Origin of the sequence: Agrobacterium sp. S7/73 (assembly GCF_019355535.1) — a bacterium.
GTDB classification, from domain to species: Bacteria; Pseudomonadota; Alphaproteobacteria; order Rhizobiales; family Rhizobiaceae; genus Agrobacterium; species Agrobacterium tumefaciens.
Window position 1 is genome coordinate 805184 of record NZ_CP072137.1, and the last position, 54792, is coordinate 859975.

The 54792-nt window shown below is 59.5% G+C and carries 65 protein-coding genes and 1 tRNA gene (2 of these 66 only partly in view); 50 read left to right on the forward strand and 16 right to left on the reverse strand.

Going from position 1 to position 54792, the window contains the following annotated elements; all coding sequences use genetic code 11:
• The 3 genes from cobT to J5276_RS18635 form a co-directional block, all read right to left on the reverse strand.
• A protein-coding gene (cobT, locus tag J5276_RS18625) for a cobaltochelatase subunit CobT (protein WP_013761798.1) crosses the window boundary here: on the reverse strand, nt 1-862 show its 5' portion. It extends 1040 nt beyond the left edge of the window; the window shows 862 of its 1902 coding nt (coding positions 1-862); it begins with the start codon at nt 860-862; its stop codon lies off the left edge, out of view.
• A 107-nt stretch (nt 863-969) separates the two neighbouring features.
• Entirely contained in the window at nt 970-1959 is a 990-nt protein-coding gene (gene cobS / locus J5276_RS18630) for a cobaltochelatase subunit CobS (protein ID WP_003511352.1), read from the reverse strand.
• 68 nt (nt 1960-2027) lie between these two features.
• Nucleotides 2028-2666 carry a J domain-containing protein gene (locus tag J5276_RS18635; RefSeq protein ID WP_065704544.1) on the reverse strand — a complete coding sequence of 213 codons (639 nt, stop codon included), beginning with the start codon at nt 2664-2666 and terminating at the stop codon, nt 2028-2030.
• A gap of 115 nt (nt 2667-2781) precedes the next feature.
• On the opposite strand from J5276_RS18635, the gene J5276_RS18640 reads away from it, so the two are divergent.
• Complete coding sequence (locus J5276_RS18640) at nt 2782-3063, forward strand: BolA family transcriptional regulator (RefSeq protein WP_065704422.1); 282 nt, start codon at nt 2782-2784, stop codon at nt 3061-3063.
• Nucleotides 3064-3082: 19 nt separating this feature from the next.
• Here J5276_RS18640 and aroB read toward each other — a convergent pair whose 3' ends face one another.
• Nucleotides 3083-4216, reverse strand: coding sequence for a 3-dehydroquinate synthase (aroB, locus tag J5276_RS18645; protein ID WP_003511355.1), 1134 nt, complete (start codon nt 4214-4216; stop codon nt 3083-3085).
• A 5-nt stretch (nt 4217-4221) separates the two neighbouring features.
• Nucleotides 4222-4803: a shikimate kinase gene (locus J5276_RS18650; RefSeq protein ID WP_003511357.1), complete on the reverse strand. Its 582-nt coding sequence runs from the start codon at nt 4801-4803 to the stop codon at nt 4222-4224.
• A gap of 188 nt (nt 4804-4991) precedes the next feature.
• Between J5276_RS18650 and J5276_RS18655 the strand changes: the two genes are divergently transcribed.
• The 5 genes from J5276_RS18655 to J5276_RS18675 all read left to right on the forward strand — a co-directional run bounded on the left by J5276_RS18655 (nt 4992) and on the right by J5276_RS18675 (nt 8996).
• A complete protein-coding gene (locus J5276_RS18655; protein WP_003511358.1) occupies nt 4992-5165 on the forward strand; it encodes a hypothetical protein in 174 nt (57 codons plus the stop codon).
• 11 nt (nt 5166-5176) lie between these two features.
• Nucleotides 5177-6157 (forward strand): site-specific tyrosine recombinase XerD, encoded by a 981-nt coding sequence (gene xerD, locus J5276_RS18660; protein WP_003511359.1) that lies wholly within the window; start codon nt 5177-5179, stop codon nt 6155-6157.
• Between the two features lie 63 nt (nt 6158-6220).
• Complete coding sequence (locus tag J5276_RS18665) at nt 6221-7174, forward strand: acetyl-CoA carboxylase carboxyltransferase subunit alpha (protein WP_003511360.1); 954 nt, start codon at nt 6221-6223, stop codon at nt 7172-7174.
• 290 nt (nt 7175-7464) lie between these two features.
• Nucleotides 7465-8763 (forward strand): murein L,D-transpeptidase family protein, encoded by a 1299-nt coding sequence (locus tag J5276_RS18670; RefSeq protein WP_025595405.1) that lies wholly within the window; start codon nt 7465-7467, stop codon nt 8761-8763.
• Nucleotides 8760-8996, forward strand: coding sequence for a sulfurtransferase TusA family protein (locus J5276_RS18675; protein WP_003511363.1), 237 nt, complete (start codon nt 8760-8762; stop codon nt 8994-8996). Before J5276_RS18670 ends, J5276_RS18675 begins: the two co-directional genes overlap by 4 nt.
• Nucleotides 8997-9103: 107 nt before the next feature.
• Here J5276_RS18675 and J5276_RS18680 read toward each other — a convergent pair whose 3' ends face one another.
• Together J5276_RS18680 and J5276_RS18685 are read right to left on the reverse strand one after the other, a co-directional pair.
• Nucleotides 9104-10243, reverse strand: coding sequence for a GTP-binding protein (locus J5276_RS18680; protein WP_065704424.1), 1140 nt, complete (start codon nt 10241-10243; stop codon nt 9104-9106).
• 208 nt (nt 10244-10451) lie between these two features.
• Nucleotides 10452-11510 (reverse strand): D-alanyl-D-alanine carboxypeptidase family protein, encoded by a 1059-nt coding sequence (locus J5276_RS18685; RefSeq protein ID WP_046205618.1) that lies wholly within the window; start codon nt 11508-11510, stop codon nt 10452-10454.
• Between the two features lie 224 nt (nt 11511-11734).
• Here J5276_RS18685 and J5276_RS18690 point away from each other — a divergent pair, with 224 nt between their 5' ends.
• Together J5276_RS18690 and J5276_RS18695 are read left to right on the forward strand one after the other, a co-directional pair.
• On the forward strand, nt 11735-12898 hold the full coding sequence (locus J5276_RS18690; RefSeq protein WP_035199638.1) for a M20 aminoacylase family protein: 1164 nt from the start codon (nt 11735-11737) through the stop codon (nt 12896-12898).
• Between the two features lie 682 nt (nt 12899-13580).
• A complete protein-coding gene (locus tag J5276_RS18695) occupies nt 13581-13877 on the forward strand; it encodes a hypothetical protein (protein ID WP_013761805.1) in 297 nt (98 codons plus the stop codon).
• Nucleotides 13878-13992: 115 nt separating this feature from the next.
• On the opposite strand, the gene pbpC is transcribed toward J5276_RS18695, so the two are convergent.
• The 6 genes from pbpC to J5276_RS18725 form a co-directional block, all read right to left on the reverse strand.
• Nucleotides 13993-16071: a penicillin-binding protein 1C gene (gene pbpC / locus J5276_RS18700; RefSeq protein WP_065704426.1), complete on the reverse strand. Its 2079-nt coding sequence runs from the start codon at nt 16069-16071 to the stop codon at nt 13993-13995.
• Complete coding sequence (locus J5276_RS18705; protein ID WP_111799700.1) at nt 16068-21512, reverse strand: alpha-2-macroglobulin family protein; 5445 nt, start codon at nt 21510-21512, stop codon at nt 16068-16070. The genes pbpC and J5276_RS18705 overlap by 4 nt, the downstream gene beginning before the upstream one ends.
• 122 nt (nt 21513-21634) lie before the next feature.
• A complete protein-coding gene (locus J5276_RS18710; protein ID WP_003511371.1) occupies nt 21635-21823 on the reverse strand; it encodes a Trm112 family protein in 189 nt (62 codons plus the stop codon).
• 10 nt (nt 21824-21833) lie between these two features.
• The gene (locus J5276_RS18715) at nt 21834-22505 is read right to left on the reverse strand and encodes an LON peptidase substrate-binding domain-containing protein (protein ID WP_003511372.1); all 672 of its coding nucleotides are present in this window, start codon (nt 22503-22505) and stop codon (nt 21834-21836) included.
• Nucleotides 22506-22573: 68 nt separating this feature from the next.
• The gene (gene trxA, locus J5276_RS18720) at nt 22574-23542 is read right to left on the reverse strand and encodes a thioredoxin (protein ID WP_065704430.1); all 969 of its coding nucleotides are present in this window, start codon (nt 23540-23542) and stop codon (nt 22574-22576) included.
• Between the two features lie 54 nt (nt 23543-23596).
• Nucleotides 23597-24106, reverse strand: coding sequence for a prolyl-tRNA synthetase associated domain-containing protein (locus J5276_RS18725; RefSeq protein ID WP_013761810.1), 510 nt, complete (start codon nt 24104-24106; stop codon nt 23597-23599).
• 256 nt (nt 24107-24362) lie between these two features.
• On the opposite strand from J5276_RS18725, the gene J5276_RS18730 reads away from it, so the two are divergent.
• Nucleotides 24363-24437: transfer RNA gene (locus tag J5276_RS18730), tRNA-Gly, on the forward strand.
• Between the two features lie 993 nt (nt 24438-25430).
• On the opposite strand, the gene J5276_RS18735 is transcribed toward J5276_RS18730, so the two are convergent.
• The 3 genes from J5276_RS18735 to J5276_RS18745 form a co-directional block, all read right to left on the reverse strand.
• Nucleotides 25431-25589, reverse strand: coding sequence for a hypothetical protein (locus J5276_RS18735; protein WP_219256632.1), 159 nt, complete (start codon nt 25587-25589; stop codon nt 25431-25433).
• Complete coding sequence (locus J5276_RS18740; RefSeq protein WP_145166631.1) at nt 25589-25801, reverse strand: hypothetical protein; 213 nt, start codon at nt 25799-25801, stop codon at nt 25589-25591. Before J5276_RS18740 ends, J5276_RS18735 begins: the two co-directional genes overlap by 1 nt.
• Nucleotides 25802-25944: 143 nt before the next feature.
• Nucleotides 25945-26631, reverse strand: a complete 687-nt coding sequence (locus J5276_RS18745) for a LexA family transcriptional regulator (protein WP_255609095.1) — start codon at nt 26629-26631, stop codon at nt 25945-25947.
• Between the two features lie 130 nt (nt 26632-26761).
• Between J5276_RS18745 and J5276_RS18750 the strand changes: the two genes are divergently transcribed.
• From J5276_RS18750 to J5276_RS18950, 41 genes are all read left to right on the forward strand, one after another.
• Nucleotides 26762-27091, forward strand: coding sequence for a helix-turn-helix domain-containing protein (locus J5276_RS18750; protein ID WP_219256636.1), 330 nt, complete (start codon nt 26762-26764; stop codon nt 27089-27091).
• A 289-nt stretch (nt 27092-27380) separates the two neighbouring features.
• Nucleotides 27381-28121, forward strand: coding sequence for a hypothetical protein (locus J5276_RS18755; RefSeq protein ID WP_219256638.1), 741 nt, complete (start codon nt 27381-27383; stop codon nt 28119-28121).
• Nucleotides 28122-28252: 131 nt separating this feature from the next.
• On the forward strand, nt 28253-28624 hold the full coding sequence (locus J5276_RS18760; RefSeq protein WP_112191594.1) for a hypothetical protein: 372 nt from the start codon (nt 28253-28255) through the stop codon (nt 28622-28624).
• Nucleotides 28617-29462: a ParB/RepB/Spo0J family partition protein gene (locus tag J5276_RS18765; protein WP_219256640.1), complete on the forward strand. Its 846-nt coding sequence runs from the start codon at nt 28617-28619 to the stop codon at nt 29460-29462. The genes J5276_RS18760 and J5276_RS18765 overlap by 8 nt, the downstream gene beginning before the upstream one ends.
• Entirely contained in the window at nt 29459-29923 is a 465-nt protein-coding gene (locus J5276_RS18770) for a hypothetical protein (RefSeq protein WP_035222383.1), read from the forward strand. The genes J5276_RS18765 and J5276_RS18770 overlap by 4 nt, the downstream gene beginning before the upstream one ends.
• Nucleotides 29920-31938, forward strand: a complete 2019-nt coding sequence (locus tag J5276_RS18775; RefSeq protein ID WP_219256642.1) for a transposase domain-containing protein — start codon at nt 29920-29922, stop codon at nt 31936-31938. The genes J5276_RS18770 and J5276_RS18775 overlap by 4 nt, the downstream gene beginning before the upstream one ends.
• Nucleotides 31939-32017: 79 nt before the next feature.
• Nucleotides 32018-33049, forward strand: a complete 1032-nt coding sequence (locus J5276_RS18780) for an AAA family ATPase (RefSeq protein WP_219256644.1) — start codon at nt 32018-32020, stop codon at nt 33047-33049.
• On the forward strand, nt 33046-33372 hold the full coding sequence (locus J5276_RS18785) for a hypothetical protein (RefSeq protein WP_219256646.1): 327 nt from the start codon (nt 33046-33048) through the stop codon (nt 33370-33372). Before J5276_RS18780 ends, J5276_RS18785 begins: the two co-directional genes overlap by 4 nt.
• A complete protein-coding gene (locus J5276_RS18790) occupies nt 33356-33718 on the forward strand; it encodes a hypothetical protein (protein ID WP_219256647.1) in 363 nt (120 codons plus the stop codon). The genes J5276_RS18785 and J5276_RS18790 overlap by 17 nt, the downstream gene beginning before the upstream one ends.
• A gap of 33 nt (nt 33719-33751) precedes the next feature.
• A complete protein-coding gene (locus J5276_RS18795) occupies nt 33752-34411 on the forward strand; it encodes a DUF3164 family protein (protein ID WP_219256648.1) in 660 nt (219 codons plus the stop codon).
• 10 nt (nt 34412-34421) lie between these two features.
• A complete protein-coding gene (locus J5276_RS18800; protein ID WP_219256649.1) occupies nt 34422-34706 on the forward strand; it encodes a hypothetical protein in 285 nt (94 codons plus the stop codon).
• Complete coding sequence (locus tag J5276_RS18805; protein ID WP_219256650.1) at nt 34703-35422, forward strand: Lar family restriction alleviation protein; 720 nt, start codon at nt 34703-34705, stop codon at nt 35420-35422. The genes J5276_RS18800 and J5276_RS18805 overlap by 4 nt, the downstream gene beginning before the upstream one ends.
• Entirely contained in the window at nt 35419-35622 is a 204-nt protein-coding gene (locus J5276_RS18810; RefSeq protein ID WP_219256651.1) for a hypothetical protein, read from the forward strand. The genes J5276_RS18805 and J5276_RS18810 overlap by 4 nt, the downstream gene beginning before the upstream one ends.
• Nucleotides 35612-35875, forward strand: a complete 264-nt coding sequence (locus tag J5276_RS18815) for a hypothetical protein (RefSeq protein ID WP_219256652.1) — start codon at nt 35612-35614, stop codon at nt 35873-35875. The genes J5276_RS18810 and J5276_RS18815 overlap by 11 nt, the downstream gene beginning before the upstream one ends.
• Entirely contained in the window at nt 35859-36053 is a 195-nt protein-coding gene (locus tag J5276_RS18820) for a hypothetical protein (protein ID WP_219256653.1), read from the forward strand. The genes J5276_RS18815 and J5276_RS18820 overlap by 17 nt, the downstream gene beginning before the upstream one ends.
• Complete coding sequence (locus J5276_RS18825; protein ID WP_219256655.1) at nt 36050-36700, forward strand: regulatory protein GemA; 651 nt, start codon at nt 36050-36052, stop codon at nt 36698-36700. Before J5276_RS18820 ends, J5276_RS18825 begins: the two co-directional genes overlap by 4 nt.
• Nucleotides 36700-36915, forward strand: a complete 216-nt coding sequence (locus tag J5276_RS18830) for a hypothetical protein (RefSeq protein ID WP_219256657.1) — start codon at nt 36700-36702, stop codon at nt 36913-36915. The genes J5276_RS18825 and J5276_RS18830 overlap by 1 nt, the downstream gene beginning before the upstream one ends.
• Nucleotides 36905-37276 (forward strand): sigma factor-like helix-turn-helix DNA-binding protein, encoded by a 372-nt coding sequence (locus J5276_RS18835; protein ID WP_060642447.1) that lies wholly within the window; start codon nt 36905-36907, stop codon nt 37274-37276. The genes J5276_RS18830 and J5276_RS18835 overlap by 11 nt, the downstream gene beginning before the upstream one ends.
• A 107-nt stretch (nt 37277-37383) precedes the next feature.
• The gene (locus J5276_RS18840) at nt 37384-38127 is read left to right on the forward strand and encodes a TIGR02594 family protein (RefSeq protein ID WP_255609115.1); all 744 of its coding nucleotides are present in this window, start codon (nt 37384-37386) and stop codon (nt 38125-38127) included.
• Between the two features lie 38 nt (nt 38128-38165).
• Nucleotides 38166-38495, forward strand: coding sequence for a cell wall anchor protein (locus tag J5276_RS18845; protein WP_255609117.1), 330 nt, complete (start codon nt 38166-38168; stop codon nt 38493-38495).
• A gap of 2 nt (nt 38496-38497) precedes the next feature.
• The gene (locus J5276_RS18850; RefSeq protein ID WP_219256659.1) at nt 38498-39016 is read left to right on the forward strand and encodes a hypothetical protein; all 519 of its coding nucleotides are present in this window, start codon (nt 38498-38500) and stop codon (nt 39014-39016) included.
• Nucleotides 39013-39231: a TraR/DksA C4-type zinc finger protein gene (locus J5276_RS18855; RefSeq protein WP_219256660.1), complete on the forward strand. Its 219-nt coding sequence runs from the start codon at nt 39013-39015 to the stop codon at nt 39229-39231. Before J5276_RS18850 ends, J5276_RS18855 begins: the two co-directional genes overlap by 4 nt.
• Nucleotides 39228-39602, forward strand: coding sequence for a DUF2730 family protein (locus J5276_RS18860; protein ID WP_087745989.1), 375 nt, complete (start codon nt 39228-39230; stop codon nt 39600-39602). The genes J5276_RS18855 and J5276_RS18860 overlap by 4 nt, the downstream gene beginning before the upstream one ends.
• On the forward strand, nt 39599-39910 hold the full coding sequence (locus J5276_RS18865) for a hypothetical protein (protein ID WP_219256661.1): 312 nt from the start codon (nt 39599-39601) through the stop codon (nt 39908-39910). Before J5276_RS18860 ends, J5276_RS18865 begins: the two co-directional genes overlap by 4 nt.
• 1 nt (nt 39911) lies before the next feature.
• Nucleotides 39912-40574 carry a phage protein Gp27 family protein gene (locus J5276_RS18870; protein ID WP_219256662.1) on the forward strand — a complete coding sequence of 221 codons (663 nt, stop codon included), beginning with the start codon at nt 39912-39914 and terminating at the stop codon, nt 40572-40574.
• A 240-nt stretch (nt 40575-40814) separates the two neighbouring features.
• Complete coding sequence (locus tag J5276_RS18875; RefSeq protein WP_255610165.1) at nt 40815-42425, forward strand: hypothetical protein; 1611 nt, start codon at nt 40815-40817, stop codon at nt 42423-42425.
• Nucleotides 42425-44041 (forward strand): DUF935 domain-containing protein, encoded by a 1617-nt coding sequence (locus tag J5276_RS18880; protein WP_219256664.1) that lies wholly within the window; start codon nt 42425-42427, stop codon nt 44039-44041. Before J5276_RS18875 ends, J5276_RS18880 begins: the two co-directional genes overlap by 1 nt.
• Before the next feature lie 119 nt (nt 44042-44160).
• Nucleotides 44161-45258, forward strand: a complete 1098-nt coding sequence (locus tag J5276_RS18885) for a phage minor head protein (RefSeq protein ID WP_219256665.1) — start codon at nt 44161-44163, stop codon at nt 45256-45258.
• A 10-nt stretch (nt 45259-45268) separates the two neighbouring features.
• Complete coding sequence (locus J5276_RS18890; RefSeq protein WP_219256667.1) at nt 45269-45778, forward strand: phage virion morphogenesis protein; 510 nt, start codon at nt 45269-45271, stop codon at nt 45776-45778.
• Nucleotides 45779-45851: 73 nt separating this feature from the next.
• Nucleotides 45852-46934: a phage protease gene (locus J5276_RS18895; protein WP_219256668.1), complete on the forward strand. Its 1083-nt coding sequence runs from the start codon at nt 45852-45854 to the stop codon at nt 46932-46934.
• A 1-nt stretch (nt 46935) separates the two neighbouring features.
• Nucleotides 46936-47325: a hypothetical protein gene (locus J5276_RS18900; protein ID WP_219256669.1), complete on the forward strand. Its 390-nt coding sequence runs from the start codon at nt 46936-46938 to the stop codon at nt 47323-47325.
• Between the two features lie 9 nt (nt 47326-47334).
• Nucleotides 47335-48228 carry a Mu-like prophage major head subunit gpT family protein gene (locus J5276_RS18905; RefSeq protein WP_219256670.1) on the forward strand — a complete coding sequence of 298 codons (894 nt, stop codon included), beginning with the start codon at nt 47335-47337 and terminating at the stop codon, nt 48226-48228.
• Nucleotides 48229-48350: 122 nt separating this feature from the next.
• Nucleotides 48351-48818: a hypothetical protein gene (locus J5276_RS18910; RefSeq protein ID WP_219256671.1), complete on the forward strand. Its 468-nt coding sequence runs from the start codon at nt 48351-48353 to the stop codon at nt 48816-48818.
• Between the two features lie 146 nt (nt 48819-48964).
• A complete protein-coding gene (locus J5276_RS18915; protein ID WP_219256672.1) occupies nt 48965-49234 on the forward strand; it encodes a hypothetical protein in 270 nt (89 codons plus the stop codon).
• 62 nt (nt 49235-49296) lie between these two features.
• Nucleotides 49297-49734, forward strand: coding sequence for a gp436 family protein (locus J5276_RS18920; RefSeq protein WP_219256673.1), 438 nt, complete (start codon nt 49297-49299; stop codon nt 49732-49734).
• Entirely contained in the window at nt 49734-50312 is a 579-nt protein-coding gene (locus tag J5276_RS18925; RefSeq protein ID WP_219256674.1) for a hypothetical protein, read from the forward strand. The genes J5276_RS18920 and J5276_RS18925 overlap by 1 nt, the downstream gene beginning before the upstream one ends.
• 8 nt (nt 50313-50320) lie before the next feature.
• Nucleotides 50321-50503 (forward strand): DUF2635 domain-containing protein, encoded by a 183-nt coding sequence (locus tag J5276_RS18930; RefSeq protein ID WP_219256675.1) that lies wholly within the window; start codon nt 50321-50323, stop codon nt 50501-50503.
• Nucleotides 50503-51990: a phage tail protein gene (locus J5276_RS18935; protein ID WP_219256676.1), complete on the forward strand. Its 1488-nt coding sequence runs from the start codon at nt 50503-50505 to the stop codon at nt 51988-51990. The genes J5276_RS18930 and J5276_RS18935 overlap by 1 nt, the downstream gene beginning before the upstream one ends.
• Nucleotides 51991-52005: 15 nt before the next feature.
• Entirely contained in the window at nt 52006-52368 is a 363-nt protein-coding gene (locus tag J5276_RS18940) for a phage tail tube protein (protein ID WP_219256677.1), read from the forward strand.
• Nucleotides 52368-52835 (forward strand): hypothetical protein, encoded by a 468-nt coding sequence (locus J5276_RS18945; RefSeq protein WP_219256678.1) that lies wholly within the window; start codon nt 52368-52370, stop codon nt 52833-52835. Before J5276_RS18940 ends, J5276_RS18945 begins: the two co-directional genes overlap by 1 nt.
• Before the next feature lie 231 nt (nt 52836-53066).
• Nucleotides 53067-54792, forward strand: partial view of a phage tail tape measure protein gene (locus J5276_RS18950; protein WP_219256679.1) — the 5' portion only. The gene runs 701 nt beyond the window's last position; 1726 of the gene's 2427 nt are visible here — the first part of the coding sequence; the start codon lies at nt 53067-53069; its stop codon lies beyond the right edge, outside the window.

A 54792-nucleotide genomic window follows, 5' to 3' on the forward strand; every position in this document is an offset into this window, starting at 1 on the left:
CGGACATTTCCTCGTCCGACATCTCGGCGCCGTCCATCTCGCCTTCTTCCATCTCCTCCTGCGAGGCCTCGCTTTCATCAGCGGGCGTCGCATCGGAACCGGCTTCTTCCTCGACCTGTTCTTCTTCGGTCTCGTTAGTGCGCGGCTGCTCCTCGTCGGATTCTGCCTCCTGGCTTTCCGGCTCGTTATCGTCGTCGCCGAATTCCTCCGCCATCTGCATGGAGGTCAGCATCTTGCGCACCAGCCGCGAAAAAGCCTTCTGGTCGCCAATCACCTTGGAAAGGTCGCTCAGGTCGCCGGCGGCCTTGTCCTCGATGAAGTCGCGCCACAGGTCGAGAACCTTGCCGGCACTGGCCGGTGGCTTTTCGCCGGTCAGCTTCTCGCGCACCAAAAGGGCGACGGCTTCGGCAAGCGGTGCATCGTCCTTCGTGTTGATGCCCGAAAAATTCGCCTTGGCATATTTTTCCGTGTTCATGGCCTGAATGTTGGAGGCCATGCCCGGCATGCGCAGTGCACCGATGGATTCCACCCGCGCCTGCTCAACAGCGTCAAAGATCAACCGCGCCTCGGCACCCTGCGGCGACATCACCGCATGGGTGTCAGCGTCATGGCAGGCAAGGCGAAGCGCCATGGAATCGCCAAGGCCACGGGTGACGGCGATTTCCTGCGCGGTGGGTTTCTTGGAAATTTCCGGCAGGCGCATGCGCTCTCCGGCAAGGCCAGGCCGCTCATTGGCGAAAACGACCTCAACCTCTGCATCGCCGGCAACCGATCGCACACATCCGGCAATCGCCTGACGCAACGGTTCGGTATCGACCGCCGTACCCGGTTTTGCTCTGGAATTGTCGCCGCGCGCTGCCATTGTCTTTCCTGTCAGTTGTCGACGCTTCGGAGCCGCCCATCCAAGGATGCGCGGCCCGCCGGCGTCTTCAAGTCATCGGTGATGTTCTCCGGACAAGCCGGGGAAGATCAGGCGCTGAGAACGATGTTCGCAGCACTTTCCTTCAGCTCGACGCCGAAAGCCCGCTGATATTGTTCGGCAACCAGCGTGCGCTCCAGTTCGTCGCACTTGTTGAGGAAGGTCACGCGGAACGCAAAGGCGAGATCGCCAAAGATTTCCGCATTTTCCGCCCAGGTAATGACGGTACGCGGGCTCATGACCGTGGAAAGGTCGCCATTGACGAAGGCCGAACGGGTAAGATCGGCCACACGCACCATCTTGGAGACGGTTTCGCGACCCTTCGGATTGTTGAGGCTCTTTACCTTTGCGGCAATGATGTTCACTTCCTGCTCATGCGGCAGGTAGTTCAGCGTGGTGACGATGGACCAGCGGTCCATCTGCGCCTGGTTGATCTGCTGCGTGCCGTGGTAAAGGCCCGTCGTGTCGCCGAGGCCGACCGTGTTGGCGGTCGCAAAAATGCGGAAGGCGGGGTGAGGACGGATAACGCGGCTCTGGTCGAGCAGCGTCAGGCGGCCCGAGGATTCCAGCACGCGCTGGATGACGAACATCACGTCCGGGCGACCGGCATCGTATTCGTCGAAGACAAGCGCGACATTGTGCTGGTAGGCCCAGGGCAAAATGCCGTCCTTGAATTCGGTGACCTGCTTGCCGTCTTTGAGGACGATGGCGTCCTTGCCGACGAGGTCGATACGGCTGACGTGGCTGTCAAGATTGACGCGCACGCAGGGCCAGTTCAGGCGGGCAGCTACCTGCTCAATATGGGTGGACTTGCCCGTGCCGTGAAAGCCGGAAACCATGACGCGTCGGTTGTGAGCAAAACCGGCAAGAATAGCGAGCGTCGTATCGCGGTCGAAAAGATAGTCGGGATCAAGGTCGGGCACATAGGCGTCGCCCTGCGAATAGGCGGGAACCCGCAGATCCGTATCAATGCCGAAAACCTCCCGCACGGACACCGTCGTGTCGGGCAGGTTGGAAATATCAAGGTCGATTTTGCTCATCACGTCTCCAAGGCGGGCGGCGGCCACCCGGCCACATCATCAATCAGGCGGTAAACACGAACGTTGGCTTAGCAGAAACCTGACTGCTTTAACAATTGATATGCTTGAACAACAGCCCGAAAACGTTCTTCAGAGCCGCGATCGCCACCATTAGCATCAGGATGGTGCTTTTTGACAAGCTCCTTATAGCGCCTTTTTATCTCTTCCTGCTTTGCACCCGCAGAAAGGCCGAGCGTATCGAAGGCTTTCGCCTCCAGCGTCTTCAACTTGCGGTCCTGCTGCAGGCGCTGGCCGCCGGCCTTTGCCCCGTTTGCATAACCATTCGTGAAGCCAAAAGGATCGCGGATGCGGGCATTGGCCGCGCCCGCCGCGCCGGAACGCAGCGTGGAGTGCAGCGGGCTGTCGCGCGCAGTCTTGTTCACGCCAACCGTCCAGGTGGGACGATGGCCGGTGATCGCTTCCTTCTGGTAACGGGCGATCTCGGTGTCAGACAGCCCGGAGAAATAATTATAGCCCTTATTGTATTCCTTCACATGCTCGAAACAGAACAGGAAGAATTGCCCCTCGGCATTGCGGCCGACAGGTGCACGGTGAGCGCCCGGCTTGTCGCATCCGTCCCACTGGCAGGTCGGGGCCTGAACCTCAGGTTCCCTGTCCCTTTTTCTGCGTGTACGGATGCGGTCGAAATATTTCGAATCCAGTTTCATGATGCCCTGATTATGGGGTGCGAAAAGGCGCACAACAAGAATTGACAAAGCGGAATGTTGCAGGCTTTTAGGTAGCCCCTTTTAAAGACCAGCCAACAGGATTGGAGCCCATCGCATGTCCCTGCGAGAACGCATAGAAACAAAGCTTCGGCAAAGCTTTTCGCCGGAACGCCTGGTGGTGATCGATGAAAGCCAGATGCATGCCGGCCATCAGCCGGACATAACCGGCACCGGCGAGACGCATATGCGTGTTCAGATAGTGTCTGAAAGCTTCGCAGGCAAGTCACGCATTGACCGCCACCGGGCGATCAATGCACTTTTGAAACAGGAACTCGACGCCGGGCTGCATGCCCTCGCCATCGAGGCGGCGGCGCCGGGGGAGCCGACGCGGTTCTAGGTAACGCGCGCCTTAAGCCTCAGCCGGGATGCTTTTCCGACAGGAAAGACTGCACCTCGGACGTCGCGACATCGTCGGCCACGAAGGACTGGCCGATGCCGTGGGTGAGGATGAAGGTGAGCTTGCCGCCCTTGACCTTCTTGTCCTGCGCAATTGCCGCCATCAGCATCTCGACCGGCGGCAGTTCACCTGGAATATCCTTCATTGACACTGGCAGACCAACCGCCTTGAGGTGCGCTTCGACGCGCGCGGCATCATCAGGGCTTGCAAGGTTGAGGCGGGCGGAAAACTGGTGCGCCAGCACCATGCCGATGGCGACACCTTCGCCGTGCACCAGCCGCTTGCTGTCATAATTCGTTGCTGCCTCCAGCGCGTGGCCGAATGTGTGGCCGAGGTTCAGAAGGGCGCGTACGCCGTTTTCCTTCTCGTCGGCCACCACCACATCGGCCTTCGCCTGGCAGCTTGTGGCAATCGCCTGGATGCGGGCGGGACCGCCGGTGCGGATTTCATCCCAGTTCTTTTCCAGCCAGAAGAAGAAGTCCGGCTTGTCGATCAAGCCATATTTCACCACCTCGGCGTAACCGGCGCGGAATTCGCGCTCGCTCAGCGTATCGAGCACCGCCGTATCGGCCAGCACCAGATCGGGCTGATGGAAAACGCCGACAAGGTTCTTGCCTTGGCGGGTATTGATGCCCGTCTTGCCGCCGACGGAGGAATCCACCTGCGACAGAAGCGAGGTCGGTATCTGCACGAAACGCACGCCGCGACGCACGATGCCCGCCGCAAAACCGGCGAGATCGCCGATAACACCGCCGCCAAGCGCAATCACCGCATCGTTGCGCTCCACCCGTGCGGAGAGAACGGCATCGCAAACAGTGACCAGATGTTCGAAGCTCTTGGTCTTCTCGCCCGCAGGCAAGGTCAGCGAAACGGCCTCGATGCCATCCGTCTGCAGGCCGTCCATCAGGCCTTCGAGGTAAAGCGGTGCAACATGCTCGTCAGTGATGATAGCGGCACGCCTGCCCTTCAGCCGCGACGAAATCTCGCCGCCCGCCCTGCCGATCAGGCCCGGTCCGATCAGAATGTCGTAAGCGCGCTCACCGAGCGGCACATGGACAAGACGTTCGTCGGTGTGGATTTCGGAAGGCGTCATGATGCTCAGTCTTTCTGTTCAAGGCCGGCGATGGCGGCCAGCACTTCGGTCACGATGATCTCCTTGCGGACATCGCGGGATTCGATGGTCAGATCCGCTTCCGCATAGATCGGATAACGTTTCTCCATCAGAGCCGCCAGCGTGGCCTTGGGGTTTTCGGTCTTGAGAAGCGGGCGATGATCACGCTTGTTGACCCTTTCCCACAAAACCTCGATATCGGCCTTCAGCCACAGCGACACACTGCCGCGCGTGATGTGCCGGCGGGTATTGTCGTTGATGAAAGCGCCGCCGCCGGTAGAAATGACCTTGGGGCCACCGCGCAGCAGCCGCTTGACGACCCGCGTTTCCAGCGCCCGGAACTCCTCCTCGCCATAGGTGGCGAAAAGTTCGGCTATCGTCATGCGGGAAACACGCTCGATTTCGACATCCGTGTCGATGAAGGAGACCTTGAGCTGCTGGGCGACCATGCGACCGATCGCGGACTTTCCAGCCCCCATCAGTCCGACAAAGACGACGTTGCGCCCGGCGAGCTTGGCCCGCGCTTGCTCCCCGAGTGTGACCGGGACAGATAAATTCTTTTCATTCATAAAATTGAAAGCCCGTTTGGCATGGATATCTGCAAATGTTTACGAAGCGTCAAGCCAAATTGCTGACTGAATTGCGTTGAATCACATTCATCGCCGCATGCGGCAGCGGCGGACTACCGCTTTTTGATCTTGTCGCCGCTTTCGCTGCACCGCATATACCTTCAGACAGCCACCCTCACGGAGCCGCCATGCCAACCCTCTTCCGCTTCACGATGATACTGGCAACCATCGCGGGGCTGATCTATGGCGGCATGGTGCTGCTGGTCATGTTCGTCAAGCCCAATGATCGCGAGGTGACGGTGCGCATTCCTTCCGAGCGGCTGAACCCGCCGTCGGCGGAGCCGGCAAGGCGCACCCCATGAGTAGCAAAGAGATGAGCGGGCGGGACGGCGCGCGGCTCGAAAGTTTTCTGGAAATGATGAGCGCCGAACGGGGTGCCGCCGCCAATACGCTCTCTTCTTACGAACGCGACCTTTCCGATCTGCGTGAATTTCTCGGTGGCCGAGGCCAGTCCTTGATGGAAGCCGCCACGGCAGACCTGTCGGCCTATCTGACCCATCTTTCCACTCAGGGCTTTGCAGCCACGTCGCAGGCAAGACGCCTGTCTTCCATGCGGCAATTCTACCGGTTCCTCTATTCTGAAGGACTTCGCGGCGACGACCCGACCGGTACCATCGATGCACCCAAGAAGGGCCTCACCTTGCCCAAGACGATGAGCGTCGCGGACGTGACAAAACTTCTTGGCATCGCTGCTGAAGAGGCCGCCTTAACCGGCCCCGGCCAGCTTGCCCGCATCCGCATGCATCTCCTGCTCGAACTTCTCTACGCGACCGGCATGCGCGTCAGCGAACTCGTTTCGCTGCCGGTCAAGGTTTTGCGCCAGGAGGGACGCTTCCTGATGATCCGCGGCAAGGGCAACAAGGACCGCATGGTGTTGCTGTCTCGCGCGGCCATCGAGGCGATGGAAAAATACGACGCGGCCAGGAAGTCGCTCGTACCTGAGAAAAGCAGGACGCCCGCGTCCCCCAAAAAGGCTGACAGTCCGGAAAGTCCGTGGCTGTTTCCTTCAAACAGCAAGGAAGGGCATCTGCCGCGACAGGTTTTCGCCCGCGACCTGAAGGACATTGCCATTCGCGCGGGCCTCAATCCCTCGGCGGTGTCACCGCATGTCCTGCGCCACGCCTTTGCCAGCCACCTTCTGCAGAACGGCGCCGACCTGCGCGCCGTGCAGGAACTGCTCGGCCATTCCGACATTTCCACGACACAAATCTATACACATGTGCTGGAAGAACGCCTGCAAGAGCTGGTACAAACACATCACCCCCTTGCCAAACAGGGCAAAAACCTTGATTAGAGCGACCGGAACCGCCGGATAATCCGGCTCAAACCTTGCGCAAAACGATCGGAAACGGATCTCATGCACAATTATCTCGACTTCGAAAAACCTATCTCGGACCTTGAAGGCAAGATCATCGAGCTGAAGAAGCTTGCCGATGAAGACGAGAGCATAGACACCTCGGAGGAGATCAATCGCCTGGAATCACGCGTCAATGACGCGATGCAGGATATCTATTCCAAGCTGAACGCGTGGCAGAAAACGCAGGTCGCGCGCCATCCGCAGCGCCCGCATTTCGTCGATTACGCCAAGGCGCTGTTCACGGATTTCACGCCACTTGCAGGCGACCGCAAATTTTCCGAAGACGCTGCCATCCAGGCGGGCCTTGCCCGCTTTAATGGCCAGCCCGTCGCCATTATCGGCCAGGAAAAGGGCAATGACACCAAAAGCCGCCTGAAGCACAATTTCGGCAGCCCGCGTCCGGAAGGTTACCGCAAGGCGATCCGCGTGCTGGAACTGGCTGACCGCTTCTCGCTGCCGGTCGTGACCCTTATCGATACCGCTGGTGCCTATCCCGGTGTCGGCGCAGAAGAGCGCGGTCAGGCAGAAGCCATCGCCCGCTCGACGGAAATGTGCCTCAACGTCAAGGTGCCGATCGTCTCCGTCGTCATCGGCGAAGGCGGCTCGGGCGGCGCAATCGCGATCGCCACGGGCAACCGCGTCTACATGCTCGAACATGCGATCTATTCGGTGATTTCGCCGGAAGGTGCCGCTTCCATTCTCTGGCGCGATTCGACCCGTGCCAAGGAAGCCGCGACCAACATGAAAATCACCTCGGAAGATCTGAAGTCGCTTGGCGTCATCGACGGCATCATTCCCGAGCCGATGGGCGGCGCGCATCGTGATCCGGCGGCCGTGATTGGTGCCACCGGCGACGTTATCGCCAAGGCGCTCGCCGATCTTTCGCAGCGCTCGGGCACGCAGCTGCGCGCCGAACGCCGCCAGAAATTCCTGGATATCGGCAGAAACCTTTAGAGCGTTTCCAGTAAAAGTGCGCAGCGGTTTACGTGCGGAAATGCGCAAAAAGAGGCAGTTAGATTTTTTGGTGGATCAAAAAGAAGCCAAAACAATCTAGCTCCAGCCTTATTTTCCTTGAATCTCGCCCCAACTCGGCCATAGTCCGGTCACATCAACAGATGTATCGGCGGCCGCAGGGGCGGGTCCGATTTGAGTTAAGAAGATGTAAACGGTTAATACCGTATTTAAAATACACGCGGGACGGTGTAGAACTCCGTCGCCCGTGCCATCGTCTTTCGGATCAGATCATGCGTTTGACACATTTTGCACTTCTTGCCTGCACCGCGCTCATTCTCAGCGGCTGCAACGATACGCTCGAAACCGTCGAACGCGACGTCTCCCACGTTAAAAACAAGGTTGATTACCCGCTTTCTCCGTCCATTCTTGCCGAGATCGACAAGAAGAACATGGATCGCACCTCGCCGATCATGATCCGCATCTTCAAGGAAGAAGGCGCGTTGGAAATCTGGAAGGCCAAGCGCGACAACCGCTTCGACAAGATTGCCGAATACCAGATTTGCGCCTGGTCCGGCAAACTCGGCCCCAAGGTGAAAGAGGGCGACCGGCAGGCGCCGGAAGGTTTCTACAACCTGACGCCCGCGCACCTCAATCCCAACTCTAAATATTACCTTGCCATCAACACCGGCTTTCCGAACCGCTACGATGCCGCCAACGGCCGCAACGGCACCAACCTGATGATCCATGGCGCCTGCTCGTCATCCGGCTGCTATTCGATGACGGACGCGCAGATCCTTGAAATCTACGGTTTCGCCCGCGACGCCTTCAAGGGTGGCCAGAAGACCGTTCAGCTGCAGGCCTTTCCCTTCCGCATGACCGCGGAAAACATGGCCCGCCACCGCCAGAGCGAGCATCTCGATTTCTGGAAGATGCTGAAGGTCGGTTACGACAATTTCGAAGTCACGAAACGCCCGCCGGAAGTGAATGTCTGCGAGAAGAAATATGTCTTCAACCAGCAGACCGAAGGCGGCACGTTCAACGCATCTGCGCAATGCCCGGCCATGAGCACGCCGCCGGCACTGGTGAGCGCGCTTTCGAGCTACGAAAAGACCTATGATCTCGCCTATGAAAAGGCGATGAAGAAATATGACGGCATGGCCTGGTACGACCCGAGCGAGGCGGAGCGCAAAGCGCTGGTTGCCGAAAAGCGCAAGGGCCGCGAACCCGCTTATGCTCCGACCGGCTCGGCGCTGAAGGCCGGCAAGCTGATGAAGGAAACGGAATATGCCGCGCTGATGGAGAAGAAGGCGCAGCAGGTGACCTCGTCTTCGCCGGCGACCACCGCAACCGCGTCTTCTCTGCGGACCCCGCATCCTTCGGCAACCCAGCCCGCAGCTCCGCAATCGAACCCTGCCCCGGCGGCCCCGACAATGGTTGCCGCTGCTACGCCTGCGGCTTCGGGGCCTGGTCAGAACGGAACTGCCGCCCAGGTCCCTGTACCGGCCATGAACCCGCTCGCTTTTTCCGCAGCACCGCCAGCGGAAGCACCGGAAAAGAAGCCGTTCTGGAAGTTCTGGGCCAAGGAATGACCGACACGGCTGACATAGTTTTCGACTTGAGGGGGCTTAAATGCCCCCTTCCGGTTTTAAGAAGCCGTAAAAAACTCGCTGGCCTGCAGGCGGGCGATGTTCTTGTTGTAGAGACGACCGACCCGCTGGCGGTTATCGATATTGCCCATATGTGCAACCAGGATGGGCATAGCCTGGTTGAAACTACGACGTTGACCAAAGGACACCGATTCAGGATCGTGAAGGGAGCGTAATTACCCTCGCTGCCGAGAATACTCCACTCGATCTCCCCCTTGAGGGTGAGATACTCGACAAGGTAAAGGGGTGCCCCGCCCGCGGGTTTCAACCACCGTTTTGCGACCTAAAACCTCAACCCCGAAACCGCCAGCGGATTGTCCGTCATCGCCTGCCTGTCCGGACGGTCGATGCCCGGCGTGCCGGTGAAAGCAGCAAACAGGTCCTGCACGAACGCCTCCGGCAAATCCTTGGTAATCAGCACCATGCGCGTGCGCTGGTCAGACGGGTCCGGCCATGCCGCGAGGCGCTCGGGTGTGTGGAAAATGTTCTGTACCCCGTGCAGCACAAGGGGTCGGTCCGGATTGTCCGACAGCTTGACGACGGCCTTCATCCGCAACAACTTTTCCCCATGCGCCGAACGCAGCAAGTCCACGAACATGTCGATTGCCATCGGGGCTATCGGCTGGTCGTGAATGATCGAGAAGGAACGGATCGACGCGTCGTGCCGGTTCACATCGTGGTGGTGATGGTGGCCATCGTGGTCGCCATGATGGTGGTGGTCATGATCGTGGTCGTGGTCGTGGTGATCGTGTTCCGCCTCTTCCCCCAGCCAGCGGCCGACATCGGCATTTTTGCTGCCGGGATCGTAAAGACCGTTATCCAGCAGTGCGGCAGCACTCCAGTCGGCCCGGTCACCATCCTCGATCGTCGCGCGCGGGTTTAGCGCCTGAAGGCGGGCCGACAGCGTGGAAATTGTGGAAGCATCGGCAAGCGCGCGCTTCGTCATCACCAGCCGATCGGCCACCGCCGCCTGCTTCACCGCTTCCTCGTGATTATCGAGTGTGGACAGGCCGTTCACGGCATCCACAACCGTAATGATGCCGTTCAGAACGAAATTCTGCGCAATCACCGGGTTGCCCATGACAGACTGCATGACGGGAGCGGGATCAGCAAGACCAGTGGTTTCGATCACGACACGCTTCACCGGCTTCAGCTTGCCGGTCTGGATGCCGTCCATCAGTTCCGCTAGAGTATCCACCAGCTCGCCGCGAACGGTGCAGCAAAGGCAGCCTTCCGCCAGTTCGATGATGCCCTCGCCTGCACTTTCAACCAGCATATGGTCGATGCTGACATCGCCGAATTCATTGATGATGATCGCGGCGTCGCTCATATCGGGGTCTTTGAGAAGCCGGTTGAGCAGCGTCGATTTTCCGGCGCCGAGAAATCCGGTGATGATTGAAACCGGTATGCGATCGCGAGACATGTCTTGCCTGTATGTTGATGGCCGCTCCGGCAGATCGTTGGCCGATATTAGATCCGGAACCGCGCAATAATCACAAAAAATCGCCCGGGGCCTGAAGGCCACGAGCGACACTGTAATATCATAACAAACCGAAGCTGCGAATACAGATTCCGCGCAGCGTTCAGGCTTCGCGCGCGCCCTCATCCATAAAGAGTGCGGTTAGGCGAAATCAGAATGTCGGACGCGGGATCGGAATCGGCACGTTGGCCACTTGTCCCTTGGCGCTCGCACCCTTGGCGGTGTTGACCGCCACCGTCTCACTGCCGGGAATGAGACCCGCGAAAGAATATTCCGGCGGACGGGTCATTTCCGTAACGTAGGGCGAATGGATGACCATGCGGCCGGTCTCGTCGCGGCTTTCGCTGCGCACCTTGGCCGCCTTCGGATTGCAGATTTCGGCACTGACGTCGTTTACCTCGGCGGTATCGCCATAGGGTGCCAGCGAGGCGAGTGAAACGCCTTGGCCCGAGGGCGCCGTCAGTCCCATCTGCAGCAGATCAGCGGACTGGTCGGTTCGCCCGGCAAGGCTATCTGCCCCCAGCACCACAGTTATGACCGAACGGCCGTTGCGCACGGCGGAGGACACCTGGTTGAAACCGGATGCGCAGATGAAGCCGGTCTTCATGCCATCTGCGCCATCAAAGCGGCCAACGAGCATATTGAAGTTGGCGTAGTCCTTCTTGCCGGTGGTGACACCTTCCAGCGAGAAATAATGGGCATATTCCGGGAATTCCCGCTTGATGATCAACGCCAGAAGCGCAAGGTCACGCGCCGTCGTATATTGGCCCTTGCCGGGCAGGCCGTTGGCGTTGATGTAACGGGTGGAGCTCATGCCCAGCCGCTGCGCCTGCGCATTCATCTGCGCCACGAAATTATCGCTGGTGCCGCCGATGGTTTCGGCAATCGCCACAGCGATATCATTGGCGGATTTGATGAGCAGCAGCTTCAGCGCGCTGTCCATCGTCAGCTTCTGGCCGGGCTTGAAATACATTTTCGAGGCCGGCTGGTCGGCGGCCTTCTTGCTCATCACCACTTCCGTCTGCGGGCTGAGCTTGCCGGCCTTCATCTGCGAAAAGGCGATATAGGCGGTCATCAGCTTGGTCAGCGAGGCCGGATACCACTTGCGGAACGCTTCCTGGTGGGAAATCACCTTGCCGGTTTTGACATCGACCACCATTTTTGGATTGGCATTCGCCACGGGTGCAGCGGCAACAAGGCCGGCGGTCATGATGGCAATGGCTGCGGAGAGCCGTCGGGCGGCGTTTGGCGATTTAAGATTCTGTGGCAAGGCTTATCCTCGAATTCCCGTCTTCAGTCAGGGAATGGCAATATTCACCATATATGTCCTAGCAATGGCAAAGTACATTGATTACGTCAATTATGCGGCGCACTATCCACCGCGGAGGATAGGCTTTTACGCCATGCCGCACCGATGAACCCAGGAATGAACGAATGCCGATTTTGAACAGAGCCGCCGAACTTCAGCAGGAAGTCAGCGAATGGCGGCGTCACCTGCATGAAAATCCCGAGATTTTGTATGATGTCGACAACACCGCAGCTTTCGTTGCGGACAAGCTGAAATCTTTCGGCGTTGACGAAATCGTGACCGGTCTTGGCCGCACGGGCGTGGTCGGCATCATCAGAGGCAATATTCCAGGCAATCGCACCATCGGCTTTCGGGCGGATATGGATGCTCTTCCCATCCTTGAGGAAACCGGCAAACCCTGGGCTTCCAAAACCGCAGGCGCCATGCATGCCTGCGGCCACGACGGCCACACCGCCATGCTGCTTGGCGCCGCCAAATATCTCGCGGAAACCCGCAATTTCGCCGGGTCCATCGCGGTCATCTTCCAGCCCGCCGAAGAAGGCGGTGCGGGTGCGCTCGCCATGGTCGAGGACGGCCTGATGGAGCGGTTCGGCATCGATGAGGTCTACGGCATGCACAATATGCCGGGTATTCCGCTCGGCTCGTTCGCCATCCGCAAGGGCGGTATCATGGCGGCACCGGACAAGTTCTCGATCACTGTCAAAGGTCGTGGCGGCCATGCGGCCCAGCCGCACCGCACGATCGACCCGATCACGATCGGCGCACAGATCGTCGGCAATCTGCAGATGATCGCCTCGCGCAATGCCGATCCGATCCGATCCGTGGTCGTGTCCGTCACCCGCTTTCACGCCGGCTCCAGCCACAACATCATTCCCAACGACGCGCTGATTGCCGGCACGGTGCGTAGTCTGGACGAGACGGTGCGCGATCTCGCGCAGGATCGCATCAAGCAGATGGCGGAAGGCATAGCGCTTGCCAATGGAGCGGAAGCCGAGGTCGTCTATGAACGTTATTGCCCGGTGACCTTCAACCATGCGGACGAGACCGACCACGCCATCCACGTCGCCCGCGATGTGGCTGGTGAAAACAACGTCGACCCCGATGTCGACCCTTCCATGGCGGGCGAGGATTTTTCCTTCATGTTGAAGGAAAGGCCGGGTGCCTTCATCTTCATCGGCAACGGCGATTCGGCCGGCCTTCACAACCCTGGATACGATTTCAACGACGACGCCATCGCCTACGGCATTTCCTATTGGGTGAAACTTGCCGAGCAACGCCTGACGAACTGACTACCGGGACGCAAAGAAAGCAGAGGAACAGGTCAACCGCGATAAAGAACGCGGTTGATCCGCCGGCTACGGCAGGTTAAAGAGCAATTCAGTGTCCACGTAGCTCAGCAGGATAGAGCACAGGATTCCTAAGACAAATTGGGGGTTGCGCCCGGAAACGACGCAATCGATCTGCTCAAAGTCGGGGAAAGCTTCGCTGGTCTTCCAGCATGCCAATCCCGAGCCAAGCTCTGGAGAAATCCGGTGAAGGTGTAGAGACTGGATGGGCAGCACCTAAAAGCCGAAAGGCTCATGGTGAAGGGACAGTCCAGACCACGAACGTCCTATCCAATGGAGATGGGCGGCGGCTAAAGCCGAAGTGGTATGAATCCTGGGGTCGGAGGTTCGAATCCTCTCGTGGACACCATTTTCCTGTAAATTCAGTTTAAAACAATAATATAAAAAAGAGCGGAATGTCGTGACCCGCTTCACTGCTGGCCATGCGGCTCTAGTCCTAGACAAACATAATAGCTGTCCCGTTTCGCTCAGCGTGCACACCGGCATGTTCGAACGGCGAAGCATCGATTGGTCACGTTCGTTTTACCAATTAGCTCCGGTCTTTTGCGCGTTTGATCGCAAACACATATCGTGCATCCACAAACAGCACCTATCTAAGATGCTCACACCCGATGAAGGAGACAGAATGATCAACGAATATGGCCCATACGTACAGATGGGAACGCTTGCAGAGCAGATGGCCACCCGATACCGGATGGACCCAAATCTCGCACTGGAACCGCACCTGTTGCACTATATGGAAGAAGTCGAGGTAAATATCGCCGCCGACAGCTTCGATCATGTTGGGTTCATGGACAAGATCCGCAGCCGGCTGGAAATGACACTGGCGAAGACCGTCGACCCTCGATGCAGAGAATTCCTGCATGCGGTTGTGGTCGCACTTCAGGAGCGTATCGATCGTCATTCACTCGACGTTGCGTGATCGCCGTTCCTCCTTCCACGTTGCATCAGGTCTCTGCAAATGAACTTCTATGACGCGGGCAAGAAGCTGCCTGCGACGCGGCGTTCAGCCGCGTGGTGCGCAAGCCGTAAAAAACTCACTCGATGAAAACGCGCACGCTCGAAGCGCGGCCATCGGCGTCGATCACGGTCAGCGTTGAAAACCCCTGCCCTTCCGGTCGCCATTCGCTGTTGCGGCGGAGCGAAGAATCCGGGAGCGGCCTGCCGTTGGCGAGCCAGCGGAAGGGCGCGCGGCCGCCTTGCAGCTTCAGCACTAGCGGCGAAATGCCTGACTGGCTGGAGAGCTCCACCCTAGCCCCTTCCGGTGGATAGACGATGCGCGGCGCGCTTTCGCGCCTTGAGGCCGAAAGCAGGCCGCTTGCGGTCAATGTGAAACGCCGCTGGTTGGCGGGAAGGTCGCTCACGGCCACCCGCGCGACGCCAGAGGGTGCAGCAGGCATTGGCGTGATCGCTACGCCGGATTTCTCGAAAGCCTCGAAGAGGATCGGGGCTGCCGTCGCATAACCGGCAATGCCCGGGACGGCGCCGTTATCGGCACGACCGACCCACACGCCGATGACATGCCGCCCGTCATAACCTACCGACCAGGCATCACGGTAACCGTAGCTGGTGCCGGTCTTGTAGGCGATGCCGCGCTGCTTCATGCCGAGTGGCGGCAGCACACCGGACAGGATGTCGGAGACGTTCCAGATCGCAGCGTCGGCAAACAGCCGATCTCCGGCAAGCGGTTGCGGCGCGGAGCGCACACCGTCCCCCAGCCGCACAGAGTCGCCGCCGCCGGCAAGGCCCGCATAAAGCTGCACCAGATCAACCAGCGAAATACCAGCACCTCCCAGCGCAATGGCAAGCCCAGGAGGCTCGGTGGTGGGAAGCACGAGCTTCACGCCCGCGCGGCGAAAACGCACCATCAGCGCAGACGGGCTGACAGCATCCAGAAGCTTTACGGCGGGCACATTGAGCGACAGTTGCAGTGCCTGCCTGATGCTGACATCACCCTGATAATGCATATCGAAATTTCGCGGGCGGTAACCGGAAAAATCCGCCGGGCGATCCTCGATGATGGTTTCCTGCCCGATGAGACCATTTTCAAAGGCAAGGCCATAGATGAACGGCTTGAGGGTGGAGCCCGGCGAGCGCACGGCGCGGCTCATCTCCACGAAACCGCGCCTTGCAGTATCGAGATAATCAGCGGAACCAACTTCAGCCAGAATATCACCGGTCTGCGCGTCGGCCATGACGATGGCGACGGAGACCTTTTCTGTCAGTTTTTCCGCTGCATGGCGGGCAACGGCTTCCAGTTCCCGCTGGATCGGCAATCTGAGCGTCGAGTGCGCCTCGGTGGCATTGGCAAACTTCACGCGTGCGGCAGCCGCCATATGCGGTGCATAGGCCGGCAGATCACGCCGGTTGGCGGGAACGGCTGCAAGGGTCGCCCGCTCTGCTTCCCCTTCACCCACCACGCGTTCTACGGCAAGGCGCTGCAAAACCCTCTCCCGCGCCTGCCTTGCCGCATCCGGAAAGCGGTCCGGTCGGCGTTTCTCCGGCAATTGCGGCAGCGCCACCAGAAGAGCCGCCTCCGCCGTGTCGAGCCGGGCGGGCTCCTTGCCAAACCAGGCGAGGCTTGCGGCACGAACACCCTCAAGATTGCCGCCATAAGGCGCGATATTCAGATAAAGATCGAGGATTTCCGCCTTGTCGAGCCGTCTTTCGATCTGGAGCGCTCGCAATCCCTGCAGAAATTTCGCCGAAAACGACCGGTCGGTGCGCGGTTCGATCAGCCGCGCCACCTGCATGGAAAGCGTCGAGGCGCCGGAGACGATCCGGCCGTTGCTTGCCAATTGCCAGGCGGAGCGCAGCAGCGCCCAAGGGTCAATGCCGTGATGGTCGTAAAAACGCTGGTCCTCGTAAGCGATCAGCATGCGCAGGAACTGCGGATCGACTTCTGCAGCGCTGGTTTTCAGCCTCCAGCGGCCATCAGGTGTCGCAAATGCGCGCAGCAACCGCCCGTCTCTATCCAGCACCTCGAAGGACCGCTGCTGCGCAGCCTCCAGCGGTGGCGGATAGGCCTTGTCCAGCGCATCGAGACCGAAGGCCGCACCGCCTACAAACAGAGCGGCCGACACGATGCCGACGATGATCGCCTTTTTTCGCCTCATGGGGTTGCCGAACGCACCTCCATGCGGCCCGTTGCCGTGCGGGCGGAAAATTGCGGCCGGTACATATCCTCGACCGAGGCGGCCGGATGATCATAAGTGCCCGGGGTGACGGCCCGGACCACATAGGCCAGCGTGATTTCCGAGCTGTCGCCAGCCGTGCGGTTGAAGGCCGCAACGAACCGGTCGTAGCGGAATTCGGTATGCGCAGCTTCGGTTTCCGGCAACCAGTCGAAATTCGAAAGGGCGGCAGAATTGACGAGGCTCGGATTGTCGATCTCGAAACCGGAAGGCAGAAGGTCAGTCACGAGAATGCGTGCTTGCCAGTCATTTTTAGGCGTGACATTCAGCACCGCCACGTAACGCTCGTTCTGCACCACCTCGCTCGCGTTCACCTCCTCGCCATCCATGGAATAATAGGTACGGGTAATGGTGAAGCCCTCGCCACCGGCGGCAAGCGGTTGTGCCGGGGGCGCGACCGTGGTGACCACCGCCGTGACCGGATCAGCCGACGCGTTGGCGATCTTCAAGGGTGCCGCCAGCAATTCGTCGCCGGTCATCCGCTTGCCGAAACCGCCGGTCTGCAAATCGCCGTTCACATCAAGACGGATATCCTTGTCCTCACCTTTGACGGCGCGGGCGGCAAGCAGCATCCATGCCTGTTCCTGGGTGCTGGTATAGGGTTTCTTTTCCCATTCCTTCGCCACGGCACCTGCAAGTTGCGGCACGACGGCAGGAACCGGACGGCTTTCCGCCGCAAGCGCCAGCGTCGCTGCGCCATCACGCAGGGCGGAACCGTAATCCGCCCTTGCGAAGCTAACCTTGGTGGCACGGCTCGCCATATCGAGCGAGGCACCGAACACAGTCTTCGCGCGTGCCTGATCTCCATAAAGCGAAAGGGCTGCGGCAACCTGCGCCTTGGCAAGCGGTGTGGGGAAATCGGCAAGCGCCGTATCCGCATAATATCTGAGATCGTTGATCGCCGCCTTGCGGTTGCGCGCCAGAACGTAAAGCGAATAGGCGATCTCGTTGCCGCGATCCTTGACGTTGCTATCGTAGGAAAGACCGTTTTGCAGGTTGCTCAAAGCCTGCACCATCGCCTGTTCGGGAACATCGTAACCCTGCTCGCGCGCACGGGTCAGGAAGTCGCTGATATAGGCATCCAGCCACAGATCTCCGTAACCGGGAGACCAGAGGCCGAAACTGCCGGAACTCGACTGGAAGGACAGCACCCGGTAGATCGCCTCCTGCACGCGGCGGCGGGTATCCGGGTCCTCGGCAATGCCGCTATCCTTGGTCATTTCCGAGAGATAAAGCAGCGGCAACGCGCGGCTCGTCGTCTGCTCGGCGCAGCCGTAAGGATATTTGTCGAGCATCATCACCAGCGCCGGAATATCGAAGGCTGGCGAGCGTGTGACGTTGACGGCGACGGACGAACCGAGAAGCATGCTATCGGCCAGAAGGTCGCCATTGATCGTCAGGCTGCTATTGGGCGCGATCTTGATTTCACGCCGCGTCGTGACCGGCAGAACGGCTGGACGCACGGGAACATTCAATACCTGCTCCAGCGAAAGACCGGCGGCGTTGGAGACCTTAATGGTGATTGCGCCATTGCCCGGCTGTTCGCCTGTCAACGGCACGGTCAGCGACGACTTGCCGCCCTTTTGCAGTGCCAGGGTCTGCGACATCTCACCCTGATCGACCGTAAGTGCCGTGTTGCTGGTGACATCCAGCCGGTAGTCGCCGGCCTCGCCATCGGTATTGGCGATATCGAGCCGCAATTGCGAGACATCGCCGGGCGCGAGGAATTTCGGTGCACTGGCAGTCACTACCACGGGGTCTCGAATGACGGCGTCGGAGACCGCATGTCCCACGCCCGTCTTCGTCCAGGCGACAGCCATGATGCGGGCCGTGCCGTTGAACTGAGGAATATCGAAGCTCACCGTCGCCTTGCCGTCTGCGTCAAGTTCGACAGGTCCCGAGAAGAAGGCCACGAGCTTTTCGGTGGGCGGGCTGCCCTGCAGTGCTGCGCCCCCGCCATCACCGCCCGTTCTCAGGCGACCGGTGGCGCCAAGCGAACCGTCGATCAGGCGGCCATAGAGGTCGCGGATTTCCAGCCCGAGCCGTCGCTGACCGAAATACCATTCATCCGGCTGCGGCGGTTCATAGCGGGTGAGGTTCAATATGCCGACATCCACAGCCGCGACGATGACATAGGCCTTTTCGCCCACGCCCGCGCCGGCGACACTGATCGGAATTTCAAGCGGCTGACGCGGCAGCGTCTTCTGCGGCGCGCCTAGCGTTACCGCAAGCTTGCGCTCGGCGGGATCGACGGCAAGCCACTTGATGCCTATGGCGCGCATCGGCATGCGGCTTTCCTGCGCATCGCCCGGACGGAACAGCGTGGCCGTCACATACGCCCCCGCGCCCCATTCCTCGGTAACGGGAATGTCGATCTCGCCGCCATCCGCACCGATCTCAGCATTCTGCACGGAAATCAGCTTTTCCGAACCTGACGTGACCATCAGCTGACCGGCAAAACGCGACGATACCTTGAGTTTTGCGGTATCGCCGATCTTGTAGTTTTGTTTGTCCAGCGCGATTTCCAGCGCATCCGGCGTCTCTGTCGAGCTTGCCTCGACGTAGAAACCAGCATCGAATTCGACGCTCGAAACCGGTGCGCCATTGCCGGCACCTTCCACTTCCAGCCTGTAGCGGCCCCAGGTGACAGGCACGGAAATCTCACCGCCATTGGCATCGACGGAAACCGTGCCGGTTTCGGTCTGTTTGGTATATTCCACCGGTTCGTACCGCCAGGAGTTACCCTGACGATACCATTGATAGTTTCGCTCTACCTTGATGAGCTTCCAGCTGAGGCCACTCATCGCCTGTTTCGCGCCATCAGCTGTCACGCCGATAATGTGGAAACGGCCAACGGAATTCTGGGCGAGATCACCCGAAAACTGCGGTTTGATGCCGATGACAGGTGCTTGCGCCTTCACCGGCAGCGTCAGAGATCGTTCGACGGCGCGGCCACCGGCCTCGCGCATCCGAACGATGATGTTGGCGGAAAGCAGCTGCGTGGTGGAAGGCAAATCCGTCAGATCGACATTGAAGCTTGCCTTGCCTTCTTCGTCCAGCGCCGGCAGATCGGCAAGCGCGGTGCGATTTTCTTCTTCACTTTCCTCATCGGCCAGACCGAAGAAATAACCCTCGAAGTCGGTACTCGTGCGGGTCGGCTTGACGGCGACCTCACCTTCCAGCGTCAGGCCGGCTGCGGGCGCGCCGTAGAGATAACGGCCATCGACGTCGATTGGCGTTTCCGCGCCCGGCTCGATCTGTTTCACCTTGCTGGAAAGATCAAACTCGGTGCGATCAGGCACGAAATCATCGACCAGAAAGCTCTTTTCGCTGATCGCAGCCGTTTTCGGATCAGTATGAATGCGCAGCGTCCAGGTGCCGCGCATGGCATTCGCCTGCAAGGGCAGATCGACCGCATGGCCGCCGAGCGCCTTGCCGTCACTCACGAAACGCCGGTCCTCGACGCCATCAGGACGCGAGAAGATGAAGGTCAGCGGCAGATCCTCGATCGCCTTGCCGTCAACATCACGGGCCAGCGCTGCCGCGTGCACGGTCTCGCCGGCGCGGTAGATGCCGCGCTCTGTCCAGCTGAACACGTCGATGGCGCCGGGGGCCGCGCGGCCAGTCACACCACGGTCGGAAAGATCGAAACCGGCGCGCGTCATGTCCAGAAAGACGTAGTCCTTGTCGCCGTTGCGCGCTGTGAGGATGGCTGGCGCCTGCGCCGCTGTGCCACGCATCAGGCCTGCCGAAAATACTGCCCTGCCGTCTGCATCCGTCTTTGCCGTGCCGAGCACTTCGTTGTTCTTGGCGAGCAATTGCAAGTCCACCCCGCCAAGCGGTGCGGCGCTGCCGAGCGAGCGCACGAATACGTTCAGGCCATCGGTGCCGGCATAGGTGGTGATGCCCGTATCGGAAACGAGGAACCACTGCGTGGCGCGCGAATCCCATGTCTCCGGTGCGGTGCCGGGCGGTACGGCGGTCAGCACATAGATGCCGGGCTTCCGCTCCGGCAAGGCTTCGTCCACCGGAAAGCTCGTCACTACGTCCTTGTTGAGGTCCGGCTGAATGTCTATCGAACCTTGCCAGACCAGCTCGCCGATCTCGTTTTCAATACGGTCGGCGTTGTAACCGTCCATCTGCGTCAAAAACTGCGAGTTTGCCAAGACCGACGTGATGTTACGGTCGCCAATACGGTAAAGCTTCAGATCGGCCTTTTCGGCATTGACCGAAACGATGGGAATGCCGCGCCGCGCCGTGCCCGGCAGCACGAAGTTCTCGCCGGTGAAGCGGACGCTCGCTGCACGGTCACGCACGTAGATATCGAGATCGACCTGCTTTTCCAGCGGTTCTTCCACCGAGGACGGCAGGCCGGCGCGGAACGCAATCTTGTAACGCTGACCATGGGTCAGCCCCTCGACGCAAATCTCACTGCCCTTCGCCTCGATCGCCTTGGGTGCAGCACCATCCAATGTGACGAAAGAGGAATAATCGACACCGTTCTTCACCAGCGGTTCGGAAAACTGCACGCATGCGCGCGGGCTGACACTATCCGTATCAATCGTATTGTTGATGACGCGGAATCCCTGGCGCGTGCGCAGATCGGCATAGGCCGCCTTCGTCTGCGCATTATCGGAAAGTGTGAGGCTCTCCTTATAGGCATTAAGCGCCGCACGATAATTCTGGGTCTTTTCGAAAGCCTGGGCCAGCCGGTTCAACGCCTCGGTGCGGGCACTGACCGTGCGGCTCAACTGATAGGCATTGATGGCAGCGGAAGCGGCCTGGCCCGCAATCGCGTAATTGTCGGTAACCTGCGCCGCCCTTTGCGAAAATTCGGCCCAGAGAGCACCGTCATCGGGCGAAATCGCAAGAGCCGCCTTGTAGGTTTCGATCGCGTCGGCTGCCGCCTGCTGCCTTGCCGTTTGCAGCAGGTTCTCCAGTCCCTGGCTCTGCTGCTCCGCGCTTGCCGCAAGGCCCGATTTCAGCCGACGCGCTTCCTGCTGCAGGCTATCAGTCACGAAAGAAAGACGCTGCGGTGCACCGATATCGGCTTCAGCGACAACCTGCACGATCTTGCCGGCGACGGCACCGGGGAAGGCATTGAGCTGATTGAAATCCGATTTAAGGAAACACCATTGCACCTTGGGATTGTAGGTGAACGCCTTGCAGGCGGTATCGCCGACGCAAATCTCGCCGCACTGCTCAAGCGAGACATTCTGCTCGGTTCTGAGATCGAACCCGAAATAATCGCCATTTTTGGTGGTAACCACCTTGCGGGAAGGTTCCGCCGCCACAGCTGGAATAAAAGTAATGGCGGTTGAGACCGCAATCAACGAGATCCGGACGAGCGCGCGCAACGACATCAGTTTTCTCCCCGCAACAGACATGTCGGGCGGGACTCTGGTCAAATCCACGCACGGTTGTCAACGCATCATCGTCAATTTGCGACGTGACACTGTGGAGAGAGCGGCAGGCAGGGCTAACGCTAGTCTTCTAATTTGCGCGCTTCGGAAATCAGCATGATCGGCACCCCGTCGCGGATCGGGTAGGCGAGCCCTGCGCTTTCGGACACAAGCTCGTTGCGGGCGCGATCGTAGGAAAGACGTCCCTTCGTCAAGGGGCAGACCAGCAGCTCAAGCAGCTTGGGATCGGCATTGCTCATCCTGTCGTCCATGGCGGCGATCCTACTGCAGCACAGTACCGGCCTCGCCCGAGCCCTGGGCAAGAACGATCTCGGTGATGGCGATCAATGTTTCGGCCCGCGTCCTCAGGTCAGGCGCTTCCAGCAGCGCCTGCTTTTCGGCAGGACCAAAGGGAGACATCATGGAAAGCGAATTGACGAGGACACGATTGCCTGCGCGCTCCACGCTTTCCCAATCGGCTTCCAGCTGGTTCGCATCCAGAAACGCACGGAATACCCGCAGCAGATTTTCGCGGTCCACAGCGTCCTCATCATACTCGCCGGAAAGATCGGCGATGAAGGGCGCGTGCCGGAAACTGCGATAGGGTTTGCCCACATCCACCTCTTCCAGCAGGCGGAAGCGGCAGATGCCAGTGAGCGAAATGACATAACGCCCATCCCCGGTCTCCGAAAAGGAAGTGATGCGACCAAGACATCCGACAGCGCTCAAAGGACCACCATCATGCCCCCCCTCAATGACGTGAAGGGCCGGCTGCACCATGCCGATGACCCGGTGGCCGGCCAGTGCCATATCAATCATGGCGAGGTATCTAGGCTCGAAGACATTGAGCGGCAGGTGGCCTTCCGGCAAAAGCAACGCGCCCGACAATGGAAATACCGGCACAGTTTCCGGCAAATCATTGTTCTTCACATATCTCGCATTTCCGACATGCATGGGATCAAGCCCCCTGTTCACCGCTGCCCGGCCGGCGGATCAACCGCCATGGCCGGGATATGCCCGCATTACGAAAACAAGATCGACGAAAGCTTCCGGCGCCCGGCCACACTTGCCGGATCCTTGAAGCCCCAGGCCTCGAAAAACTCCAGAAGCTGGCGGCGCGCGCCGTCATCATCAAAGGTTCTGTCCTTGCGCATGACATAGAGCAGATGATCCGCTGCCTCATCCCGCCGCCCTTGAGCGTTGAGGACCTTGGCAAGCTTCACACGAGCCTCGTAATTATCGGGATCGAGCGCGAGATCACGTTCCAGCACCACCGGGTCGCCAATCTTGCGGGCTTCTTCATATTGCGCGATCTTTTTCGAGACGAGCTGAATGCCAGCATCTGCGGCCACTTCCGCCGGCAGGGACGAGAGGAGTTCGCTTGCCCGTTCATATTGTCCAACGGCAATCATGCATTCGGCAATACCAGCGATTGCGGCGGCGTTTTCGGGATCGGCCTGCATAACCGCGCCGAACAATTGTGCCGCGCCATTATGATCGCCATCCGCCAGAAGCTGCTTTGCCTCTGCCAAAACCGCTTCGATCTCAGCCTTCGGATCACCCGCATCAGGTCCGGCGATCTTGTCGATGAACTGCTTGATCTGGCTTTCCGGTACCGCGCCCATGAAGCCATCCACCGGCCTGCCATCCAGGAAAGCGACGATAGCGGGAATGGACTGGATGCCGAGTTGTCCCGGAATAGACGGGTGATCGTCGATATTCAGTTTCACAAGCTTCACGCGGCCATTCGCCTCGTTTACTGCCTTTTCGAGAACCGGCGTCAGCTGCTTGCACGGGCCGCACCACGGTGCCCAGAAATCCACCAGAACCGGCTGGTGGCGCGATTCCTCGAGAACATCCTTGGAGAAGGCCGCTGTTGTGGTGTCCTTGATGTGACCGGAAGACGCGCCGTTCAGCTCCCCGCTATATTGCGCGTTGCCGGACATCTGCCCGCCATAGGAACTGCCGTAAGGATTGTTCGTGCCGCTCATGCCGGTCTCCCGTAATCTCTGTCGTATTGTCTTGGTTGAAGCAAAGATCGTATCTCACTCGCTGACTTTCAAGACAAGCGGCGTGTGGCCGGTCGCCTCCAGGAAGCGAATGAGGTCTTTGTTTCCTATCGTCGTCGTCTGGTCGTTGGAAAGCGGGTGACCGTTGATAAGCTCGTTTTCCAGAAGATCGCTGTCGAGTACGAAGGTGACCTGCCCACCCGTGTCGTTGATGGCGCCGAAAACCGTGACAGATCCCGGCACGACACCCAGATATTCAAGCATTTTTTCCGGCCTGCCGAAGGATACGCGGCTTGCCGCGCCAATCGTCTTGTGAACGCTTTTCAGATCGACGACCGCGTTCTCCTCAACGGTCAGAACGAAATATTGATCCTTCTTGTCCTTCACAAAAAGGTTCTTCGTGTGGCCGCCCGGGATTAGATCACGCAACGACTGGGATTCAGCAACGGTGTAGACCGGCTCATGCTGTTTTGTCTTATGCTCGATGCCGAGCCCGTCCAGAAACGCGAACAAGTCCGCTGCCGTCTTCGGAGAATTTTCCGCCATATCCTGCCGCCTGCCTTTGCCGATTCCGATATCCTCTCCGTCATGATTAAGGGGGCAACCGCGGCTTGGCAACGCGTGAAAAAGCGACGGCGCGAAAATTCCCAATCATTTCCGCCGCTTGTCGCATTTCTCAAAGAAATTTTCGCGTTTTTGTCATTTCCCTGTTGCATTCCAAAATCGATTGAGCGATATAGCGCCCGTCGCCGCATTGCGGTGGCCCACGGTTCAGCGTACTACCCCGGACCGATGGATTTGAGCGGGTGTAGCTCAGGGGTAGAGCACAACCTTGCCAAGGTTGGGGTCGAGGGTTCAAATCCCTTCGCCCGCTCCAAATTTCCCAGAACACAGTTATTTGCGTTATTTCGATTGCTTATGAAGACGCCGCTCCCGGTCTGTCGGCTTGGCGTGCATGATTTTTATCGGGCGACGTGTAATCAGGCGGAACTTATGGCGAGGATATCCGTTCTTGACGCGAGGCTCCTAACCTCAGTTCCCCTCTGAATTGCCCGCCGCGAGCGGGCATTTTTTTGTCACCCCGTGAAAATACCATTTGGCACAGGGAACAGCTCCCGGGCGCATCGCGTTTTCCTGCGTTGGTCAACACGAGGGGATAGCTCATGTCCATAAATCTCAGACGAACTTGTGTGGTTGCCGTATTTGCCGTCCTGTCCATCCCGGCTGCCTCTTTCGCTGCCGACATGATCACTTACGGAAGGGAAACGGCCCCGAAATACAGAGTGCACCATCATCCACGTGCCGTTGCAAATGTCTATGCTGCCGGCGCGCCCTTACGCTGCAACGATAATATCGTGTCTTACCGCTCCCCTTACGAGCGGCATACGGAAGTGGTTACTCTCTGCCATCCGCCGCTAAACTGGCAAACAGAGTCTTCTACCGCAACAATATGGTCGCCTTGATCTTGTCATAATTCATTTGATGTGCTTTTGTTCGCTCGCCCTTGTGGGAGGGGGTAAAGGTTGAGACCCGCTGGCTGTTTCGATACGGCAAGCGGGTTTCCCTTTTTTTGGCGTCCGGCCAGCCACAGGCAGTGCGAGTGTACTTTGTCACCACTTACTGCAATCTCTGGGAATATCCGGGAATATGTGGGAACTGGCGAGAAAGCCTTATAAATCAGGGGCTTTCGTAGGACTTGAAGATCACCATTCAAAACCGAGTTTGACAGACCTGCGCCGTGATCTGCGAACCGCCGTGGCAAAAATCGCGAAAACTCGAACGGCCCTCAACAACCCTTCAAGAATAGCTATAGCGGCCTTTTAAGAGCCTTCAAAGCCCGGAAAACCGGCCTTTCGAAAATCTCGGCGGACTAAGCTGCCGCACTCAAACAGACATCAAAGAGCGCCCACTTTCCAATTCTAAGATGGAAGAAGCTGCCATGTTCGTCTGAAAAGACAAATAACCTTGCAAAATCAACGCCGAAGCGAAAAAAGCCGCCCTCCAGAAGATGGAAGGCGGCTTTTTGCATTACCTGACCAGGCCAAATCGGGCGGGGCGTTCCGTTAAGCTCGCTCTCCAGTCACCATTGAAGCCGAAGGATGGTGCAATAACCGGCTCCGAAAACCAGAAATCCGTAAATGCCGCGATATCAGGTTCACAAAACCAGTGAGCCTCGCCAGTGGCATCGATCGCCCACCAGCGGGCGTTTTTCGGGGCAATCTTCCAGTCAACATCCACCATCTCAATTCTCCGCTCCGCGAATGGAACAACAACGAACTTATCAGTTGGCGCCATACCCTTTTACCTCACTTTTGGCGTTACCAATGTTCCTATTTTGTTCTCATTGAGAAATGAGTCAATGCCACCATTGAGAGAATCTCAAATTATGCTCGACGAAGAAGAGAGAGCACTTGGCCGATCACGGAAAGATCATCTGCAATGTCCTCGCTGATGACTTCGGCGGGATAGCCGTTCTGCTCGTTGTCGGATCGCAGTTCAAGCGAACCGTCCATGCGCCAGTTTGCCCGCTTTACCTTGATACCAGGGCCGACCCGGAAAACAAAAACCTCATCATCGACGATGTCAGTTTTGCTCTGATCGACGATCATAAATGCGCCGTCCGGAATGGTGGGCAACATGCTTTCGCCCTTCGCCTCAAGCATAATGCAGCTTTCGGGTTTCGCGCCGATGCTTTGGAGAAAAGCTCGGCTGAACGCCACCTCATTGTGGGGGCTGTCATCCTTTGGGATCAAGCCTGAGCCAGCGGCGGCTTGAACATCGTAGCGCGGAATTTTCACCATATCCACGCCTTCAGTTATCGTCGCAGATTCGGAAAACATGTCACCTTGCCCGGTGACAATCCATAGGACACTGGCTCCGAAATTCTGTCGGTAGGCATCAAGGATCGATGCGGTAGGTTCTGTTTCCCCGCGCTCATATGAAGCCAGCGTATTTTTACTGACGCCGAGTTGCTCGGCGAACAAATCTCTTTCGGGATCGCCGAGCCTACGCCGCAAGTCTCGCAGACGCTCCGCGAGCGGCGTTTTCGGTTTCGCTTCAGGTCTAGCCAATAATTTCCCAGTTAAACCAATAATCCAGTTTACAAAACCGAATTTCTGGTTTAATCCTTTCTGTGTTCGCAGAATTAATAACCCCAAAAAAGGAGGCCGGTCAGGGCCTCCCTTCTGGAAGGAATCCTTTATGCACCGTGTCTCTGACGACGGCAAGGTTACCCTTGCCGAACGCAGGCGGCTGGAAGAAATTGCCCGGATTAAGGGCATGCTCATCATTGCCAAAATTACGCTTGCCGAGATCGACAAGAAATATGGCCTGCCGACCGGCACGGCCGGTAACGCCGTATACGAGCCTCATGTGGCTGGCGAACGCGCTATTGCAGCGGCCCTTGATACCCGGCCCCACCTTCTATGGTTCTCCCGCTACCTGGCCGATGGTCGCAGGCTTAGCCCGCAGCCCTCGGAAAACTACCGGAACGGCCGTCGCGCCGTCGAGGCGGATCAGGCCGCAGCATGAAGCGTGGAACGGTTCGGGATTGCTGCTCTAGCCTGCCGCACATCGTGTGCAAGGCGCTCAATCGCCCCGGCTGTCAGACCCAATCTCTCGACCGCTCCACACCCCGACCATCGCCGATCAGCAGACACCCCACAATGACAAAACCGCATGCCAATTTCGACAGCCCGATTTTCATTCCGGCCCGCTCTCGCGTGTGCCGGTGGGCCGAAACCCTGCTGATTTTTAGTCCTGCGTTCGCAGGCGTTTCGGCCGTCCTTTTCACCATCATCAAACACTATGGAGCAGCTCAATGACCGCAGTCCGCAACTACGTCGCCGTGCCTTTCTTTGACCGTGTCCCGCCACGCATTATGGACTTGGTCATCACCACTTTCGACAACATCGTCGAGCGCGGGCAGTCAGTTCGTGAAGCCTATTATTTCTTCGGCAACGCCGTGAAAAAGCGCAATCTCGAAGGGCCAACGTTTGACGACTTCGCCCACTGGCACGAACGCGTCAAAAACGGTCTGATCGAGCGACCTCATCCGTCCGAGGTTCAGCCGGTAGCTGTCACCCGAAAGCAGTTGCTGACGGCTGTCTCTAACATCAGTGACGAGGCGGCGAACCAACTGCGCGTCAGTTCTGCTGAACGCCCGACGATCACAAAGATTGTGCAGCGCTCGGGACAGGACATGGCTTGTGAAGTGGCTCGATCTCCGGAGCGGACTTTGCGCCTAGAACAGGCTCGGGCTGTCGTTAAGGCTGCGCACGACCTGTTCGAAACAAAGCGTAAAGCGGGCTACAGCCCCGATTCAATCATCGTCGAAGATACGATCGTTGCAGAAGCGTTGCGCGATCTGCTTGAGGCCGAAGCGGAACACATGGTGACGGATGTCTTTGTCGATATGACGCCCGGAAACATGCTCGTCGATTTCCTTCTGTCCGAACAGAATGAGGATATCGACGCCAAGCTGATCGATTGCCTGACGATCGATATGCAGCCGGAGCTTTGCCACATCCTTTCTCGCCCCGGCACCCTCAAATCACGCTGATTTTCCGAACCGTCGCTCTGTTACCCCCTGGGAGCGACGCCAGATGCCGGGGCGGCCAAAATCCCGGTCCCCACCGCCCCGGCATCGATCTGCCGCAATGCCGTCGCCGCGCGACGAACCCGAGGTTTTCGATGGTCAATCCGTATTCCGATGAAGAGCGCCTGCAGGCGATGGTGGCGTCCAGCTACCGCGCCACTCGCTCTCACTTCAATCACCTTCCCCTTCGTCACATCATCAATCCCCCTGCCGAAATGTTTGACGCGAAGCTTGCTCGTCAGCTAGCGATCTATGTGCTTCATGTCGATTTCAATGTGCCGCGCCGGCGCCTGGTCGTGTTGCTCGGCGTGGCCCGCTGGACTGTGATGCAGGCTGTCCGCATCGTCGAGGCGAGACGCTTCGAGCCGGTATTTGACAAGGCTTACGAACGGATTGCCGCGCGGGCAAAAGACAACTTTATGACCATGCTGCACGAAGCAGCCGGACAGGACGCGGCATATGGCTGAGTTCATTCGCGTTGCCGTATCCAGCATCCATATCGGTGAGCGCCTTCGCCCGATCGACATGGATTATGCCGAGGCCATTGCCGCCTCGATGTCTGAACACGGGCAGATCAGCCCGATCATGATCCGCAAGACGCCTGCCAAAAAAGGAACTCCTTACACGCTGGTGGCAGGCGGCTACCGAACCACCGCCGCGACGTTGCTCGGCTGGACGGAGATCGACGCCATTGTCGTCAAGGCTGACGCCGTTGAAGCGCAGCTGCTCGAAATCTCCGAGAACCTATATCGCAACGAGTTGAACCCGCTCGATCGCGCCATCTTTGTCATGAAGTACCGCGAGTTGTGGGAAGAAAAGCACGGCAAGATCACACGAGGCGGCGACCAGAAATCAAAACCGCAAAATGCGGGTTTGGTTTTCAGCGCCGGCCGCGAGCTGTCCAAACTGGTGCAGGAACGCCTCGGCATTAGCCAAGACAAGTACGAACGCGCAGTCAGCATTGGAACGAAGCTTGATCCAGTGCTGAAGCAGGCGGTGCGCGGCACCACGGCTGAAAACGATCAGTCGCAGCTTTTGACCTTGGCCAAGCTTCCTCGGGAAGACCAGATCGCTATAGCCGGCGCGTTGAAGCACACCCGGGATGTGAAAAAGGTACTGGCCTTCACCAAGCCCCCGGCTCTGGTCGCCACGCCACCCGCCCCTTCTCAATCCATCATCCTCACGAAACTGATCGCCGCCTGGGACGAGGCGAGCGAGGAAACCCGCGACAGCTTCCTTGAGCACATCGGCATGTCGAACACGCCGGATGCCCTCATGGCTGCGATCCGCGAGGAGGCAGCATGAGCACGAAACGCGATCCCAACCAGATGGACTTTTTCAAAGAGACAGTTTTCCCGGTGCGCTCTGCATCGGAACGTCTCGATATCGACCGCTTCCGTTCGACCCTGAAACGCGAAATGGCGCGTGCCATCCGGGAATGCCAGTACGACCGCGACACGATCGCCGCGCGCATGGCTTACTATCTCGGCCTGGACAAGGTCTCGAAGTCCGCTCTCGACAGCTACACCGCCGAAAGCAAAACGGCCCACGACATCAGCATGCCGCGCTTCAAGGCGTTTGTCCGCGCGACCAACGCTTTCTGGCTTTGGGATGTCGTTGTTTCCGATGACGGCCTGTTGCTGCTCGAAGGCGACGAAGCCCGCCTCGCGGAAATGTCACGTATTCGCCAGGAGCAAAAGAAGCTCGCCCAGGAACTGAAAGTTCTTCAGGCGACGCCAGTGCACATTCGTCGGGTGCGCAAATGAAGAAAGAATGGTTCACATCCGCCGAGCTGTCTGACGCGGCCCTCCCCGGCCTGCCGCAGTCCCGAAAAGGCATCGATCTTTTTATCGACCGCTCTGGTGTGCGGTCCACCGCGAAGGCCCGCCCAAAGGCCGGTCAGGGCGGCGGGTTTGAGTACCATTATTCCTTCCTGCCTCCGGTGGCGCAGGCGAAGCTTGCTTTTCTCAATGCGGAGCCGACCGATCCGCGCCCGACAAAGCTTTCAAAGATGCTTTGGGACCGGTTTGAGGCCCTTTCGGATGCCCATAAAGCCATCTGCAAAACCCGCTTCGATGTGCTCACCGAAGTCGCAGAGCTTCGCGCGGCCGGGTTGCAGGTTGTAAAGGCAATAGAGTTTTGCGCCAGAAAAGCATCGGTATCTCCCCGCACCGTCTATAATTGGATGGAAAGCGTTGAGGGGCATTCCCGACAGGATTGGCTTGCCGCACTCGCCCCTTCGTTTTGCGGAAGCGCAAGCGGTGAAGTCGCCGATGTCACCCCCTGCCACCCGGAAGCATGGAAAATCCTGAAATCCGACTTCCTGCGGCCGGAACGTCCATCCTTTAGCGCCTGCTACCGTCGCATGATGATGGTCGCCCGTGACCAGAACCTGTCGCCGATCCCTTCGGAGCGTTCCTTGCGCCGCCGCCTCGACGCGGAAGTGCCGAAGGCCGCCCAGATCATCGCCCGCGAAGGCAAGGACAAGGCGAAACAGCTTTTCCCGGCACAAAAGCGCACCGTGGCCCACCTGCATGCCATGGAGATCGTCAACACCGACGGTCACCAGCTCGATCTGTTTGTTCGGGTTCCGTGGTCTCAAACGCCGGTGCGCATCATACTCATCGGTATTCAGGACATCTATTCCCGCAAGGTGCTTTCGTGGACGCTGGCCGAGGCTGAGACTTGGGAGGCTGTCCGCACCTGCATCGGTTCGATGATCGAGAACCATGACGGCATGCTGCCCTATCACATCTATATGGACAACGGCCGCGCGTTTGCGGGCAAGATGATTTCGGGCGGGGCAAAGACCCGCCACCGCTTCAAGGTCAATGAGGACGATGTTGCCGGCCTCCTGAAAACCCTCGACATCGAGCCGCATTTCGTCAAGCCGCGCTCCGGTCAGTCGAAGCCGATCGAACGCGCCTGGCGCGATCTAGCCGAGGAAATCTCCAAGCATCCGTCGATGTCCGGTTGCTACACCGGCAACAAGCCAGAGGCGAAGCCAGAAAACTACGGCAACAGCGCCATTCCGCTAGAAACGCTCCAGCGCCATGTCGCACATTGCGTTGACGAGCATAATCACAGGCTGAACCGCACCACGGAAACCGCCAACGGTCGCAGCTTCGCGCAGACGTTCGACGCGTCGATCGCGGAGCCGTCCACCATCGTTCGTTATGCCAGCATGGCACAGCGTTCGCTTTGGATGCTCTCGGCCGTTGCCATCACGGCGCGCAAGCCGGACGGCGCGATCCACATGCACGGTAATCGCTACTGGAATGCGGTGCTTAACGAGTGGATCGGCAAGAAGCTGACGGTTCGGTTTGATCCGGCTGACCTGCATAAGCCGGTCAAGGTCTACGATCCGGAAGGCCGTTTCCTTTGTGACGCCGATTGCCTTGTCAAGACTGGCTTTGCCGATACGGGTGCCGCCCGTCGTCAGGAGAAGGCGCGCAAGACCCACGTCAAGAACCTTCAGGCCGTGGCAAAGAGCAATGCGGCGCTCTCACCGATGCAGCTTGGCGAGATCATGGAGAAAGGCCGGAAGGCCGAGGCCGCGAAGCGTCCGCAGACGCCGGTTCGTTCCGTCGTCACGCGCCTCGTCACCGGCAACCTCGCACATGCGCCGGTCGAGACGGTCAGCGCCGATCAATTCGAAGACAGTTTTGCGCGTGGCCTCGCCAGAGTGGCAGGCGGGGAAAGCGCGATCATCCAATTCCCCACCGGGAATACCGAGGCAGGCGGCAAGCCTGCCCGCAAAAGAAGAGCCGAAAAGTACTGAGTACGGTTCCAGTCCAACAGGGCGAAAAAAAATGAGCGACCCGAAGGCCGCCCCGCAATTGAACAAAGGAACCTCTAGCATGAAAAAGACCACCAACACAAATATCGTGTGGGACCAGTCGCAACCGACAATCGAATTTATCGCAAAGCATCCTGCTTCCGACGTTGACGAATGGCGCAAGCTGACATCGCGGATGGTTGACGCTGCAACCGAATTCGGCTGGACCAAAGCCGAAGTGTCCCGCCGCACCGATGTACCTGACGGCACGCTGTCGCCGTGGTTCAGCGGTAAATATCTCGGCGTCCTGTCGAACATCAACCAGAAGGTCGCCAACTGGCTCGATGCGCTCGACGCGAGCCAGAACATGGCTGCCACGATGCCGGTATCGCCGCCATTCCAGCGCACGGCGGTGGGTATGGACGTTTATAATGCCCTGCTGTTTGCCCAGGTGACATCCGGTTTCATCCGCGTCACGCTTCCCGCAGGCTCCGGCAAGACCACGGCTGCAAAGCACTTCCTGAACACGCGGCCGCACGTCTTCATGGCCACACTTAGCCCGAGCACCAAAACCGTTCACGGCATGCTCGTTGAACTTTGCGCGGCACTGGAAGTGCACGAGCATAACCCTGCGCGGTTCGTCCGCTCGATCGGTGCCAAGCTGAAACGTGTCGGCGAAGGCTCGCTGCTGATCATCGACGAGGCACAGAACGCGGTACCGGAAGCCATCAACCAGCTTCGTCACTTCGTCGATAACGACCAGTGCGGCGTTGCCCTGCTCGGCAATGAGGATACCGCCACGGCCTTCGTGAAGGACCTCGGGCGTTCAGTAGCAAGCCGCGCACAGGTGCTTTCCCGGTTTGACCGACAGGTCAGGACGGCGCGCAATCCGGCTGCGGACGCTGCAATCCTCATCAAGGCCTGGGGCATTGAGGAAGGCACCGATTGCGCCACCTTCCTGAAAGGCATTGCCAGCAAGCCGGGTGCGCTGCGCCAGATCGACCGCACCATGAAAGCCGCCTCTATGCTTGCCATCGGAGACGGCGAGGAAGGCGTGCGGCTGGAGCATCTTCAGGCCGCCTGGAAGAACCGCGACATGGGAGACAGCCTATGACATCGGCGGCCCCTTCCCTGAAATCTCATCTGGATTACCTCGCGGGCATCTTCGCGGAAGCCAGAAAGATGAAGCCGGACGAAAAGCTGGAGCTGGATGCACAATCCGCCCAGACCGTCCTGAAAACCCTTCGCGCGCTTTCACAGCAGGCCGGCCACCTTGAGCTGGAGCTTTCCATCCTGCGCGACAGCGAGGCCGGGAAGCTTCTCGCCAAGACGGCCGAGCAACTCGCCACCGGCGAACTGACCGGCCTGCTGAAAAAGGCCGAAGGCAACATCATCCGCCCGAACTTTGGAGGAAAGAAGAATGACGGCGAAGCCTGAATGCGTTTCCGATTTTCTGCATGAGTTGCAGCGCGACCTGAATAGCGTCGTCGCTCAGCACGGTTTGATCCATCTCGATCGCGTCACGTCCGCCAGCTTCATCGTTCACCTCGGCCGGATAGCCGATCTGGCGCGAAGGCTCGAAAACGCCTGGTCGCAGGCGGAGTGGAACCGCCGCGCGTCTGAGGATCGCGTCAAGCTGCTCTCCGACATGAACACGATCACGGCCGAGGTCCTCGGCCTTATGCGGCCCGACACCATGGACGGCGGCAAGGTCGTCCAGTTCCGCCCCAAACCCTCCAATGCCCCTGCACCTACCGCGCCGTCCGGTGGCGACGCGGCCTGATCCCCTTTCACATTAAATTATGAGGTTAAACCCATGGAAGCTGTAATTCTGGAAGAAAAGGCCGCAGCCGGCATCACTGTCGTAAACGGCAAAGAATACGTCACCAACGGCGACGGCGGCCTGACGCCTCTCGCCCTGGTGAAGCCCGAAGACTTCCTTGAAGATCAGATGGTCCGCAAGATCATTGGTTTTGCCAAGACGCTTTCGGCCGAGTTGGGCCGGTTCAAGAAGCATACCCGCGCCGATATCGCCGAGTTCGATCGCAACCTTGAGGCCAAGTACGGCCTTATCAAGCGCGGTCGCGCCGGAGCCGGGAACCAGAAATATCGCACGATAGACGGGCTGATGTCGGTCGAGACCCGCGTAAACAAGCTGATCGAGTTCGGGCCGCAGTTACAGGTCGCGAAAGGTCTGATCGACGAATGCCTGAACGAATGGACGGAAGACGGTCGCGCCGAAATCCGTGGCCTCGTCACTCGTGCCTTCAATGTCGATCAGGCTGGTAAAATCAGCAAGGACGCCGTGTTCGAACTGTTCAAGATCGAAAGCGATGATCCGCGCTGGATCAATGCGATGGAGGCGATCAACGCGGCCGTGCGGGTAATCGGCTCGAAAGAGTATCTGCATTTCAGCTTCCGGGAATCGCACGATGCCGAGTGGATCCGCATTTCCCTCAACATTGCTGACGCGTGAGGGTGCAGCCATGACCAATATTCGATTTGACAACCCCGCCACACCCGAAGCGTTCCTCGCCGAAATGGAGAAGCGGAACATCCTGTTTCCTCTGGTGCCATCGAGCCTGGACGGTGGCACCATTCTCGACAATGCCGGAGAAGAAGTGCTGACCATCGACCCGACCGGCATGATGCCTGACGAGGATGTGACCGCACTCACTGCTTATTTCTGCATGGCCCTTAACAATGCAGCCGGTTTTCGCGCCATCGCCGCAACTGCCTCGTTCGACATCGAGGAAGGCGGTGCAGCATGAGCACGATCAGTTTACTGCCTTGCCCCTTTTGCGGCGGTGAGGCCACAGTGCAGCCTTGGCATGGTGGTCGTCCTACCAAGAAGCTGATCCGTTGCTCGAACGGTGACCATTACGACGAGGATGGCGGTTGCTCTGTTGGACCGTCCGTCTGCGGGGAAACCGAGGAAGAGGCGGCCGCTGCGTGGAATAGACGGGCAACTGATGAAAACAAGCTGACGCCAGAAGAGGCTTGGACGTATCTTTGTGAGACGCCTGACATAACCTCTCCTGAAGAATACCCGGATCACGCCCTCATCACCCTCGAACAGTTGCGGGACTACATGTGGCAGGCCGCGAAACCGGCCGGCGCCGCGCTGCCAATGGAACAGCCATCAACGGTTGTCACGAGGCAGGAAGCGCTAGATTTCCTCGGCATCGCGACCCGCAACTGGTCCGACATGCCATCGCTCTGTGAAGACGACATCGGAGACTTGGCAACCGGGCTTTCGTGGTTCACCGCCAAGAAAGCGGAACTCGGCAAGATCGAGGCCAACCTGAAAAGCCTTGTGATCGCCCATCCGGAGAAAGCGCTGCTTGCGGCGCTCGATGACGACACGCACATGTGGTTCGTCGCGCAGCTCACAACGATTGCCAGCGCCAGCGTGCCGCTCACAGAGATCGAGGCCATGGTGTTGCGGCATTTGGCCCCGGCGTTAGTCGGGGGCGTCCGCCAGTGAGCTACGATTACATCCGCAACTACTATGGCATTGAGATCACCGTGAACCGGCTCGTCCGGCACACGGTGACCGCCCGGTACGGCAAGATCAAGCCGGAAGGCCGCTCGCACCAGCACTATGTGCGCGTCCATTTTCACGGTGATGATCACTATAGCCATTGCCACCCCGGTGAACTGGAGTTTGTCGCTCATGACGAGTAAGCGGCAAATCCCTGCGGCCTTCGCGAAAGGCTACGTGCTCTGCTCTCCATCCGGAAAGCTTCAGCCGAAAACGTGGAGCGCGACCGCCGCCAAGGCGATCGCATCCAAATACCGCAAACGCGAGACCTGGGAAAAGGCACAACGTCGCGGCTGGTCCGTCCAGTTGGTCTACGTGCGCTTTTTCGTTCCGGTCTTCAAAGCCACCTTTACCACCAAGGAAATCAGCGAGGCCTACGATGCCGAGGACATTTGAACCTGATCAGTTTCTGACGGCGCTGATCGATGCATTTCTAAAGGACGGCCATTTCGTTCACGCCAAAGGCGGCAAGATGTACGTCCTGGTCGTGACCGAGGAAGGCGGCGAAGACAAGTCTTCCGAGTTTTGCCTTACCGACATTGCAGCCCACGCGGCGAAAGGAATGTCGAAATGAGCCGGACCATCGCTGCCATCAAGATCGAGCAGAAGAAACTCGGCCTGGACGATGACACCTATCGCGCCAAGCTGCACATTCTGACCGGCAAGACATCCATCAAGGACATGACGGAAGTCGAGCGCCAGAAGGTCCTTGTCAACTTTCGCGGCACTGTGACGCGACCCGTCCCGGTTCGCCAGGACGGCCGCGACGGCAAGCGCAAGCTTTCCGGCAAGTACCTGCCGAAGATGCGGGCGCTCTGGATCGCCTGCTACAATCTCGGTGTCATCGACGATCGCCGTGACAGCGCCCTGGAAGCCTTCGCTATGGGCCGGCAGTTGCCTGATATTTCCGACATGCGTTTCGTTCACAAGGCGAGCGACGGTGCCAGCGTCGTGGAGGCGCTGAAGGGTATGCTTGGGCGCGCCGGCGTCGCCTGGGCCGATCGGGTGCCTTGTGAGCCTTACGAGAAAAGCCCCGGTTACAAGATCGCCCGCGCGCAATGGGCAATCCTGCATCCGGCCGAGCCGAACGCTTTCTGGCAGGCCGTCACCCACATCGCCAACGAAAGCATCAGCTACCGGAACTTGAGCGATGCCGAGTGGATCACGGTCATGAACCATTTCGGGCCGCAGGTTCGCCGGCAGAAGAAGGCCCAACAGTGATGACCGGGAACGTCGCTCCCCCGACTGGCATGCCGTTGTTTGGCTGGCCGGACCGGCAGGCGATCGACGTTCTTCAATCGCGGCGCGACGAACTGGCGGTGCGGATCGCCAACCTACCGCGCTTTTCACATCGACGCATTGAGCTGGAAGCACGCCTGCGGGCGCTGACCGAAGAGCAACTCATCATTTCGAACAGGATTACCCGTGGCCGATGATCTCACCCTTGATCTGTTATCGACGCTTGGCGAAGACGGCTTCTTCTCCCTGGTCGAAGCGCACGCCGGTGTCAGGCTTTATGTCCCTGCTGATCCCGAGCGCAGCGAACTTCCTTCGACGATCGGAGTTGATGCTGCATACCGTCTAGCCAAAGCCTATCCGGGCGGATATATAAGGGTGCCTCTGGCACGCGAGTTCCGCGCCCGTCGTTATGTCGATGCCGAAATGAGCAACCGCGATATCGCCAAACGGCTCGGTTTGACAGAAAGCGGTGTTGAGAGACTTTTGAAGCGCGCCCGAAAGCGGGAACCGCTCAAGTCGAGGCGAAAGACAGACCCCCGCCAGATTGAAATGTTCTGAAGGCCCGCCCGCCACGGCGGGCCTGATTTGTTTCAGGCCCAAACTCTAATTTGCCCCCATATCGGCCCGCGCGATCTCCGCCAGTTGCCATCATGACGGGGCTTTCCTTGACCACTCAAACTTTCGACGAATGGCTGATCGAACGCCTGCGCGTCGCCGGCGCTTATGGTGGCGTCGCGGACGGTGTCCATGGCCGTGAGGTTATCGCGGCGCTCTTGCGTTTTCAGCATGCAGCAGGCCTGGACGAGACCGGCCGCGCTGATACTGCGACCGTAAATCTCCTACGCGGCGTGAAGAGCAAGAACCCGAGCAGCACGCTTGTTGTTCACGACAAGGTCGTGGTTCCCGCTGAGCCGGTCTGGATGCGCGAGGGCCACCGTTTCATGGGCCTGAAGGAAATCTCCGGCCCGAAATCCAACCCCACCATCATGGGATGGGCCAAGAAGCTCGGCGGCTGGATCTCCAGCTTTTTCACCGATGACGATATTCCGTGGTGCGGTCTGTTTATCGGCAATCTCATCGCCACCACGCTCCCCAAAGAGGCGCTCCCTGCAAATCCTCTCGGCGCTTTGAACTGGAAGAAGTTCGGCGTCGAAAGCCGGGTCGCACGCGGTGCAATCCTTGTCTTCAGCCGCAACGGCGGCGGGCATGTCGGTTTTTATGTCGGTGAGGACCGGACGCACTACCACGTGCTGGGCGGCAACCAGAACAATTCGGTTTCGATCACCCGTATCGAAAAAAGCCGCCTCGTAACTGGCGGTATCCGCTGGCCCAAGACGGCCGACGCGCCGATCGGCGGCAAGGTCGAGCTTTCCAGCGCCGGCGCGCCGGTCTCGAAAAGCGAGGCCTGACGGGAATGCCCCCCTCAACACCCATCACCAAAAGGACCATGATGTTCAAGTCTGTCTTTGTCGCAGTCGCTGCAACGCTTGCGTTGTCCGCCTGCCAGTCCACCGGATCGATCGACAATGCGATCCAGAAGAGTTTGCCGCAGGTCTGCTCGGCAGCTGCGACCGCGCATAGCGCTTTCGTCGTTGTCGCCAGCACCGGCACCATCAAGTCATCCACAGTGGCCAAGGAACAAGCCGCGTGGAACGCGGCGTACGTGGTCTGCCGTGATCCGTCTTCCGTCACCGCTGCGAACGCCCTCGTGAAGGCCGCCGAGGCATATGCCGCTATCACGCTCGCACTGCGCGAAGCCAGGAAGGTTGAGGACTGACCATGACCAGGCTGTTTTATTATCTTGCCGGCCTACTGGCTTTCATCTGCATCAGCTGGTTCGTCCTGACACCCGCCTTCGCCCAGGAGGCTGGCGCGATCATTGCACCGTCTTCGATCTGGTACGAGGTGTGGACGATCGTGCAGCCTGTCGCGGTGCTGCTCGTCTCGACGGTTGGACCGGTGCTTGTCGCCTGGATCAGCGCCCGCCTGATTTCGCTCCTGAAGATCACGGACGAAAAGCAGCGCGTCGATATCGAAAGCAAGTTGCGCGATGCCCTGCACCAATCGGCCGCGAATGCCGTGCGGTTCGCTCTGGCCAAAGCCGGGGTTATCCACGTGGGCGGGCGTGTCAGCGATTCAATTCTAGCGGACGCTGCAAAATACGTCATCGAGAAGAACCCGGAGGCGATCGAGAAACTCGGTGTCAACGCGAAGGCGTTGAACGAGATAATCATGTCGAAGCTGCCGGAGATGATCCAAGGCGTTGGTGTCCGCCAGGTGGTGGAGACCGCCAGATGAACTTTGGTGGAAACGCCGCCTTCGATTTAGCGGCCGAGCGGGCCGAACAGGAGCGCGAGGCGGCTATTGCCGCCGCCTCGCGCTCCCTGCGTACACCCGGCACGATCGAGTGTGAAGACTGCGGGAACGACATCGCCCGCGACCGTCGCATCGCATTGCCATCGGCCACCCGGTGCATCGCCTGTCAGACGAAGTTTGAGAAAGGCCGCAGATGACGCCTACCGAAATCATTCCCTGGCTGACGCTGGTGCTTTCCAGCGTGGCTCTGCTTGGTCATCTCAAAGGGTTTTTCTCCAGTGGCGAAAAGAAGCTTGAGGCTGACATCAAGAGTGGCCGCGACGAAATCGCGCTTCTTGGCAAAGACATCGAAGCCCATGAGACCAAGCTGATAAGCCACGATCGCCGCATCCAGGCAATCGAAGGGGAAATGCGCCACCTGCCCGATCGGGAAAGCCAGCACCGACTGGAGCTTGCCCTCGAAAAGGTGAACGGGCGTCTCGATACGCTGAACGAGACCCTCAAGCCCATCAAGGCCACCAACGAGAGAATGAACCAACTATTAGTGGAAACGGCAGCCAAACCATGAGCATCGGCATCGACTATATGAAAATCATGCGCGAGGAAGCGCGGCTCATCATCTTGAGGGCCTTGGCGGAACAGGTGAATGAGAGCCTGAGCAGTTCCATGCTTGAGCCGGTTCTTGCCAATTTCGGCATCAACCAGGAGCGGCCCTGGGTGCATCAGCAGATCGATTATCTGGAAACCATGGGCGCTGTCGTCGTCGTCAGCGCAGGAACCGTCAAGATTGCCTCGCTCACTGATCTCGGCCGCCGCCATGTCGATCGTCATGTCGCGATCGAGGGCGTGAAGCGTCCGTCCCGCGTGGGTGCGTAACATGGCAAAAGCACGCGGCCGTCTTTCAGCAATCGATCTCCTGCCCGAGGAATGCAGCGATGCCATCTCCTGGGCGTCGCAGGAACTTGCGGACCGTGATCGTAGCCAGCTCGACATTTATGCCGAGTGGAAAACGAAGCTGATCGCGCTTCAGGGCGAAATCGGCCTCGATTTCGACATCCCTTCATTTTCGGCATTCAACCGCTTTGCCATCCGGCTGTCGCAGATGACACGCCGGCTAGAACAGACACGCGAGATCGCCGCCACCATATCCGAGCGCATGGACGCGGCCGGCTCCGACGATCTCACCCTGATCGCGGCCGAGGCGATCAAGACGCTGATTTTCGAGCTGCTGCAATCTGCCGGCGACGCGGGCATTTCGCCCAAGGGTGCAATGGAACTGGCGAACGCGCTGCGCGCCGCTTCAGCCGCCCAGGTCACATCGTCGAACCGCCGCCTGAAGCTGGAAGCCGAAGAGAAGGCCCGCCGCATCGAGGCCGACATGAATGCCAAGGCGGAAAAGGCCCTGGACGTGCTGTCCAACGAACCCGGTATTTCGAAAGAGGCTATCGCCCGCGCCCGTCGCGAGTTCCTCGGCGTGCGGCCGAAGGCGAAATCTGTTCCCGAGGTTGCGCCTGACGCAGACAAGAAGGATGGCGAATAATGACTGTCACCCTTCCGAAAGACCCGTGCACCAGGTGCGATGGCACGGGGCGGGCCATCAGGCGGATCAACCGCCGACGTGACGGCAGCATTTCCAGCGCCGTCTATGACCTGAAGAACGATTGCCGGTCCTGCAAAGGGACCGGTCTTGCTTGCATGGAGGAACAGCGTGGCTGAAGCCTTGCCCGGTTTGCCGCAAGGCAAATGGACGGACCCGCCAGTGCTTCCGATCGATCCGGCCATGTTGCCGGTCGAATTGCCTCGTGGTGCCGATATTCCGGCCGACCTCGACCCGCTGGCCGAGGGCGTGCTTATGGCGCACCAGGCAGAGTGGCTTGCCGATGACAGCATCCTGAAGGGCTGCGCCAAGGGCCGACGTACCGGCATCACGTTTGCCGAGGCGCTCGACGCGACCCTTATTGCAGCCGCCCAGCGGTCAGCGGGCGGGCAGAACTATTTTTATATTCCCGACACCAAGCCCAAGGGCCGGGAATTCATCGGCTATGCCGCGCATTTCGCCAAGACCGTCGCCAAGGAACTGCTGACGATCGAGGATGGCATTTTCTTCGATCAGCGCGACGACGGCACCACGAACGCGATCTCCAGCTATATCATCCGCTTCAAGTCCGGTTTCCGCATCGAGGCGCTTTCTTCCCGCCCGGAAAACATTCGCGGTCTTCAGGGCACGGTCTGCATCGACGAAGCCGCCTTCCACCGTGATGTTCGCGCCGTCATTGATTCCGTCGCCGCACTTCTGATCTGGGGCGGCAAGGTCCGCATCATTTCCTCGCACAATGGCGTCAGCAACCCGTTCAACGAATTGATCAAGGAAGCGGAGGCCGGAAAGAACGGCTTCAACTTCCACACCTTCACCTTCGGCGACGCGGTCAAGAACGGCCTGTTCAAACGCGTCTGCCTGATCAAGGGCGAAGATTGGTCGCAGGAAAAGGAAGACGCCTGGGAAGCGAAAATCCGTTCGGCCTACGGCACGCGCACCTCCAAGATGAAACAGGAGCTGGACGCAATCCCGGCCGAGGCGGAAGGATCGGCACTGACCCGCGTCCTGATCGAGCGCTGCATGAGTGCCGATCTGCCGGCCGTCATTCGGTGGGACCGGCCGGACGAGTTCAAGAACCTTGACGATTTCGAGCGCGCCGAACAGGCTGAAGAGTTCTGTGAAGGCCTCTTGAAGCCGCTTTTAGACCGGCTCGACAAGGATCGCGAACACAGCTTCGGTGAAGACTTCGCCCGCTCCGGCGACAAGACGGCAATCGTGGTTTTCGAGATCGGGCCTGATCTCATTCGCCGTGCTCGCCTGATCGTCGAACTGAAGAACATCCCGTTCGACCAGCAACGCGATATTCTCTTCTATGTCGGCGATGCACTGCCGCGTCTGATCGGCGGCGCGCTCGATGCGCGAGGCAACGGCCAGTACCTTGCCGAGAAGGCCCGCCAGCGCTGGGGGGAATGCATCCATGAAGTGATGCTGTCGGCCAAATGGTACGCCGCCAATATGCCCGGTTACATCGAAGCATTCGGCGACAAGAGCGTATTGTTTCCGAACGACGCCGACGTTCTCGCCGATCACCAGGCACTGGCCTACGTCAACGGCATCATCAAGGTTCCGGACGAACACTCGACCAAGGGCGCTGACGGTTACGATCGTCATGGCGATACCGCGCCGGCCGGAGCGTTGGCATGGTTTGCCTCCAACCAGGAGGCAATCGCCTACGAGTACGAGACCAACCGCAAACCCACCAATCCGATGCAGGGCCACAATGGCGGCCCGCCGATGCATGACGATGACCGCCGTGGCGGGTCTGTCGATATCTACCTGAGAGGATCGCTCTGATGGCGAAAAAGAAGAAGCAGAAGATTTCTCGTCACCTCGCCAGCTCCATGAAGGATCAGGACGGCAAGGTCGTCAGCGCGGCCGAGCTGACGGAAGAAGTTGCCGGCGCACAGGTGGGCGGGGTTCGTCAGTGGATTTCCGGTCACCCTGCCGATGGCATGACGCCGTTGAAACTCGCGTCCATTCTGCGGGCCGCAGACCAGGGCGAGGTGGAAGCGTATTTCGAGCTGGCCGAGGACATCGAGGAGCGCGACAGTCACTACCTCGCGCAGCTCGCCACGCGCCGCCGATCGGTGGCGCAGCTTCCTATCACCGTCACGTCCGCGTCGGATAGCGAGGAACACAAGAAGCACGCCCAGTTCCTGCGGGATTGGATTGAGACAGGCGTGCTGCGTTCCTCTCTCTTTGACATGCTAGATGCGATCGGCAAGGCAATCTCTGTTCTGGAGACAGATTGGCACCACAAGAACGGCAACATCCTGCCGCGTGCTCTCGTCTGGCGGACACAGCGCTGGTTCACGTTTGATCGGGAAGATGGCGAAACCTTGCTGCTGCGCGAGGGCGTTGCCGGTGAGCCGCTCATTCCGCACAAGTTCGTTGTCCATCGCTCCAAGGCGAAGTCGGGCTTGACCATCCGGTCAGGCATCGCCCGTGTTGCCGTCTGGCTCTGGATGTTCAAGAGCTTCACCGTGAAAGACTGGGCGGTCTTCGTACAAAACTACGGCCAGCCGATCCGGATCGGCAAATATGGTCGGGGCGCAACCGAGCAGGAAAAGGATGTCTTGTGGCGGGCGGTCTCCGGCATTGCCGGCGACTGCGCGGCCATCATTCCCCGCGAGATGCTGATCGAGTTTCACGAGGTCGGGTCGAAGAGCAGCTCGACGGACATGTTCGAAAAGCGGGCTGACTGGTATAACCGCGAGATTTCCAAGCTGATCCTCGGCCAGACGACAACGACGGACGCTGTTTCCGGTGGCCATGCCGTCGCCAAGGAACATCGCCTTGTCCAGGAGGACATTGAACGTTCCGACGCGCTTGACGCATCCGACACGCTCAATGCGCAGCTCGTCCCTAATATCATCGCCTTCAATTTCGGTCCCCAGGACGAGTACCCGAAAATCCACATCGGCCGTCCGGACGAGGTGCCGCTGAAGGACTTTGCCGAGGCTTTCGACAAGCTCGCCAAGCATGGCCTGACCGCTGAGGCCAGCTTTCTCCGTGACCGCCTCGGCATTCCCACGCCCGCGACGGGTGCCGAGTTGGTCGGCGGACGTGAGACGGTCGTTCCGCCCGAGGCCAAAACAGAGAAAAAACCGCTGACCGCAAAGCAAAGCCTCGATCGGCTCTTTGCCTCGGCGCATTCCCGCGAGGAACCGGACCTGCTCGAAAAGCTGACCGACCGGTTGGAGAAGGACGCGGCGGCCGCCATGGACGGCATGATCGATGAAGTCCGCGATATCCTGTTTTCGGCCACGGACCTTCGGGAGGCGGCGCGCAATCTCGCGGATCTCAAATTGTCGGCCGAGGATCTCGGGGAAGCCATGGCGCGCGGCATGACGATGGCGCACCTGATTGGGCAGGCCGCGCTCATCGATGACCTCAAGAGGCAGTCATGACAGGAGGCCCGCTGGCGCGCTTCAGGGGGCTTTTTGCGGCATCCGTAGCTTCAGGCCCGAAAAACGCTTCCACGGCCTTTAAACCTGCTTCAATTTTTAAGCCTTTCGTCGTTGCTCTGATGGCGACGACCGTGGGCGCGATCAGTCTGCCGTTTGATGAGGCGATCGACTTCCTTCGTCAGAAAACGGCCGTCCCGACGACAAGCCATCGCGATGTCTGGGACGCGGCTCATTCGAAGATGTTCATGGTGGCCGGCGCAAATAAAAAGGCGCTGGTCGAAGACTTTCAGGCGGCGATCGTCAAGGCCGCCGAACAGGGTCTGACGCTCGAAGATTTCCGCGCCGACTTCGATGCGATCGTCGCGCGTCACGGCTGGCAATACAACGGTTCACGCGGCTGGCGCTCCCGCATCATCTTCGAAACCAATCTCAGCACCGCCTATGCGGCCGGCCGCTACGCCCAGATGTCGGCTCCGGAGACGCTCGAAGCGTTTCCCTACTGGATGTACAATCATTCCGGCGCGCTGCATCCGCGCCTGGAGCACAAAGCATGGGACGGCGAATGCTACGAAGCCACCGATCCGGTCTGGGCGAAAATGTATCCGCCGAACGGTTACCGGTGTGGTTGCTTCGTGACGCCTGTGTCTCGTCCTGGTCTTCGTCGCCTGGGTAAATCCAAGCCCGACACCCCGCCCAACCTTGACCAGCTCGGCACGGATCAGCCGCGGGGCATTGATCCGTCCTTCGCCTACAATCCCGGCGCTGCCTGGCTGACGCAAACCGCACCTGGTCCGAAGGCGGTCAGCGCCGACCAGGTGCAGGTCGCGGCCTTCGTTCAATCGGCGCTGAAGGGCAAATGGCCTGACGGTGCCTGGACGCCGGTTGCGACTGCAAACAAGGCAACGGGGGCCGCCCTCAATGTCGCCGCTGGCACGGAAATTCGCCTGACGGCCGACACCATCCGCAGCCAGGCGCAAATAGCTGAAGCTCTGACGCCCGACACGATCGGCGTCATTCCCGGCCAGCTCGTCCGATCGGGAAAACTGCTGCGCGACAATCGCGGCCGGTCGGCCTTCGTCGGTGAGCATGATGGCGTTTTTTATCGGGCCGATGTCGATATCGTCATGAAGGCCGATCGGAAGACGGTCTACATGACCTCGCTTCAGCGCGTCAGCCGGTCTGATCTGACCGACGCCTTCGGCTCCGGCTGGCAGTGAGGTTCTTGGCATGAGCGGCGCGTCGGTCTCGATCACGACACAGGTTCTCGATTCAGAAGTGCGGCGCGGCTTTCGCCAACTCGAAGGCCTGATGACGAATACCACGCCCGTCATGCGCGCGATCGGCGTCGGCCTTGTCGGTTCGACACATATGCGCTTCGTGACCCAGACCGATCCGGACGGCCAGGCGTGGCAAGCGCTGAACACGGCATACGCAGAAGGGAAGCGCAATTCACGCATCCTGACCGAAAGCGGACGGCTCCGGAACAGCATCAATGCCAGGGCCAGCAATGACGAGGTGCAGGTGGGCACCGATGTGATTTACGCGGCCGCTCACCAGTTCGGCGCGACGATCGTGCCGGTTCGGGCAACGCATCTCTGGTTCCGGATCGGCGGGAACCTTATCAAAGCCGACAGTGTTACCTTGCCCGCACGCCCCTTCCTCGGTATATCGTCGGATGACGAAGCGATGATCGCCGAGACCGTCTTCGGTTTTGTGGATCGCTATTCCTCCCGCTGAAATTCACTCTGCTTCAGGCCCGCCCGCAGGCGCAGGCATGAATTGAATTTTGCCCGCATGGCATATCCGGACCATGCGAAACCTGATCTCGACCACTGTTGTTGCACTTCATTCGGCCTCGGTTGTGCCGGTCTCGACCCATATTGTCGCGTTGCAGTCGGCCGCCACGGTGCCCGAATGGCTGCACGTTCTGCCGACCGGTCGTTTCTCTGGCGTTGATGGTCGCGGCCCTTACGTCCTGGACAATGCCGACGCCCTGATCTCGGCTTTCAATGCCGAGCGCAAGAAGCTGCCGGTCGATGAAAACCATTCGACAGACCTTGCGGCAAAGCAGGGTTTTTCCGCACCCGCCCGTGGCTGGCTGACAGCACTTGAGGGCCGAGACGATGGTGTCTGGGCAAAGGTCGAGTGGACGCCTGACGGCCTCGCGATGATGCAGGGCAAAGCCTACGGCTACATTTCCCCGGTTTTCACGCACAGCGCCAAAGCCCCTTTTGCGGTTCAAAAGCTGCTGCGCGTGGCGCTGACCAACGATCCCAACCTCAACCTGAAATCGCTTCACTCTCAAAATTTGGAGACCACCATGGATTTGGAAGCTCTCCGGAAGGCGCTTGGCCTGCCGGAAACCGCAGATGCAGCCGCGATCCTTGCGGCCATCACTGCGGCTCACTCTGCCGAGACCGCACATGCGGCCCTGATGGCGAGACTGGCGGAAGTCGCTGGCGTCGAAGTCACGGCCGGCGCTGACGCCCTCTTGACCGCCCTTCAGGCGAAAACGAAGCCGGCCACCGGCGTCGAGAAGGAAAACGAGACCCTGAAAAATCAGGTCAAGTCGCTCAACACCCGCCTTGAAACCCTCGTCACCGACACGGCGAAGGACAAGGCAACCACCGTGATCGACGCCGCGATCGCCAAGATGCAAGTCGTTCCTTCTCTGCGCGAGCACATGATCGCCCGCCACATGAAGGACCCGGCCGAGGTTGAGGCGGAGCTGAAGGTCATGCCGTCGCTCAACGCAGGCGGCCTCGGTGGCCGCCAGCCGCCCAAGGAGGGTGAGACCGCAACCAGCGAAGAGCTTTCTGTCGCCGCCATGATGGGTGTCGATCCGGAAGCCTTCAAGAAAGAGCACAAGTCGCTCTTCGGAAAGGACATGTGACATGACGGCTACGGCTGACATTCGCCCTAAAACCCGCTCTGGCAATGCTTACGGTTATTCCGTTCTTGCCGGCGTCCGCATCTTTGGTGGCACGATGTGCGGCGTGACGGCTGCTCTTGCCGCCGTGCCGGCAGGCCACGCGTCTTGCGTCGCGCTGATCGGGTTCGCCGAAGAGGCCGTCGATAACCGCGACGGCGCGACCGGTGATCGCCTGATCAACCTGAAAAAGGAAATCAGGCTCATTCCGCTGGCAGGCGCGACCCCGGCCGATATCGGCAAGACGGTCTATGCCTCGGCAGACGACACCTTCACGCTCGTTGCCGGCGCATTGCTGCCGGCCGGAAAAATCGATGCCATCGACGCTGACGGCGTCTGGCTGAAGCCCCTCTAAGGAACCACGATGGATATTAACGTCGCCAATTTGCGGGGCATTTACACCTCGCTTTCCACCATCTTCAACCAGTCGATGGCAACGGTTACGCCGTTTTACCAGAAGATTGCGATGACGGTGACCTCCACCACATTCGCCAACCAGTACCCGCGCCTGGATGATCTGCCCGGCTTCCGCGAATGGATCGGTGACCGCGTCGCCCATGATGTCGGCGCGACACTGTACCAGATCGCAAACCGCGATTTCGAAAAGACCCTGAAGATCAAGCGCAAGCAGATCGAGGACGATCAGGTCGGCATCTTCGCGCCGGTTGCGGCACAGTTCGGCCAGGACGGCGGCGCGTTCCCTGACAGTCTGGTGTGGCCACTGTTCAAGAAGGGCGAAACCACGCTCTGCTATGATGGCCAGTATTACTTCGACGGCGATCACCCTGGTTATAACGAGCAGGGCAATGTGATCTCGGTTTCGAACTTCACCGATGGCGCCGGCCCTGCTTGGTATCTGATCGATGATACGCAGGTTCTGAAGCCCATGGTCTGGCAGAGCCGCAAGCCGATCAAGCTGACGCAGATGTTCGACGAAAAAGACCCGAACGTCTTCTGGAAGGCTGAATACGTCTGGGGTGCCGACACGCGCGGCAATGCCGGTTTCGGCCTTTGGCAGCTTGCCTACAAATCGAAAGCCACACTGAACGTCGCAAACTACACGGCCGCCCGTACCGCCATGCAGACCATCCGTCAGCGTGACGGCCAGATCAAGGCCATCCGTCCGACCGTCTTGCTGGTGTCTCCGACCCTCGAAGCACAGGCCCGTCAGGTTGTCGAGGCCGCGTTGATCAACGGCGGTGAAACCAACGTCTGGGCGAAAACCGCCCGCGTCGAAGTCATCCCGCACCTCGCGTAACCGGCCGGGCGTTCCACATCGCCTGACCGCACCGCCAGCAGTCATCCTCCCGATTGCTGGCGGGTTTCCGGAAAACGGCCATGCAGCCGCTTTCCCGAACCCCGAAGCCCAAGGAACCACACATGTCGAAAATCCAGATCATTTGCTCGATACCGGGCCTTCGCCGCAACGGTGTCGTGCATCCCGCCCAGGAAACCTACGAACCCGGCCACTGGACGGAAGATCAGCTTAAGGCCTTCGATGCCGATCCTGCCTTCATCGTCCAGGAAGTCCATGGCAAGGCCGCCGAAGTATCCAGCGCCGACATCGAGCAGGCCGTGAAGGCTCGCGTCGAGATCGAGCGCCAGAAGCTTGAGGACAGTTTCAACAAAACGGTTTCTGATGCCGTCGCGGAAAAGCTCGCCGACACGAAGGCGGCCCACGACAACGCGATCGATGAACTTGGCAAGAAGCTGCTGGCCGCTGAAACCGAAATCGCCGTGCTGAAATCCGCCCAGGCGAACGGCTCCGAAAGCCAGCAGTCCGGCACCGAGGCGGGCGGCGCTGGCGAGGCCAACGGCAGCGACGGCAAAAAGACCGTCAAGAAGTAACTCCTGACGGGAGCGCCGCGAGGGGCTTGCGGACCGGATCAGGTCGCCGGACCAATCGCCCCGAAGCCCGCCGATGGCACGAGGCTCGCAAGAGGCCATCGGCAACAGCGGCAAAACCCTGAAGCCAACCCAAAGAGGAAATCTGCATGACACGACGTTACGGCTACTTCAGCCTCGCATTCTTCGCCTGCCTCACAGCTTTTTCGACGTTTGCCGGGCGCACCGTCGTCTTCGCCGTCAACATCGCGCGCTTCGTGGTGCACGCCCTGGCCAAGCCCGCCGCCTTCCTCTGGGCACGTCTCGCCCTACCGAAGGTCTCCGGTTTCAAGGCAATCGGCAAGCTGAAGGATATCTACCGCGAAAGCTGGCTGACCAGCGGGCAGTCTCTGCATTACCGCCGCTGGATTTACTGCTGATCGAACTGACTTGTCCGGGGCTGGCCTTCGGGTCAGCCCTTTTCCCCACTGGAGACTTTGCCATGTACGCCACCGTCACCGACATGATCGCCCGCTTTGGAGAGGTGCAGATCGTGCGTCTGTCCAATACGGAAGATCGAGAGGCCGAGACGCCGAACGTGGAAAAGGTCAACACTGCCCTGACCGACGCCACGTCGCTGATCAACAGCTACATTCGCGGTCGCTACATGACGCCGATCGCAAGTCCGCCAGAAGACTTGGTGCGCGCGACCTGCATCCTCGCCCGCTACGATCTCGCCGATACCGAGCGCTCCAGCCCTTCGGAAGAAATGGCGAAGGGTCGCGCCGAGGTCATCAAATGGCTTGAGAACATCGCCAAGGAAATGGTGCACCTGGACATTCCGCTGGCATCGCCGACAGGCGGCAACGCGGTCGGCTCCGGCCCGCGCATCTCCGATCGTGACCGCATCGTCACCTTCGAAACCTTACGGGGTTTCTGATGGACACGTTTCCCCTAATGCCGATCCGTAACCAGGAGCCGCTGATCATCGAGCGGCTCCGGATCGCCTTCCCGAAAAACCCTTTCACGATCGAGCGCGTGCCACAGGTTCTTAGCCTGGATGAGTTCAAGCGCGTCGTTAAGTTGTCGCCGTTCATCGGTCTCGCCTGGACGGGCATGAAACCGGACCCTGACAGTGGCCGTATGCTGAAGGGCAACATGCTCTGGCGGCTGATCCTGATAAACAGGGTTTCGAGCGGCCTTGAAGCCCGCTTTAAGGGCGACAAGTTCGATATCGGCATGGATGCGATGGTCGACGTCGCCTCCGTGCTTCTCCAGGGCATCAACTTCGATGACCAGGGCGTCACCAACATCACACTTTCCAACAGCGTCATTGCGGACGGCTGGACCGACGACAACGTCGCGATTGCCCAGCTCGATTTCACCTTCAGCTTCGCATGCCGTGCAGCTGCGACCGGGAAGATGCAGCCCGAAGATTTCAAGGCGCTTGGCGTCACCTGGTCTGTGAACGGCTCGACCGAAACCATCACCGACGAACTTCAACCACCCCAGGAGTAAAACCGGCCATGGCCACACAGAAAGTTCTCATCGCGGCCGAGGGCCGCACGGTCCACCTCCCGGACGGCTCCGAATGGCCGAAGGAAGGCATGCCCGATCCCGACACGCATTTCACGCGCCGCCGCGTCCAGGACGGCGATCTGATCGAAAAGCCGCGTGAACCGGCCAAGAAGCCTGAAGGAGACAAATAATGGATTTCAACGAAATCCCCGTCGATCGCCTCGAACCTGCGACACTGCTCGAAATCGGGCCGAACTATCGCAATGTCGGCATTCTGCCATGGCCGGAAAAGGCCTTCATTATCGGCCAGAAGCTCGCCACCGGCACGCTCGCTGCCGGCGCAATACAGGAAGTGACCCGCGCCGATCAGGCGATCGCACTATTCGGCCGTGGCTCGATCGGTGCGGAACAGGTGGCCTACTTCAAGAAGGCGAACCGTAACGCGCCGCTTTTCGTGATCGCACTCCCCGACGCCGGCGGCGCGCTGAAGGCGACTGGCACCTTCACCTTCGCGGGTTCGCCCACCAGCTCCGTCGTCTTGCGCTTCAAGATTGGCGGTCGGCAGGTGCGTATGACGGCGCTCTCCAGCGATGCCGTCGCCGCACTGGCGACAAAGCTTGCCGCCGCCATCAATGCCGATCTCGACATGGTCGTGACTGCGACGGCAGCACTCGGCGTGGTCACCGTCACTTCTCGTCATGGCGGGGAAGTCGGCAACGAAATCGATCTGCGCGTCGATACCAAAGCCCAGCCGCTTCCGGCCGGTCTGACTTGCGCTGTCGTCGCCATGGCGGGCGGCTCTGGAAATCCCGACGTGCAGCCGGCGCTTGATCTTCTTGTCAGCACCTGGGCAACCAAGCTCACGCATCCCTGGTCGGATGCGACCAACCTTGCCAAAACGGCCGAGTGGCTGCGGGTGCGTTATCTCGCCACCTCGAAGCTCGACTGCCATGGCTTCGTGTTCATGGGTGGCACATACGGCCAGCTCACGACCCTCGGCAATCTGACCAACTCACCATTCCTCACCACGGCAGGCCTGAAGAAAAGCCCGACGCCCTCCTGGGCGATGGCCGCCTCGGCCATGGGTATCGCGTCGTTCCACCTGACCAACGACCCGGCCCGCCAGTTGAAGTCGCTCGTTCTGCCGGGTGTCGAAGCGCCGGCCGAGGCGGATCAGTTCCTTGACGAGGAAAACGATCTGCTGCTGCGCAACGGCATTTCCACCTTCGACTGCCTGTCTGACGGTTCGGTCACGATCTCGCGCATGATCACGACCTACAAGAAGACGACGCTCGACATCGCCGATCGCGCCTGGCTCGATATCATGGTGCCGGTCACCATGAGCCGCATCCGCTATGACTGGTCGGTCTACATCAACCTGATGTACCCGCGTTCCAAGCTCGTAGATGACGACAGCGACGCATCCTTCGCTACACGCGATGACGATGACGAGGACGCCGGCACGGCCGTGGTGACGGCGAAGCGCATGGCCGGTTCCTGGGCGGCACGATGCAAGCTTTATAGCAAGAAGGTTTGGATCGAAAACGTCCAACGCACCCTCAAGGAAAGCGTCTTCCAGCGTTCCACGGACGATCGACAGCGGCTGGAAAGCCGCCAGCAGGTGGTGATCGTCGGCAATCTCATGGTCTTCGCCGGCCGTCTCGAATTTCAGGTTTAACAGGAGCTTTAAGCGATGACACAGGTATTGGGCATCGTCGATATCGTCTGGCGGGGACGTAACATCCCCGTCGAGAAGGGGGCGAAATTCCGCAAAGGCGGTATCAAGAACAACGCCGTGACCTATGGCCGAGGCGTCGGCCGCGCCCAAGAGTATCAAGGGTCGCAGGTCACGGCCACAACCCACCTCGAAAGGGGGCAGCGCCTGGGCAGCCTGCTCGATCCCGGCGAGGGTGAATTGCAGATCGTCTGCGACACCGGCCAGACATACGTCTTGAACGACGCCTTTCTTGAGGGGGACATTCCCGACGTGACGGGCGGCGAAGGCGGGAAAATCGAACTCAAATGGGCTGGCGGATCGCCCGAGGAAATTCTCTGATGAGTACTACACTGAAGGTCGATCTCGACGAAGACGCACCGAACGACGACGTTGTTTCGAAAACGGAGACCGTCATCAATGAGGATGCCGGCACACTCGTGGACGACGACATCATCGACGAAGACGCCAGCGCCGATTCAAAGCTGCCGAAGCGTGCGCGCCCGAACGCCAATGGCTCGGTGACGCTTCCGCTCTTTGAAAAAGTCACGCTCACCACCCGTAAAGACGGCAAGGTCAGGGACCGCGTTTTCACCGAACTGGTCTTCCATCGCTTCAACGGCGCTGATTTGCGAGCCATCCAGGCGACCAGCGACGCCAAGGCATCTGTCGTGATGTTCTCACGCTCGACCCGCATTTCTGAAATGGTGATGGATAAACTCTTCGACAAAATGGATGGCGTCGATGTCGCAGACGGCCACAGGATTGTTATGAGTTTTTTGACGAGTGGGACGAAGACTGGCCAGTAAAGCTCGGCGGCATCGCTGACGGCTCCGGGTTCAGCGAGGCCGAGATCGCCAACATGACGATCGACAAAGTGCAGTTCTGGTGGAACTGCATCATGGCCTACCGAAAACATGTAAACGACCTCGCAAAGACCTAGATCAGGCCCGCCCGCAACGGCGGGCCTGATCAGTTTCACGCGCGCGTGAGAAATTCCGTTTTATTTTGAAGCGGGGCGCGCCGTGGCCAATCGGAACATGAATCTTGATGTCATCGTTCGCCTCAAGGACCTCTTGAGCGGACCTTTGCGCGGCATTAAAGGTGCGCTTAATGGCGTCATTGATGCCGCTCGCAAGATCGGGTTTGTCGGCGCTGCCATTGCCGGTATTTCCTTCCTCGGCCCCATGCAGGAGGCCGCAGCTTTTCAGCAGCAGTTGATCGACATAGCCGGAACGTCAAATCTGACGGGACAGGCGGCCTTTGCGTTCGTCGATCAGTCCAAGGCAAAATTCGAGCAGCTCGCCCTTGATGTCGGCCAACTCTCCGACACTGTCGCCCGAGGCGCGGGACAGATGATCGCGGCCGGCGTCGATAACGGGCTTGTAGACCGCTCCATCGGATCGATCAGCCGCGCCGCCACCGCCGCCAATGCCGAGATGAACGACATGGCGTCCGTCGCCACGTCGCTGCTCACCACGCTGAAGCTTCCGGCCGATCAATTGGATGACGCCATGGGCGCGCTGGTGACGGCCGGCAAGCTCGGTTCCTTCGAGCTGAAGGACATGTCGCGCTACTTCCCGACACTGACCGGGCAGATGGCGAAGTTCGGCGTGACCGGCCGCGAGGCGATCAACTTCCTAGGTTCCGCCCTCCAGATCGCCCGTAAAGGTACATCCGATCCGGCCGAGGCCGCCAACAACCTGAAGAACTTCCTGTCGAAAATCCTTGCCCCGGCCACGGTCAAGAACTTCGCGGACATGGGCGTCGATATTCAGAGTGTGATGCAGGACGCGGTGACGAAAGGCATCAACCCGATAGAAGCTGTTGTACAGAAGATCACGAAGCTGACCGGCGTTTCCAGCAAGGAAATTCAGGGCCTGATGGGCAAGGCGAAGGCTGCCGGCATGTCCGACGCTGACGCGCTGGCAACCGTGCGCGAGCAGCTCGAAAAGATTTACGGCGCTGGCAAGCTCGGCGAACTGTTCTCTGACATGCAGGTGATGGACTTCCTGATCCCGATGCTCGGCAACATCGACGAATACAAGTCGATCAAGGACGAGGTTGCCAAGGCGACCGGTAGCGCCGTCGATGCCGACTTTGAAACCCAGATGCAGGGCCTCAACCGCCAGCTCACAATCTTCCGCGAAATCGGCACGCAGGCATCCCGCGAAGTCGGCCTTGCCTTCGGCACATGGATGCCAGCGATCAACGGCTATCTGATGGATGGCCTCAAATGGGTTCGCGACTTCGACGCGGCGACGGGCGGAATGGTCAAGCAGGGCCTTGCCTTCGCAGGCGTGGCCGTTCTGGCGGCAGTCGGTCTCGGCGTCCTGGGCGTCGTGTTGCCTGCGATCGGCGCGGGTCTGTCGGTTCTGGCGGCGCTGTTCAGCCCGGTGGGTATCGCGCTGGCGGGCATCGCTGCTGCCGGCGTCTATATCTATCGCAACTGGTCAAGCTACGGTCCACGCCTGTCGCAAATGTGGAACCGGCTCGGCGATGTCTGGGGAACTGTTCGTCAGAAAGCCGCCGCAGCGGTTCCGCATCTGCGCAATATCGGCAACCAGGTCATGGGCGTTGCCCGCGATTTGGCTGGTCGCTACGGCCCCATTATCCGCGCCGGTCTCGGAGCAGCGCTCGACGACGTGACGGCAGGATGGCAAAACCTGAAGAAGCTGATGTCCGGCTTTGCCGATGGCCTCGATCTCAAGTTCGACCTTTCCGGCCTGACAATCGAGGATGCCAAGCTCGCGGCCTTCCGTGGTC

Coding starts and splice junctions, on each gene's coding strand:
- cobS (WP_003511352.1), bottom strand. CDS start 1,959: ATGAGCAAAATCGACCTTGATATTTCCAACCTGCCCGACACGACGGTG.
- J5276_RS18635 (WP_065704544.1), bottom strand. CDS start 2,666: ATGAAACTGGATTCGAAATATTTCGACCGCATCCGTACACGCAGAAAA.
- J5276_RS18640 (WP_065704422.1), top strand. CDS start 2,782: ATGTCCCTGCGAGAACGCATAGAAACAAAGCTTCGGCAAAGCTTTTCG.
- aroB (WP_003511355.1), bottom strand. CDS start 4,216: ATGACGCCTTCCGAAATCCACACCGACGAACGTCTTGTCCATGTGCCG.
- J5276_RS18650 (WP_003511357.1), bottom strand. CDS start 4,803: ATGAATGAAAAGAATTTATCTGTCCCGGTCACACTCGGGGAGCAAGCG.
- J5276_RS18655 (WP_003511358.1), top strand. CDS start 4,992: ATGCCAACCCTCTTCCGCTTCACGATGATACTGGCAACCATCGCGGGG.
- xerD (WP_003511359.1), top strand. CDS start 5,177: ATGAGCGGGCGGGACGGCGCGCGGCTCGAAAGTTTTCTGGAAATGATG.
- J5276_RS18665 (WP_003511360.1), top strand. CDS start 6,221: ATGCACAATTATCTCGACTTCGAAAAACCTATCTCGGACCTTGAAGGC.
- J5276_RS18670 (WP_025595405.1), top strand. CDS start 7,465: ATGCGTTTGACACATTTTGCACTTCTTGCCTGCACCGCGCTCATTCTC.
- J5276_RS18675 (WP_003511363.1), top strand. CDS start 8,760: ATGACCGACACGGCTGACATAGTTTTCGACTTGAGGGGGCTTAAATGC.
- J5276_RS18680 (WP_065704424.1), bottom strand. CDS start 10,243: ATGTCTCGCGATCGCATACCGGTTTCAATCATCACCGGATTTCTCGGC.
- J5276_RS18685 (WP_046205618.1), bottom strand. CDS start 11,510: ATGACCGCCGGCCTTGTTGCCGCTGCACCCGTGGCGAATGCCAATCCA.
- J5276_RS18690 (WP_035199638.1), top strand. CDS start 11,735: ATGCCGATTTTGAACAGAGCCGCCGAACTTCAGCAGGAAGTCAGCGAA.
- J5276_RS18695 (WP_013761805.1), top strand. CDS start 13,581: ATGATCAACGAATATGGCCCATACGTACAGATGGGAACGCTTGCAGAG.
- pbpC (WP_065704426.1), bottom strand. CDS start 16,071: ATGAGGCGAAAAAAGGCGATCATCGTCGGCATCGTGTCGGCCGCTCTG.
- J5276_RS18705 (WP_111799700.1), bottom strand. CDS start 21,512: ATGTCGTTGCGCGCGCTCGTCCGGATCTCGTTGATTGCGGTCTCAACC.
- J5276_RS18710 (WP_003511371.1), bottom strand. CDS start 21,823: ATGGACGACAGGATGAGCAATGCCGATCCCAAGCTGCTTGAGCTGCTG.
- J5276_RS18715 (WP_003511372.1), bottom strand. CDS start 22,505: ATGCATGTCGGAAATGCGAGATATGTGAAGAACAATGATTTGCCGGAA.
- trxA (WP_065704430.1), bottom strand. CDS start 23,542: ATGAGCGGCACGAACAATCCTTACGGCAGTTCCTATGGCGGGCAGATG.
- J5276_RS18725 (WP_013761810.1), bottom strand. CDS start 24,106: ATGGCGGAAAATTCTCCGAAGACGGCAGCGGACTTGTTCGCGTTTCTG.
- J5276_RS18735 (WP_219256632.1), bottom strand. CDS start 25,589: ATGCAAAAAGCCGCCTTCCATCTTCTGGAGGGCGGCTTTTTTCGCTTC.
- J5276_RS18740 (WP_145166631.1), bottom strand. CDS start 25,801: ATGGTGGATGTTGACTGGAAGATTGCCCCGAAAAACGCCCGCTGGTGG.
- J5276_RS18750 (WP_219256636.1), top strand. CDS start 26,762: ATGCACCGTGTCTCTGACGACGGCAAGGTTACCCTTGCCGAACGCAGG.
- J5276_RS18755 (WP_219256638.1), top strand. CDS start 27,381: ATGACCGCAGTCCGCAACTACGTCGCCGTGCCTTTCTTTGACCGTGTC.
- J5276_RS18760 (WP_112191594.1), top strand. CDS start 28,253: ATGGTCAATCCGTATTCCGATGAAGAGCGCCTGCAGGCGATGGTGGCG.
- J5276_RS18765 (WP_219256640.1), top strand. CDS start 28,617: ATGGCTGAGTTCATTCGCGTTGCCGTATCCAGCATCCATATCGGTGAG.
- J5276_RS18770 (WP_035222383.1), top strand. CDS start 29,459: ATGAGCACGAAACGCGATCCCAACCAGATGGACTTTTTCAAAGAGACA.
- J5276_RS18775 (WP_219256642.1), top strand. CDS start 29,920: ATGAAGAAAGAATGGTTCACATCCGCCGAGCTGTCTGACGCGGCCCTC.
- J5276_RS18780 (WP_219256644.1), top strand. CDS start 32,018: ATGAAAAAGACCACCAACACAAATATCGTGTGGGACCAGTCGCAACCG.
- J5276_RS18785 (WP_219256646.1), top strand. CDS start 33,046: ATGACATCGGCGGCCCCTTCCCTGAAATCTCATCTGGATTACCTCGCG.
- J5276_RS18790 (WP_219256647.1), top strand. CDS start 33,356: ATGACGGCGAAGCCTGAATGCGTTTCCGATTTTCTGCATGAGTTGCAG.
- J5276_RS18795 (WP_219256648.1), top strand. CDS start 33,752: ATGGAAGCTGTAATTCTGGAAGAAAAGGCCGCAGCCGGCATCACTGTC.
- J5276_RS18800 (WP_219256649.1), top strand. CDS start 34,422: ATGACCAATATTCGATTTGACAACCCCGCCACACCCGAAGCGTTCCTC.
- J5276_RS18805 (WP_219256650.1), top strand. CDS start 34,703: ATGAGCACGATCAGTTTACTGCCTTGCCCCTTTTGCGGCGGTGAGGCC.
- J5276_RS18815 (WP_219256652.1), top strand. CDS start 35,612: ATGACGAGTAAGCGGCAAATCCCTGCGGCCTTCGCGAAAGGCTACGTG.
- J5276_RS18820 (WP_219256653.1), top strand. CDS start 35,859: ATGCCGAGGACATTTGAACCTGATCAGTTTCTGACGGCGCTGATCGAT.
- J5276_RS18825 (WP_219256655.1), top strand. CDS start 36,050: ATGAGCCGGACCATCGCTGCCATCAAGATCGAGCAGAAGAAACTCGGC.
- J5276_RS18830 (WP_219256657.1), top strand. CDS start 36,700: ATGACCGGGAACGTCGCTCCCCCGACTGGCATGCCGTTGTTTGGCTGG.
- J5276_RS18845 (WP_255609117.1), top strand. CDS start 38,166: ATGATGTTCAAGTCTGTCTTTGTCGCAGTCGCTGCAACGCTTGCGTTG.
- J5276_RS18850 (WP_219256659.1), top strand. CDS start 38,498: ATGACCAGGCTGTTTTATTATCTTGCCGGCCTACTGGCTTTCATCTGC.
- J5276_RS18855 (WP_219256660.1), top strand. CDS start 39,013: ATGAACTTTGGTGGAAACGCCGCCTTCGATTTAGCGGCCGAGCGGGCC.
- J5276_RS18860 (WP_087745989.1), top strand. CDS start 39,228: ATGACGCCTACCGAAATCATTCCCTGGCTGACGCTGGTGCTTTCCAGC.
- J5276_RS18865 (WP_219256661.1), top strand. CDS start 39,599: ATGAGCATCGGCATCGACTATATGAAAATCATGCGCGAGGAAGCGCGG.
- J5276_RS18870 (WP_219256662.1), top strand. CDS start 39,912: ATGGCAAAAGCACGCGGCCGTCTTTCAGCAATCGATCTCCTGCCCGAG.
- J5276_RS18875 (WP_255610165.1), top strand. CDS start 40,815: ATGTTGCCGGTCGAATTGCCTCGTGGTGCCGATATTCCGGCCGACCTC.
- J5276_RS18880 (WP_219256664.1), top strand. CDS start 42,425: ATGGCGAAAAAGAAGAAGCAGAAGATTTCTCGTCACCTCGCCAGCTCC.
- J5276_RS18885 (WP_219256665.1), top strand. CDS start 44,161: ATGGCGACGACCGTGGGCGCGATCAGTCTGCCGTTTGATGAGGCGATC.
- J5276_RS18890 (WP_219256667.1), top strand. CDS start 45,269: ATGAGCGGCGCGTCGGTCTCGATCACGACACAGGTTCTCGATTCAGAA.
- J5276_RS18895 (WP_219256668.1), top strand. CDS start 45,852: ATGCGAAACCTGATCTCGACCACTGTTGTTGCACTTCATTCGGCCTCG.
- J5276_RS18900 (WP_219256669.1), top strand. CDS start 46,936: ATGACGGCTACGGCTGACATTCGCCCTAAAACCCGCTCTGGCAATGCT.
- J5276_RS18905 (WP_219256670.1), top strand. CDS start 47,335: ATGGATATTAACGTCGCCAATTTGCGGGGCATTTACACCTCGCTTTCC.
- J5276_RS18910 (WP_219256671.1), top strand. CDS start 48,351: ATGTCGAAAATCCAGATCATTTGCTCGATACCGGGCCTTCGCCGCAAC.
- J5276_RS18915 (WP_219256672.1), top strand. CDS start 48,965: ATGACACGACGTTACGGCTACTTCAGCCTCGCATTCTTCGCCTGCCTC.
- J5276_RS18920 (WP_219256673.1), top strand. CDS start 49,297: ATGTACGCCACCGTCACCGACATGATCGCCCGCTTTGGAGAGGTGCAG.
- J5276_RS18925 (WP_219256674.1), top strand. CDS start 49,734: ATGGACACGTTTCCCCTAATGCCGATCCGTAACCAGGAGCCGCTGATC.
- J5276_RS18930 (WP_219256675.1), top strand. CDS start 50,321: ATGGCCACACAGAAAGTTCTCATCGCGGCCGAGGGCCGCACGGTCCAC.
- J5276_RS18935 (WP_219256676.1), top strand. CDS start 50,503: ATGGATTTCAACGAAATCCCCGTCGATCGCCTCGAACCTGCGACACTG.
- J5276_RS18940 (WP_219256677.1), top strand. CDS start 52,006: ATGACACAGGTATTGGGCATCGTCGATATCGTCTGGCGGGGACGTAAC.
- J5276_RS18945 (WP_219256678.1), top strand. CDS start 52,368: ATGAGTACTACACTGAAGGTCGATCTCGACGAAGACGCACCGAACGAC.